The 43,653-nt window shown below is 46.1% G+C and carries 33 protein-coding genes; 19 read left to right on the top strand and 14 right to left on the bottom strand.

The genetic code is table 11. The features are described from left to right. Positions 1–1,706 precede the first annotated feature (1,706 nt). Entirely contained in the window at positions 1,707–2,858 is a 1,152-nt protein-coding gene (gene gcvT, locus QUA13_RS20230) for a glycine cleavage system aminomethyltransferase GcvT (RefSeq protein ID WP_333201334.1), read from the top strand. Between the two features lie 102 nt (positions 2,859–2,960). Here gcvT and QUA13_RS20225 read toward each other — a convergent pair whose 3' ends face one another. Next, the gene (locus QUA13_RS20225) at positions 2,961–3,803 is read right to left on the bottom strand and encodes an alpha/beta hydrolase (protein ID WP_333201332.1); all 843 of its coding nucleotides are present in this window, start codon (positions 3,801–3,803) and stop codon (positions 2,961–2,963) included. A 59-nt stretch (positions 3,804–3,862) separates the two neighbouring features. Here QUA13_RS20225 and gcvH point away from each other — a divergent pair, with 59 nt between their 5' ends. Continuing rightward, the gene (gcvH, locus tag QUA13_RS20220; protein ID WP_006631619.1) at positions 3,863–4,252 is read left to right on the top strand and encodes a glycine cleavage system protein GcvH; all 390 of its coding nucleotides are present in this window, start codon (positions 3,863–3,865) and stop codon (positions 4,250–4,252) included. Between the two features lie 311 nt (positions 4,253–4,563). After that, on the top strand, positions 4,564–7,515 hold the full coding sequence (gcvP, locus tag QUA13_RS20215; RefSeq protein ID WP_333201329.1) for an aminomethyl-transferring glycine dehydrogenase: 2,952 nt from the start codon (positions 4,564–4,566) through the stop codon (positions 7,513–7,515). Between the two features lie 538 nt (positions 7,516–8,053). Here gcvP and QUA13_RS20210 read toward each other — a convergent pair. Together QUA13_RS20210 and QUA13_RS20205 are read right to left on the bottom strand one after the other, a co-directional pair. Continuing rightward, positions 8,054–11,128, bottom strand: a complete 3,075-nt coding sequence (locus tag QUA13_RS20210; protein WP_333201327.1) for an EAL domain-containing protein — start codon at positions 11,126–11,128, stop codon at positions 8,054–8,056. A gap of 209 nt (positions 11,129–11,337) precedes the next feature. After that, positions 11,338–12,162: a prohibitin family protein gene (locus tag QUA13_RS20205; RefSeq protein ID WP_333201325.1), complete on the bottom strand. Its 825-nt coding sequence runs from the start codon at positions 12,160–12,162 to the stop codon at positions 11,338–11,340. A 636-nt stretch (positions 12,163–12,798) separates the two neighbouring features. Between QUA13_RS20205 and nfi the strand changes: the two genes are divergently transcribed. The 6 genes from nfi to QUA13_RS20175 all read left to right on the top strand — a co-directional run bounded on the left by nfi (position 12,799) and on the right by QUA13_RS20175 (position 19,198). Further along, a complete protein-coding gene (nfi, locus tag QUA13_RS20200; RefSeq protein WP_333201324.1) occupies positions 12,799–13,452 on the top strand; it encodes a deoxyribonuclease V in 654 nt (217 codons plus the stop codon). Positions 13,453–13,903: 451 nt separating this feature from the next. Further along, positions 13,904–14,131: a KGG domain-containing protein gene (locus QUA13_RS20195; RefSeq protein ID WP_015175252.1), complete on the top strand. Its 228-nt coding sequence runs from the start codon at positions 13,904–13,906 to the stop codon at positions 14,129–14,131. A gap of 476 nt (positions 14,132–14,607) precedes the next feature. Then, positions 14,608–15,138, top strand: a complete 531-nt coding sequence (locus QUA13_RS20190) for an FHA domain-containing protein (RefSeq protein WP_333201322.1) — start codon at positions 14,608–14,610, stop codon at positions 15,136–15,138. A gap of 104 nt (positions 15,139–15,242) precedes the next feature. Continuing rightward, a complete protein-coding gene (locus tag QUA13_RS20185; RefSeq protein WP_333201320.1) occupies positions 15,243–17,243 on the top strand; it encodes an FHA domain-containing protein in 2,001 nt (666 codons plus the stop codon). A gap of 150 nt (positions 17,244–17,393) precedes the next feature. Then, a complete protein-coding gene (locus QUA13_RS20180) occupies positions 17,394–17,822 on the top strand; it encodes a hypothetical protein (protein WP_333201319.1) in 429 nt (142 codons plus the stop codon). Positions 17,823–17,989: 167 nt separating this feature from the next. Next, a complete protein-coding gene (locus QUA13_RS20175) occupies positions 17,990–19,198 on the top strand; it encodes a DNA cytosine methyltransferase (RefSeq protein WP_333201317.1) in 1,209 nt (402 codons plus the stop codon). 15 nt (positions 19,199–19,213) lie between these two features. Here QUA13_RS20175 and QUA13_RS20170 read toward each other — a convergent pair whose 3' ends face one another. Then, entirely contained in the window at positions 19,214–20,086 is an 873-nt protein-coding gene (locus QUA13_RS20170; RefSeq protein WP_333201315.1) for a Cfr10I/Bse634I family restriction endonuclease, read from the bottom strand. A 202-nt stretch (positions 20,087–20,288) separates the two neighbouring features. Here QUA13_RS20170 and miaB point away from each other — a divergent pair, with 202 nt between their 5' ends. Continuing rightward, positions 20,289–21,632: a tRNA (N6-isopentenyl adenosine(37)-C2)-methylthiotransferase MiaB gene (gene miaB / locus QUA13_RS20165; RefSeq protein WP_333201313.1), complete on the top strand. Its 1,344-nt coding sequence runs from the start codon at positions 20,289–20,291 to the stop codon at positions 21,630–21,632. A gap of 315 nt (positions 21,633–21,947) precedes the next feature. Here the strand turns inward: miaB and QUA13_RS20160 are convergent. After that, a protein-coding gene (locus QUA13_RS20160; RefSeq protein WP_333201310.1) for an ISKra4 family transposase occupies positions 21,948–23,011 on the bottom strand; the annotation gives its coding sequence in 2 pieces (ribosomal slippage) (positions 21,948–22,858 and positions 22,858–23,011; 1,065 coding nt in all). A 510-nt stretch (positions 23,012–23,521) separates the two neighbouring features. Between QUA13_RS20160 and QUA13_RS20155 the strand changes: the two genes are divergently transcribed. From QUA13_RS20155 to QUA13_RS20140, 4 genes are all read left to right on the top strand, one after another. Continuing rightward, on the top strand, positions 23,522–24,595 hold the full coding sequence (locus tag QUA13_RS20155) for a D-alanine--D-alanine ligase family protein (RefSeq protein ID WP_333201308.1): 1,074 nt from the start codon (positions 23,522–23,524) through the stop codon (positions 24,593–24,595). 263 nt (positions 24,596–24,858) lie between these two features. Beyond that, positions 24,859–25,941, top strand: coding sequence for an AI-2E family transporter (locus QUA13_RS20150; protein WP_333201306.1), 1,083 nt, complete (start codon positions 24,859–24,861; stop codon positions 25,939–25,941). 577 nt (positions 25,942–26,518) lie between these two features. After that, positions 26,519–27,754 carry an HhoA/HhoB/HtrA family serine endopeptidase gene (locus tag QUA13_RS20145; RefSeq protein WP_333201304.1) on the top strand — a complete coding sequence of 412 codons (1,236 nt, stop codon included), beginning with the start codon at positions 26,519–26,521 and terminating at the stop codon, positions 27,752–27,754. Between the two features lie 248 nt (positions 27,755–28,002). Beyond that, positions 28,003–28,875 (top strand): MBL fold metallo-hydrolase, encoded by an 873-nt coding sequence (locus QUA13_RS20140; RefSeq protein ID WP_333201302.1) that lies wholly within the window; start codon positions 28,003–28,005, stop codon positions 28,873–28,875. A gap of 105 nt (positions 28,876–28,980) precedes the next feature. Here the strand turns inward: QUA13_RS20140 and QUA13_RS20135 are convergent, their stop codons facing one another. The 4 genes from QUA13_RS20135 to QUA13_RS20120 all read right to left on the bottom strand — a co-directional run bounded on the left by QUA13_RS20135 (position 28,981) and on the right by QUA13_RS20120 (position 33,648). Beyond that, a complete protein-coding gene (locus QUA13_RS20135) occupies positions 28,981–29,139 on the bottom strand; it encodes a hypothetical protein (RefSeq protein ID WP_333201300.1) in 159 nt (52 codons plus the stop codon). Positions 29,140–29,492: 353 nt separating this feature from the next. After that, positions 29,493–30,962 (bottom strand): DUF1802 family protein, encoded by a 1,470-nt coding sequence (locus QUA13_RS20130; RefSeq protein WP_333201298.1) that lies wholly within the window; start codon positions 30,960–30,962, stop codon positions 29,493–29,495. Between the two features lie 4 nt (positions 30,963–30,966). Next, positions 30,967–32,874 (bottom strand): hypothetical protein, encoded by a 1,908-nt coding sequence (locus QUA13_RS20125; protein ID WP_333201297.1) that lies wholly within the window; start codon positions 32,872–32,874, stop codon positions 30,967–30,969. Between the two features lie 54 nt (positions 32,875–32,928). Further along, positions 32,929–33,648 carry a hypothetical protein gene (locus QUA13_RS20120; protein ID WP_333201295.1) on the bottom strand — a complete coding sequence of 240 codons (720 nt, stop codon included), beginning with the start codon at positions 33,646–33,648 and terminating at the stop codon, positions 32,929–32,931. A gap of 439 nt (positions 33,649–34,087) precedes the next feature. Here QUA13_RS20120 and QUA13_RS20115 point away from each other — a divergent pair, with 439 nt between their 5' ends. Continuing rightward, positions 34,088–34,600, top strand: a complete 513-nt coding sequence (locus tag QUA13_RS20115) for a rhodanese-like domain-containing protein (protein ID WP_333201293.1) — start codon at positions 34,088–34,090, stop codon at positions 34,598–34,600. A 258-nt stretch (positions 34,601–34,858) separates the two neighbouring features. Here QUA13_RS20115 and QUA13_RS20110 read toward each other — a convergent pair whose 3' ends face one another. The 5 genes from QUA13_RS20110 to QUA13_RS20090 form a co-directional block, all read right to left on the bottom strand. Beyond that, entirely contained in the window at positions 34,859–35,326 is a 468-nt protein-coding gene (locus QUA13_RS20110) for a bis(5'-nucleosyl)-tetraphosphatase (RefSeq protein WP_172187380.1), read from the bottom strand. A 37-nt stretch (positions 35,327–35,363) separates the two neighbouring features. Continuing rightward, positions 35,364–36,089, bottom strand: coding sequence for a peptidase (locus QUA13_RS20105; protein WP_333201291.1), 726 nt, complete (start codon positions 36,087–36,089; stop codon positions 35,364–35,366). Positions 36,090–36,205: 116 nt separating this feature from the next. Then, positions 36,206–36,445, bottom strand: a complete 240-nt coding sequence (gene secG, locus QUA13_RS20100; protein WP_172187376.1) for a preprotein translocase subunit SecG — start codon at positions 36,443–36,445, stop codon at positions 36,206–36,208. A 134-nt stretch (positions 36,446–36,579) separates the two neighbouring features. Further along, positions 36,580–38,178 carry a 2,3-bisphosphoglycerate-independent phosphoglycerate mutase gene (gene gpmI / locus QUA13_RS20095; RefSeq protein WP_333201289.1) on the bottom strand — a complete coding sequence of 533 codons (1,599 nt, stop codon included), beginning with the start codon at positions 38,176–38,178 and terminating at the stop codon, positions 36,580–36,582. 426 nt (positions 38,179–38,604) lie between these two features. Next, the gene (locus QUA13_RS20090) at positions 38,605–39,252 is read right to left on the bottom strand and encodes a retropepsin-like aspartic protease (protein ID WP_333201286.1); all 648 of its coding nucleotides are present in this window, start codon (positions 39,250–39,252) and stop codon (positions 38,605–38,607) included. A gap of 199 nt (positions 39,253–39,451) precedes the next feature. Here QUA13_RS20090 and QUA13_RS20085 point away from each other — a divergent pair, with 199 nt between their 5' ends. The 4 genes from QUA13_RS20085 (at position 39,452) to QUA13_RS20070 (ending at position 43,438) form a co-directional block, all read left to right on the top strand. Continuing rightward, a complete protein-coding gene (locus QUA13_RS20085; protein WP_333201284.1) occupies positions 39,452–40,897 on the top strand; it encodes a hypothetical protein in 1,446 nt (481 codons plus the stop codon). Between the two features lie 183 nt (positions 40,898–41,080). Further along, the gene (locus tag QUA13_RS20080) at positions 41,081–41,821 is read left to right on the top strand and encodes an MORN motif-containing protein (RefSeq protein WP_333201282.1); all 741 of its coding nucleotides are present in this window, start codon (positions 41,081–41,083) and stop codon (positions 41,819–41,821) included. A gap of 105 nt (positions 41,822–41,926) precedes the next feature. Beyond that, complete coding sequence (locus QUA13_RS20075) at positions 41,927–42,640, top strand: MORN motif-containing protein (RefSeq protein ID WP_333201336.1); 714 nt, start codon at positions 41,927–41,929, stop codon at positions 42,638–42,640. 177 nt (positions 42,641–42,817) lie between these two features. Further along, on the top strand, positions 42,818–43,438 hold the full coding sequence (locus QUA13_RS20070) for a DUF6391 domain-containing protein (protein WP_333201280.1): 621 nt from the start codon (positions 42,818–42,820) through the stop codon (positions 43,436–43,438). The last annotated feature ends 215 nt before the right edge of the window (positions 43,439–43,653 follow it).

The following is a 43,653-nucleotide window of genomic DNA, read 5'->3' as shown; positions in this document are numbered from 1 at the left end:
TGACCAAAAATATCGTCAAATCTTTGACACCATCTATCGAAGCAGGGGGGCATCGCGGCAGGGGTTGTCTCTTTCATTGGTCATTCTTTAACGTTCTATGCTTGCTATGCAAGCATTATAACGTATTTTAACCGTATTTTTTGTTTAAGTCCCGTTAGGCTGTAAAGAACCCTCGAATCGTTGTTGCTTTATCAGTTTTTGGACTAGACTTTTACGCTCCACAAAACCGGGTGGCTACCTTCCTAATTGACATTTTTTCTAGCAAGTGTGCTGCCACTATTTTTTATCGGAGATCGACAGAATATGCTTTCATTAGCTTTGAATACAGAATAATATTTCCTGTTTTTATTGTACCGTTTTACAGCGGGAACCGCTGTATGTAGCTAGACAATATTTAGGGCGACTTGGAAAAATTGACAATAGCATAGTGGCTGTGGTGAGCTATGGTCTAGTAGATGGGTTAACTTTCCCATTAATGTTTGAAATTTATAAACCTAAAAAACGACTTAAACTCAAGGATAGTTACTTACGCAAACCCCTGATAGCCAGCCAGATGATTAGAGAAATTAAAGCAATGGGGTTTCAAATAGACTGTGTTCAGGCTGATAGCTTATCTGGAAAAAGTACGAGTACATTCATTCGCTGTTTGCAAGGATTAAACCTTCAGTTCGCGCTCTGCAATTCGGAGTAATCAAAGTGTGCGGTTGCCTCCAGAGCAAAGGGTGAGAACTAATAAATGGTGTAAAGAAAGAGCGGATATTTTCTGATGGGAGCCGAGAACTCCGCTATATTAGAGAAATTATTTAGGGAAAAAAGAGAGCGTTGCGTTACTGGGAAATCACAACGGATATAGAGACATTTCCCGAAAATCAAACCTGGTATGTGATGACACTTGCTTCCGGGAGCCTTAGCTAAAGAAGTTGGGAATTTATATGGAAATAAGACTGGGATTGAATATGGTTTCGACAAAGTAAGAGTGAATTAGGATGGGCAGATTTCCGAGTTATGCAATATTCACAGATTGAAAAATGGTGGGAAATCGTTTGTAGTGCTTACCTGATGATCTGCCTCTATACTAGGTCTAATACAGCCGTTAACTCCCAGGCTTCATCACCCAGCACTTCATCCGCAAAAAACTTCTCATTTCTCCACCGCTTTGAGCAACATCAAGACGCTTGATGAAAAAAACAGTTGTCAGAGCCATATAAACAACTTGAGATTAATGCTGCAACCTTTAATTAGCTTTAACTTGATACAACAGTGGCTAAAAGTTTTTCCGATTCCACAATTATCTACAGGCTTGGCTCGATTAAAGGGGTTAATGAATTTTTACCCAAATCCCTTCTCTCACTTGATGAATGAGAGTGAATTTTTATTTTCTTTTTCCGCTTAGTGACAGAAGACGGATATCAGTTATTGAGAATGCTAAAAAGCTATACAAAATAAGTATTGCAGGCAAAATATATGAACAATGGCATTGTAGGGGTTAGGGGCTCGAGTCCGCTATTCTCCATAAAAAAGATTAAAGAAACGGCACTGCCCTATCCTAATTTGTACGCAAACAGTACCAGCGTGTGGTTAAATGCGATCGCGCTTTGTACCGAAACAGTAGCACCCCGTGTTTAAATTCGATCGCGCCGCACACCCTGAAAACCAATTTTCCCGTAAAATCAAAACAGTCTACCCGCAAAAACAAAGCGCTACCTGTGGCAAAGTCAACTGAACCCAACAATCCAGAGAGTCCGATCCAACTTGCCCGATCGCCTCTGTACGACCTATCATTACAACTCAAAGGCCGGATGGTGCCCTTTTCCGGGTGGGAGATGGCAGTACAGTACGCAGGCATCAGCAGCGAACACCAAGCAGTACGCCAGCAAGCAGGAATGTTCGACATTTCCCACATGGGAAAATTTGGTTTGACAGGGAAAAAAGTAATAGAAAAATTTCAACCCTTAGTACCCTCAGACTTGAGCCACTTGCAACCCGGTCAAGCTCAATATACAGTTTTGCTAAATGCCAAAGGCTGCATCTTAGACGACATTATTTTCTACTGCCAAGAACCAGACGCTATCACTAACGAAGAACGTGCAGTAATCATTGTCAACGCCGCCACTCGCATCCCAGACAAAGCATGGATAACCACGCACTTAGAATTGAGCGAACTCTGTTTTACAGACATCTCCGAAGATAAAGTTTTAATTGCCATTCAAGGGCCGGAAGCTGTTAACTATCTCCAGCCTTTTGTGGAAGACAACCTCGCACCAATTAAGGCATTCGGTCACTTAGAAACAAATCTGTTGGGACAGCAGAGTTTTATAGCCAGAACTGGTTACACTGGCGAAGATGGGTTTGAAATCATGGTGGATGCCGAAGTAGGAAAAGAACTGTGGCAAAAATTGTTAGCTGCTGGCGTTGTACCCTGCGGTTTGGGTGCGAGAGATACTTTGCGTTTAGAAGCAGCAATGGCTCTTTACGGTCAAGATATAGACGACAATATCACGCCTTTAGAGGCTGGATTGGGTTGGGTAGTTCACCTCGACACCAAAGGCGATTTTATTGGGCGGGAGGTTTTGGAACAGCAGAAAGCGAGTGGAGTATCAAAACGGTTGGTAGGGTTAGAAATGCAGGGGCGGCACATTGCGCGCCACGGCTATCCGGTAATATTTAAAAGCGAAACAGTAGGAGAAGTTACTAGCGGTACATTATCGCCTACATTGAATCGGCCAGTAGCCCTCGCATTTGTTCCGACAAAATTAGCTAAAATCGGTCAGCAATTAGAGGTCGAAATTCGCGGTAAAAACTATCCGGCTAGTGTGGTGAAAAAACCATTTTATCGATCGCAAAACCGCCCGAGTTAAATTAAGTAGTTGAGTATTAATTCAGGGGCGTTGCTCAGAGCAACGGTTCACAATAAAGTGTAAGTGTAGGTGTTGTTGTGGAACGGGCTTCTAGCCCGTTGCTCATCTTGGTCGAGAAGACTCATCTACTAGCTTAGCAAATTTTCGCAAAGTTGCAGCATAGCGATCGCCCGCCACGTCCATCAAATCATTATGACCCGCCCCATCAACCCAAAAATTCAATTTCGGCTGCTTCGCGGCTGCAAACAACTGCTCTCCATGCCAAAAATGAACCACGTCATCAGCCTTACCATGAATCACCAAAACAGGCGATCGAACTTTGCCAATCTTATCAATATTTACAAACTTGTCAAAGGGTAAAATCGGAATCCGCGTCAACACCCGAAAAGCCGAAACAAAGGAATTTTCAACCACCAAACCGCCGACTTTTTGCCGCGACGCCAAATCAATTGCCGGCCCACCGCCCACAGAACGGCCGTAAAGAATAATTTGCTTTGCAGGTACTCCCAACTGTTGGGTTAAATAATTATAAGCAGCATCAATATCACGATAAGTATTATACTCGGAAGGCTTTCCCTGACTCGTGCCGTAACCTTGATAATCATAGGCAAACACAGCAAACCCGCTATCTCGAATCTCTCTGAGTAGCCACAAAATCCCGCCCAAGTCTTCCGCATTCCCGTGACTGTAAAGTATGGTATATTTAGCTTGCGGGTTAGGAAAATCAACAGCAGAAATTTTCACGCCATTAGCTGAGCTAACTTTGATAACTTCCATGCTATCACTCTGACTAGATGGGGGATGTTGGAAAATTAGCCGTTCTGAAAAAAAGAAACCGTAAAAACACAGAAATGCGTAAATAAAAATTAGAGATTTTATAAGTCGTTTGACAGAAAATTCTCCGAAAAGCAAGCGTTTAATATTTTTTCTGTTCCACTTAGTCATTACTAAAGGCTCATAGTTGAATAAGATTTAACTAATACTTTTTTATTGCGAGAAAAGACATGGCACTAACATACCCCGATGACTTGAAATACCTAGACACCCACGAATACATCCGACTCGAAGGCGAAATAGCCACCATCGGCATTAGTGCCTTTGCAGTTGACCAACTCGGCGATATCGTGTTTCTAGATTTGCCAGAAGTCGGTGCAGGGTTGGAAAAAGGCGAAGCTTTCGGTACAGTCGAGTCAGTGAAAGCCGTTGAAGACTTGAAAGCACCAGTTACCGGTACAGTCGTAGAACGCAATGATGAAATTATAGAGTCTCCCGAAAATTTGGCGGAAGACCCCTATGGCGCTGGCTGGCTGCTGAAAGTGCGCGTTGACAACACCAGCGACGCAGACGAGGCTTTCTCGGCCCCGGAGTATCGCAAAATGGTGGAAGGGGAGTAGTTATGAGTTTTGGGTTTTGAGTTGGAATTTGGGGCTAGGGCTCGTAGATTCCTCCACAATCCCCCAGGGGTTGAAACCCACGGTGCTTATAGCACAAGTCGTCTAAATACGACTGAAATACTAAGCAGTTGCGCGGCGATTTGCGATAAATGCGGCTTAATCTAAGGTCGGCGACCGACCACTTTAGCTGTGAGACAGGGGTTTCAACCCCTGTCGGACTGTCGGACTTTAATAGACGCAGAAAATTTTCCTGGTTTTCTTAGCAAAATGTTACAAACAAAGAAGCAAAAGTCTATTCAGGAGAATCCGCCTTGGTACTTTACAGCCCTCAACTTGAACCCAGTCAGCAGCAAAACCTTTCCCCCATAGGTGGTTTTGCGGGCCGACACATTGGCCCGACACCCAGCGAAATCCAGCAAATGCTCAATGTTTTGGGCATTTCCAGCCTCGATGAGTTGATTGACAAAACGGTTCCTGCGGCGATTCGCATTTCTCAACCGCTACAACTTCCCGCAGCGCAAAGCGAGTACAGCGCTTTGGCAGAATTGAAAGAAATTGCTGCCAAAAATCAGGTATTTCGATCGTACATCGGCACAGGATATCACGACTGCATAACTCCCCCCGTCATTCAGCGGAATATCCTAGAAAATCCCGGCTGGTATACAGCTTACACTCCCTATCAAGCCGAAATTGCTCAAGGACGATTGGAAGCTTTACTGAATTTCCAAACAATGATAATTGACCTCACGGGTTTGGAAATTGCCAACGCTTCTTTGCTGGATGAAGGGACTGCGGCGGCCGAAGCGATGGCGGTTAGTTACGGCGCGAGTAAAAATAAGGCAAAAGCGTTTTTTGTTGCCCAAGATTGCCACCCTCAAACTGTGGAAGTCGTGCAAACTCGCGCTAAGCCGCTGGGAATTGAGGTAATTGTCGGCGACCATCAAAGCTTTGAGTTCGATCGTACAATTTTCGGCGCTCTCCTGCAATACCCCGCCACAGACGGCGCAATTTACGACTATACCGATTTTATTCGATCGGCACACGAAGTCGGCGCATTAGTCACAGTGGCCGCCGACATTTTGAGCCTTTGCTTGCTGACACCCCCCGGCGAATTCGGCGCGGATATAGCCGTAGGAAGCACTCAGCGCTTCGGAGTGCCGATGGGATTCGGAGGGCCCCACGCAGCCTATTTCGCCACGCGAGAAGAGTTTAAACGGCAAGTTCCGGGGAGAATTGTCGGCGTTTCTAAAGATGCCAACGGCAAATCTGCTTTGCGTCTGGCCTTGCAAACTCGCGAACAGCACATCCGCCGCGAAAAAGCAACCAGCAATATTTGTACTGCTCAAGTTTTGCTGGCAGTGATGGCGAGTATGTATGCTGTTTATCACGGGCCGTCTGGACTGAAAGACATTGCTGAGAAAGTATGGACTTTAACAGCACTTTTGGCATCGGGTTTAAGAAGTTTCGGATACAAAATTAGTTCTCAACCTTTCTTCGATACTTTGCGGGTAGAATTGGGAGATAAACCGCTGTCAGAAATTCTAGAAGCTGCTAAAGTTCGCAAAATTAATCTCCGAGTTTTCGATGATTCGACAGTAGGAATCACGTTAGATGAAACTGTCACCGTTGAAGATGTGCAAGAGTTGTGGAAAATATTTGCACAGGATAAAGATTATATCAGGGCTGACGGGCAGAATGCTCTCAACATTCCGCTGGATGCCGACGCATTGAATTCATATTTGACGTTACCAGATTTTTGCGATCGCACCAGCAGCTATCTCGCCCATCCAGTTTTCAACAGCTACCATTCAGAAACTGAACTTTTGCGCTATTTGCACCGTTTAGAAGCCAAAGATTTATCGCTAAATACATCGATGATTCCCTTGGGTTCTTGCACAATGAAATTGAATGCAACAGCAGAGATGATGCCGGTGACTTGGGCGGAATTTGGCAAGATACATCCTTTTGCACCCCGCGATCAAAGTCGCGGCTATCAAATGATGTTCGTGCAGCTAGAACAGTGGCTGGCAGAAATCACCGGTTTTGCGGGAATTTCTTTGCAGCCAAACGCCGGTTCCCAAGGCGAATACGCGGGCTTGTTAGTTATTCGCCAATACCACGAGCACCGAGGCGAATCTCACCGAAATATCTGTTTGATTCCCCAGTCTGCCCACGGTACGAACCCGGCTAGCGCGGTGATGGCGGGAATGAAAGTAGTTGCTGTCGAGTGCGATTCTCAGGGCAATATTGATGTTGCGGATTTACATAAAAAAGCCGAGAAACACAAAAATGAACTGGCGGCTTTGATGGTGACATATCCATCTACGCACGGCGTTTTTGAGGAAGAAATTAAAGAGATTTGCGAGATTGTCCACAACTGCGGCGGACAAGTTTATATGGACGGCGCAAATATGAATGCTCAAGTTGGTTTGTGCCGCCCCGGTGATTTTGGTGCTGATGTTTGTCACTTGAATCTGCACAAAACTTTCTGTATTCCCCACGGCGGCGGCGGCCCTGGTATGGGCCCGATTGGGGTAATGTCTCATTTGGTAGAATTTTTGCCCAGTCATTCTATTCTTAACAGCCAACAGTCAACAGTTAACAGTCAACAGTCAACAGTTGGTGCTGTTTCCGCAGCGCCTTGGGGAAGTGCTAGCATTTTGACTATTTCTTGGATGTACATTCGGATGATGGGAGGAGGGGGTTTAACTGAGGCAACAAAAGTAGCAATTCTTAATGCTAATTACATGGCAAAACGCTTAGAATCTTATTATCCGGTTTTGTACAAAGGGAAAGCTGGTTTGGTGGCGCACGAGTGTATTCTAGATTTGCGATCGCTCAAAAAATCTGCGACTATTGAAGTCGAAGATATCGCTAAACGGTTGATGGATTACGGCTATCACGCGCCGACGGTTTCTTGGCCGGTTGCTGGTACGGTAATGGTGGAACCGACGGAAAGCGAATCTAAACAGGAATTAGATCGTTTTTGCGATGCGATGATTGCGATTCGAGGCGAAATTGCGGAAATTGAAAAAGGTAATGTTGATGCGCAAAATAACGTTTTAAAAAATGCGCCCCACACCGCAGAATCTCTGATGGTTGATGAGTGGAATCGTCCTTATACTCGCGCGCAAGCGGCTTATCCGGCACCTTGGACTCGCGAATATAAGTTTTGGCCGGCGGTGGGCCGCATAGATAATGCGTTTGGCGATCGCAATTTTGTTTGTTCTTGTTTGCCAATGGAGGCTTACAGTCAAGGTTAAATCGCTTTCTCCGGGTGCGCGATGCGCACTTGACCCTAGATAAAGTGTAGGTGCGCATTGCGCACCTTACCCTACATAAACGCGCTGAAAAAGATTTAATAAAAAACTACCAAAACTCCAAGTAAAATAAAAAATGAATGCAACAGGCGTTGCTGAGTTAGGGTATGAAAGGCTAAATATGCAAGTCAGAGAAACCAGTATCCACAAAGCTTCGGGATTTTCAACTGAATTTTTTTCATACCCAGATTAAGCAACACCTAATTTTTAAAGTGTAACTTTAACACTCCAGGCATCGATTAGCAAAAGATCGATCGCCCTTATTGACAATCAAGCAATTTGGTCACAAGCCCCCGGATTCATTCGTGGAGCGAGAAAAAAGCTCCGAATCCCGCTCGCAAGCCGCCGGATTTATCAGTGGGGTCGCTTTCTTCAATCTAAAATCTAAAATCTAAAATCTAAAATCGTGTGATTCTCCAATAAGCGCACCGCGCAATAGTTTTAATATTTTTCAATGTACAAATTAAATATTTGGTTCAGTTCACCATTTCGGCGATCGGCTCAACAAGGCTGTAGCTGCCTCGCTGTCGAGAGGTTTAGAGAAAAAGAACCCCTGACCGTACTCGCAGCCGATCGCCCGCATTTGAGCCAACTGGACGGCGGTTTCGACACCTTCTGCCACTACTTTCATCCCCAAACTGCTGGCCAGCATGACGATCGCCCGCACGATTTCCAAATTTTCGCCCTTTTCCCCGATGCGGCTGACAAAAGAGCGATCGACCTTCAAAATATTAATCGGGAACCTGTGCAAATAACTCAGAGACGAATAACCAGTCCCGAAATCATCAATGCACAGCTCAATCCCCAACTCTCTCAACTGCGAAAGCATCCCCGCCGCCACTTCCCCATCTTCCATCAGCACACTCTCAGTAATCTCCAACTTCAAACAGCGAGCGTCCACACCCGTTTCCAGCAAAACTTGCTTAATTTGCTCGATCGAGTCCGGTTCCGAAAACTGCCTCCCGGAAAGATTTACTGCTACTGTCAATCCCGAATTTCCCACAGGTAAATTCAAACTCTGCCACTTGATAATTTGGCGGCAGCTTTCGTTCAAAACCCACAAGCCCAAAGGCGTAATTAGCCCTGTTTCCTCCGCCATCGCAATAAATTCCATCGGGGAAACTAAACCTCGTTCCGGGTGCAGCCAGCGCACCAACGCCTCAAATCCGATAACTGAGCCACTTTTCAAAGAAACGATCGGCTGGTAATAAACAGTAAAAGGACATTCCAATTTAAAAGGAACAAATTGCGATTTCGGACGCTCCAACTTCCGCTCGATTTCGCTCGTAGGCGAGTTTTCCTGCGCCGCCCCACATCCTAAATTCACTATTGAATGTTTCAAATTCAGCTCTTCAACCGATTCCCGCAAATCGTGTTCCAAGTTCATCAAAGCCACAGCCCGAGTGTGCATCGAACTCGTAAACACTTCGTAGCGAGCTTTACCGAGAGCTTTGGCGCGGTACATCGCAATATCAGCATCGCGCAAAATATCTCCTGCCCACTGATATTTGTCGGTATTCAAAGCAATGCCGATGCTAGCAGTAATTAAAACTTTATTCCCTTCCAAATAAAGCGGTCGTTCGATCGCCTGGAGAATTTCCTTTGCTTGGGCGATCGCCTCATCAACACCCTGAATTTCCTCCAGCAAAATCACAAACTCATCTCCCCCCACACGCGCCGCCGTATCGCCAGGTCGCAAACAAGTCAAGAGACGGCGAGCCACAGCCACCAACAGCCGATCGCCCGTGCGGTGTCCCTGGCTGTCATTAATCACCTTAAACCTGTCCAAATCCAGAAACAGCACCGCAAACCGATCGCTTGGATGCCGTTGCGCGCGCGCAAAAGCTTGCCCCAACCTGTCAGTCAACAAACCCCGGTTCGGCAACCCCGTCAGCGCATCGTGCAAAGCATCGTGCAACAATTGCTCTTCAGCCAGCTTGCGCTCAGTCACGTCGTGACAGTTGACCACAATTCCCCGCACCGAAGGTTCGTCGAGCAAATTCGTCGCCACCGCTTCCAACACGCACCAGGAACCGTCCTTGTGCTGCACTCGGTATTCGGCCATTCCCAGGCTAACTTTCGGCTTTTGCATGACACCTTTGAACACTTGATCCACTATCAGCAATTCGTCAGGGTGAATCAAGTCAAATACAGATCTGCCGAGCACTTCCGCCGTCGGGTAGCCCAAAATCCGCTCTAGGGAAGGAGAGACATAGCGACAAAAGCCTTTCTCGTCCAGAATCACAATAATGTCTCTAGCATTTTCAATCAACGATCGAAAGCGCTTCTCGCTTTGCCGCAGCTCTTGTTCCGTGCGCTTGCGATCGGTAATATCGGTATTCATGTAAATCCGACCGACTATTTTCCCTGTGCGGTCTTTAATAGCATCGGCCCGCAGCAACACTTGCAACATTTCGCCGCTTTTAGTGCGGTTGGTAATTTCACCAGACCAAGAATAACCGTGGGCGATCGTGTCGAGTACCTCGCTGGCGACTGCGGGGTCAGCAAAAACTGCCGGCATACCTCCGGCTAGCTTAAATTCCTCTGCCGTGTCCCATTCAAATAGCTGAGAAAACGCTTGATTTTGATAGATGTGAGTGCCGTTCGCATCGCTGATCCCGATCGCGTCGCTCGAACTTTCCACCGCCTTGCGAGTCAGCACCAGAGCTTCTTCTATCAGCTTGCGTTCGGTAATGTCTATCCCTACCAGACAAGCTGCTTTGCCGCGATCGTATTTTTGAGCCACAATCAAATAGTATCCCGCCGACTCTCCGCCATCAGTTTTCACCTTAACGCTGAGTTCTTTAACCGCTTCCGTAGCGTCGCCAGCAAAAAACTCCACCACAAAAGAGTTAAAATCCGAGCTAGCGCCCAGAAAACCGATATCTTGACCCACAAATGCCGACGGCGGCAAACCGTGCAGTTTGGCTAAGTGCTGGTTAACCCCCAAATAGTGCAAATCCGAGCTAATCCAAGATACTGTTCCCGGAACTGCTTCCAAAATCGTTTGCAGTTGGTCGTTAGCTTGCTGCAAAGCTTCGTGCACTTCACAGATGCGTTCCGACAAGTCCGACTGAATCCCTACGAAGTGAGTCAAATTAGCGCTGTCGTCTCGCACGGGAGATAGCGACAATTTGCTCCAAAAAGGACTGCCGTCTTTGCGGTAATTTTTGATTGTTGTCTTGATTTCTAGACCTTGGCGCAAGGCGTCGCGGATCTTAGCTACAGTAGTTCGATCGGTATCCGGACCTTGCAAAAATCGGCAATTGCGCCCCAAGATTTCACTGGCGCAGTAACCTGTCATCCGTTCAAAGGCCGGATTGCAATAAATTATGGGGCAATCGGGTGCATTGGCGTCAGCAATGACAATGCCGCTGCTAGTAGCTGCCAATGCTCGATCGCGCAGCCACAGTGCTTTTGATGCAGTATGGCGATCGCCGGCACTCCCCACTTCACCTAAATTAGAAATTGACTGGTTCTCGCGATCTCCCATCAGCCGAAGTTTCAAGCAAACCTTTACAATTTCCGAGTTGTTTCTTACTTTAGCGTTTTTCATGGTTCGCGCCACGTAAATTCTATCTTGGTACTTAAGTAAGCGGGATTTAACCTTAGTTGTTAGTTGTATTTTATACGCTTGCTGTTGGGCATTTAAAAAAGCACATCTTCACTTCTGCAGTGAAAACGCTCTCTCTATTCCTCTGCCCCTCGGACTCTCTCCCCTTCTCCCCTTCTCCCCGCGCTCCGTTAATCGTGATGCGCAGCAGCTTATTTAGCAGGAATTGCAGCTTGAGAGCTCGGCGGCGCAATATTAATTAAGGGCAAAGTTCCACCTCCTCCCATTACTGTCGGAAACTGACCGTTCCATTTTTCAATCGCTTGCTGCTGCAAAATTTCAGGAGTTAAAGTTTGCCGCTGCAAGCGCTGAGATTCGGCTTGACCTTTAGCGCGATTAATTTGGGCTTGAGCGTCTTGGGTTGCTTTTTTAACTGTAAATTCTGCCTGTTTAGCTTCTTGTTCTGCTATCTGCTTGGCTTCGATGGCTTTGCTAAATTCTGGAGAAAAGCCAAAATTTATTAACGAAACATCTCTGACGATGACGCCGTAAGGTTCCAAACGCTTTTTGAGGCTGTTGTCGATTTCTGTTTTCAGTTCCGTGCGCTTAGTAATAATTTCTTCTGCGGTTTTTTTAGAAGTTGCTGCTTTGAGAACTTCCGAAATTGCCGGACTCAGAATGCTGGTAACAATTTGTTCTTCGTCTCCTATTTGTTGAAAAATTTGATTGACTTTGGCAGGATCGACATTCCAGTTGACTGCCAAATCTGTAGTAATACTTTGCAAATCTTTGGATGCTGCATCTGCTTTCAAGTCTGTTTTTTGTACCCGCACACTGAGAGTTTTTACAGAGGTGACGATCGGTAAAATCGGGTGAATGCCTTCATCTAAAATAGCGTCTTGAACTTTGCCAAAGCGCATCATGACGCCCCGTTCCCCTGCGCCGACGATGGTAAAAGGTCTTAAAATTAAGGCGGCGATGATGAAGACGATGCCACCGACGATGTAGAGAGCTAGGTTGTACCGAACACTTTGCATGGTTTTCATATGTTAATTCACCTATGTTGTGTTACTTGATGTTAGTTTTCTCTTCGCTATTATCTAAGATTATAACTTCATGTTAATGGTGCAACAACTCATAAATTCATTTATTTTATTTTCATAAAAGTCATATATTTGTGAGGGTCTGGGAATTTCTTAACTCGATGAGCGGGGATGAACAATGGCACTTGTAGCTGGGTGAGATTATTGATGAATAAATGTTTCAATCATCTTGACAAGGAGGATTTTTTTAGATAAAGCAGAAGTAAATAGATAGCTCGATCGCTCTCCGACAAGCGATAAAATGGCGATCGCAAAGAGAAAGCTTTCTAGAAAGCTAAAAAATCAGCATCAAATAGGTATTTTTTGTGAAATTTGAGTAGAAAATTGGAGGTGAGCGGCGGTGAAACCTTTGCGGGTTGGTGCAAGCCGCGAAAGATAGAATTTCATTCTCCGACGTACAGACTCTATTTGTAGAATAAGCCTCTGCCCGCCTTACTCAAACCTCCAGAGTATAAAGAAAGACTCCTTACGCAAGCTGTGAATTTATAGTCTAAAAGGATAAAAATCCGAGTTTAAAAATGCCAGAAAATAAGTTAAACTTAGATGAGAACGGTTAAATAAAGATGCCTAATGTTGCAGCGACACCCTTGGCCGCAGACAATTGAAGAGGCGATCGCCATTCAAGAACAGCTTCGGTCAGAGGTAATTACCGAAAATCAACTGGAGACAATTCGGTACGTCGCAGGCGTAGATGTCGGCTACGACAGTGCAAACGATGTATCGCGGGCCGCTGTAACAGTTCTGAGCTTTCCCGACTTGCAGTTGCAGCAGCAAGCTGTGGTTCGCAGTCCTACAACTTTTCCTTATATTCCGGGTTTCCTGTCTTTTCGAGAAGTGCCGGCAGTCCTTGAGGCTTTGGAAAATATCAGTTTGAGGCCAGACTTAATATTGTGCGACGGTCAAGGACTAGCCCATCCCCGCAGGTTCGGTCTTGCCTGCCATTTGGGGGTGTTGACAGGGATTGCGACCATCGGAGTTGCCAAAAATCGATTTATTGGAGAACATTCAGAAGTCGGGCTCGACCGGGGCAGTTGGGAACCCTTGCTGCTGGAGGGAGCAACGGTAGGTGCAGCGCTGAGGACGCAAACAGGGGTAAAACCGATTTATGTTTCGATAGGCCATAAGGTAAACTTAAAAAGCGCGATCGAGTACGTCCTGCGCTGCGCCCCAAAATATCGCTTACCAGAAACAACTCGATCGGCAGACCAACTAACATCGGGATAACTGGCAAGCGCGGAAGGCATCAAAAAAAAAGTAAAAAGGCAAAAAAGCATCCCTCTTGGGACTTTTAATTTTTGAGGTGTCGCCGTTAAGTCAAAAAATCCTCTGAGTCTACCCCCAATCAGCTTTAGCTTCCATCCTTCCAGCGAACTAAAGAATGACTATACCTGAGAAAGAGGTATAAAAGTTGGGGGGTTTCTACAATGATTGAAAGACAGTAACCTGCTTAAACATTGGCGGCTCTAACTATAGTGCCCGGGCGTGAACTATTTTTAGTTCACATTTGTAAATTATGAAATATTCATTCTGCGAGTTAAACCAAAAGCAGAGATTCGTCTGATGAGGTTTCATAATTTACCGTCGGATATCTCACCACTGACTGGGAGCAACCACGACAGTGGGAGGCGAAGGCGCGATCGAGCTAAAAAATCAGAAAAAAAACAAGGAGACAGTCATGGCTGAGAAAAGCAAACGCGGATTCGCTTCTATGGATGCAGAAAAACAGCGCGCAATTGCTAGCAAAGGCGGAAAAGCTGCACACGAGAAAGGAACTGCACACGAATTCACCCCTGAAGAAGCCAGAGAAGCTGGCCAAAAAGGCGGCGAAGCTGTCAGCAGAAATCGCGAACACATGGCTCAAATTGGTCGCGAAGGCGGTCGGAAAAGCCGCAAGAGCGAATAAGTCTCTCCCGGCTGGCGCTGCAACGAAAGATTGCACAGTTGCAGCTTGAGAGATAGCACTAGGACACTGAGCGTTTGAGGAGGTGGGGCGAGCGAATTTCCCGAGATAGTTCGATCGCCATACCTCCAAAATTCGTTATTAGCGCACCAAAGCTTCGCAAATCTGTAAACCCCACAGCAATTAGTTTTTAGCAATCGCTGGCAAATCTTTAACAGCAAAATTTTAACAAAGCTGCACTGGGGTGAATAATTTTGTGGGAAAGAAAAGCTGGCAAGCGCTAGTCAGTCTCTCAAAAAAAGCCAATACGAGCACAAAAAGCCCTGACTTCGGGGCTTTTTTGTTTAGCTGCACATAATATTTTCAGAAGTTCGATCGAGTCGGCGTCAATAATTCTAATTAAGTTTTTTGGTGAGGAAGTCAGTGCTCAAAATAAATCAGCTAATATTTTTTTATATTTTTGAGCAAACTATACAATCATGACAAACCAGCTAACTTTAGCATGGACAGAAGCTGGGGTGCGTCAAACTCTGACAATTCAAAACGGACTGCCGAGCAAAAATCCGGGAACCGTGAGGCTCGGGCGCGATCCGGCGAAGTGCGATATAGTATTTTCCCATCCCAGCGTATCGGGTCTGCAGGTTGAAATATTTTTTAATCAGGAATTGCAGGAGTATGCAGTGCGGAATTTGCGCGAAAGCAATCCGCCCCTGGTTGACGGAAAAATTCTCGCCCGAGGCGAAGCAAAATTGAGTCCCGGAAGCCGCATCCATTTAGGCCAAGTGCAAATCGAGGTGGTGAAGGTGACGGAGGTGGAGGTAGCCGCGCCGCAGACAGTTTTGCTGTCCGGGCCTCCCGCACCGGGTAACTCTGGGCCGACGGGGCCTTCCAAATATGGTTTGCAGTGTCCGAAGTGCGCTCGAATTTCGCCTTACGCGCAGTTGAATGCGGGGTGTCCGTGGTGCGGTACTTCTTTGGCGGCTGCGGCGAGTGTGATGATCTCTCCGTGAATGTTGGAAAAAGGGAAAATCGGCCTATCCGCTAAACACTCTCAATTTCAAAAATCTTTGTTGCAGAAAGCTCAAAGCCGAAGGCTGATGTTTAAAAAATAATCATGAATTCTCAACCCTTGCGCCTGCGACTGACTTGGACAGATACAGCTACGGGGGATTGTCGATCCCCGATACTCGACTTACCCATCGCTTTGGGACGAATTTTTGAAGCTATGCCCGCCACACTCAACGGGGAAAGAGTTTCTCGAATTGCGCTCAGCAGCAGCCAAGTTTCTCGCTTTCACGGAGTGATTGGCACCGAAGGTAACAGTATTGTACTCACTGACACGGGCAGCCGCAACGGTACTTTTGTCAACGGCGTTCGCCAAACCCGGTGCGTGCTGGCAAACGGGGATATGCTGCAAGTTGGCCCCTACGCGATCGGCATTTCTTTTGCTATTAATTCCCCAGAAACGCCCTCGGTCAATTCTCACATTTTCTTTAACCCGCAGACCAATGGGCCAGACCCACGGGGCCAGCAAATGGTGTTGCAGCTTCCTCAAACACGTACTACGGGAGAATTTCCGCCGATCGCATTTTTGCACGCTTCTCAAGTGAATATGCGATCGCTCCAATCTATGGGAGTCCCTGTGGCAGAAGTTGATTGGGCAGCCGTTGGCGGCGGTTTGGGCAGCTTTATTTGGGTGGATTTGCTGAGAATTTGCGGGGTGACAACCGATCGAATAGCGGTTTTGGGCATGGAAGAGCAACCTTACGCCCGCTATCGGCGTCTGTGCCTGAATTCTCAAATTCCGCTGCGGGAACGCCTGCGATCGAATTCTGAATCCTGTCCAGACAACATTTGGGGCTGGCCTCCCTATGCTTTGCGGGAAGCTTGGCAGGAATTACTCAAAGGGCGTTTGGGGATGTCGTTGAAGTTGATGTGGCAGGTGTTTGCTGAACCGACTTTTGCCGAAACTTATACGCCTCGCGCGGGGAATGTGTTTGATTCTATTGACAGGGAAGTCGATCGAATAGGGTGGAATCAGATGTTTCGCTACGGTAGAGTGCGGGGAATTCGCAAAATAGATGACGGCAGGTATGCGATCGCTTATTCTCGATCGAATGCGGATCACCGCGACCACGCTTTTTTAATCGCCAAATACGTACACTTAGCCACCGGCTATCCCGCCATTCAATTTTTGCCGGATTTGCAAGCTTACCGCGAAAAAACCCAGGATTTTGAGTCGGTTGTCAACGCTTACGAAAACCACGACGGCGTTTACGAAAAATTGGAGGCCAGCGGCGGCAGCGTGTTAATTAGAGGCAGGGGAATAGTAGCTTCGCGGGTGGTGCAGCGGATTTACGAAGCGCGGCAGCGGAACCGCAACATTCAAGTATTGCATTTGATGCGATCGCCCAAACCCCAGGGCAACAAATTTAACCTCGCTCAGCGCAGCGTCGAAAATCACTACGAATTTCAACCTTTCAACTGGCCGAAAGCTTGCTGGGGCGGGGAACTCCGCGTACTTTTGGAAAAAGCCGCCCCCGAATTTCGGCCGCAGTTGCTCACAGACTGGGGCGGCACTACCACAGCCCAGCGCAGCGACTGGCGGCGGATTGTCAAAGAAGGTTTAAGTCAAGGATGGTATCAAATTACCTTCGGGGAAGTCGAGCGAGTCGAGCGCGACAGTCAAAACCGCACGGTGACCTACATTCAGGAGAAGGAACTCAAGGGGCAAATTAAGTTAGAAGCTGATTTTATTATTGATGCTACGGGTTTGGACGCTAAGGTAAAAACCAGTCCCCTGTTAAACGATTTGGTAGCTCAATACAATCTTCCCCTCAACGGTTTGGGGCGGCTGAGTGTTAACAACGATTTTGAAATTCCCGAATTGCGGAATTCTTGTGCTAGCAACACAGAAGGCCGGGTATACGCAGCCGGCGCGATTACTTTGGGAGGGCCTTACGCGCCCGTAGACAGTTTTTTGGGCTTGCAATACGCCGCCTTGCGTTCCGTTGAAAGTCTGGCCGCCAACCGAGTTGCTGGTGTGCGGAAATTGAGCGTTTGGCGATCGTTCGTGCAGTGGTGGAAGTGGATTTTAAATAAATCTCCCGGCTAATTTGAAGGACGAAGTTCGGCAACAAGCAATGTACAGAATTTAATGGATTTAACTGAGCTTCGCGTTCAATCTAAAATCTAAAATCTAAAATCTAAAATCGAACAACCTTCCCATTCAATCTAAAATCTAAAATCTAAAATCTAAAATCGCATGACTCCCACCTTATTCGGCCGCTGGCAAACTCGGTTATTGCTATTTGCAACCGTAGGCGTTTTAGTAACCCTGCCCTTTTTTATGGGTTTAATTACCTCCCAATCAGGCTCAATATTTTTCTGGATTTTAGGGTATGTAGCGATTTTTGGCATCGGCTGGGATGCTTTATATATTTCGATTCAGCAGTTTCGCTGGGATCGAGATTGGCCTGGTGTATTTCAATTGCTCGCTGGGATTTGGGAGGCACTTTTTGTGTTATTTTTAATCAAAGTTATAGGTTTGCCGGGGATACCTGCACAAGATTTTGACTTGGGAGCTTTTGCATTGCATTATAGTTTAGTGTGGCTGGCTATTTATCTGGCGTCGCAAACACTGATGCGGATTTTCTTTCCTTACTGGCGTTTCCGAGGCGGTCAATGGTTGTAATAATACCTGTAGGGGCAGTTTTTACCAACAATAATCGCCTCAAACCCGCCCGGCCATTCTATAATATATGGGCAGGTTTAGCTAAAAATCTCCGAAACTCACAGAGTAGTTTTCGCTCAAAACCCGGCCCTGCCATTCTACCAATTACCAATTACCAATTGCCCTCCGTGCACCTAATTCAACAGAAAACCGCTATATTCTCATTTTTTTCAGGTTCAGGCTTCCTTGATTTTGGTTTTGAATCGCTCGGCTTTAATATAGTTTATGTAAATGAAATTTTCTCGCCATTCATCCAAGCATACCGTTACTCTCGCCAGTGTCTAAATTTACCACAGCCAGAATACGGACACTGCGAAGGAGAGGAAGCAGATGTGACTCGACTTGTAGAGGGAAAACCAGCACTTCATTTGCGGGAATTGATGCAAGATGCTCGCAAGAAACACGATATTATTGGATTTATTGCTGGTCCGCCTTGTCCTGACTTTTCTATTGGTGGCAAAAACCGAGGTGGGGAAGGAGATAAAGGCAAACTTTCAGCTTCCTACATTGAATTGATTTGCCAACAGCAGCCGGATTTCTTTTTGTTTGAAAACGTCAAAGGTTTGTGGAGAACAAAACAACATAAAATTTTTTATGACGCACTCAAAAATAAGTTGTCTGAGTCTGGATACGTATTTGTGGAACGTTTAATTAATGCGATCGAATACGGTGTCCCACAAGATAGAGACAGGATTATCTTAATCGGTTTCCGAAAAAATGTTGTCAAAGATATGGGCATTTCTTTAGATGAAAACAGCGAAATGTTACCTGAAGGTATATTTCCTTGGTCAAGTGAGATTTTATATCCCAAGTCAGAAGTTTTTTCTAATCCTTGGCCCGATACTGATGCGTTTGCCTGCGATGGTTTATTGCCTTGCCCTGATGGCATTCCTAAAGAGTTAACAGTACAGTTTTGGTTCCAAAAAAATGATGTTGCAAACCATCCTAATGCGGAACATTATTTTCAACCAAGAGCTGGGATTAAAAGGTTTGCGGCTGTTGATGAGGGAGATGATTCTAAAAAATCTTACAAGCGTTTGCACAGGTGGCGTTATTCCCCGACTGCTTGTTACGGCAACAATGAAGTTCACTTGCACCCTTACAAAGTTCGCAGGCTTTCTGTTGCAGAAACACTGGCTATTCAGTCTCTGCCTAAAAAGTTTGCGCTGCCAGAAAATATGACATTAAGCAATATGTTTAAAACAGTGGGAAATGGGGTTCCTTACTTAGCATCTAAAGGTATTGCTCAAACAATTATTAAATTTTTAGAAACAACAGAATGGCAGGATAAGCTGCCTATCAATAAACAGTTAGAGTTACCTTTGCAGTATTTTTAGCATACTTATACTTAGCTACTGTGTAATAGCAGATTCAACTAAAGGTATTAAATCGGTTTTTCTGGCGTATAGGTATGTACCATCTACAAGTTTGAAGTTTTGTTCAAGTGCTATACTATGAGGAGCCACTGCTGTTGTAAATATAGTCCTATCCGCAGAGGTTAATTCGCTGGCAACCATATAATATTGCCAATTTTGATGCAATACATACCCCATTGCTTTAATCATCGCCGCCTCGAATAAAGGTTGATATCGGCGATCTGGACGGTTTGAAGTTTTAAGAGATGCTGCCGCTTTTACTTGTTCTAATTGTAATTTTCCTTTTAAAAAGTTGTACAATGCCAAACTATCTGGATTTTTTACTTGTTGTTCTAAAAGATGGTTAATAGATGTTGCAACATCACTCTTACCAAGTACAACGATAATATAATCAGGACTTGGCATAAAAATATACTCTTTAAAAGGAGCAAGTTTAGCTAGAGGTTGTCCAGATGCAAACTCAATACTTTTGAATAAACTTATAAATTTTGAAGAAGCTTCCTCGGCTCCTTCTTTTTGTGACTGTGAGTTGGGCAAAGAAAATACCGCGCTACAAGCATCATTATCTTTATTTTTTTCCAAGACAATTTCTGACAACAAGCTAGTTGCTATAAATTCATTCCATCTTCCCGTAGCGTTGTTAAGAGCACCCACTTCAGGATTTTTTCCATAAATACTGCTAAAGGCTTCTCGTGTCTTCTTTCTAATCCAGTCAATAATTTCATTAACCGATAAATTACTATCTAACCTCTCGACTACTTCGAGAGATAAATATCTGTATATTGCTGTACTATTAATCTGAATTTTACCATTGGTGCGTTCCGTGAACCATTCAGTATAATTAACCATTTTTTGTTCACAGCTATAAAATGTAAGTTGTTACGCAGGTGTTAGGAAAACAAGCAATGTATCTCCCCGTACTCAAAAATGAAGCAGTTTCTTAAGCAAGAACGATCGTATAATGTAAAAACGGGTTGAGAATATCTCTGCTGTTGAAAACTTTACCACAACGGCAAAACCAGCCTGCACTGAAAAATTATCTTTACTGTCCATGACCGTTAAACCCCGCCGCTATCACATCACTACTTTCGGATGCCAGATGAATAAAGCCGACTCGGAACGGATGGCCGGCATTCTGGAAAATATGGGCTTTGAGTTCTCGGAAGACCCGAACGACGCTAGTTTGATTCTCTACAATACTTGCACCATTCGCGACAATGCCGAACAAAGAGTTTATTCTAACCTCGGAAGGCAAGCTCATCGCAAGCGCCAAGAACCGGGTTTAACTTTAATTGTAGCTGGATGCGTGGCGCAGCAGGAAGGTGAAGCGCTGCTGCGCAGAGTGCCAGAATTAGACTTAGTAATGGGGCCACAACACGCTAACCGACTTGAAGATTTGCTGGAACAAGTTTTTGAGGGCAATCAAGTGGTGGCGACTGAAGCTGTTGAGATTATGGAGGATATTACCAAGCCGCGTCGCGACAGCAAGGTGACTGCTTGGGTGAATGTAATTTACGGCTGCAATGAACGCTGCACTTATTGTGTTGTGCCGAATGTTCGCGGGGTTGAACAGTCGCGAATGCCGGAGGCAATTCGCGCGGAAATGGAGGATTTGGGCCGCCAAGGCTACAAGGAAGTAACTTTATTGGGGCAGAATATTGATGCTTATGGGCGCGATTTGCCGGGAACAAAACCGGACGGCAGCAACCAGCATACTTTGACGGATTTGCTTTATTTTGTAGAAGATGTGCCGGGTGTCGATCGCCTCAGATTTGCTACTAGCCACCCGCGCTATTTTACCGAGAGATTGATTAAGGCTTGTGCTGAATTACCGCAGGTTTGCGAACATTTTCACATTCCTTTTCAGTCGGGAGATAATGATATTTTGAAAGCGATGTCGCGCGGTTATACTCAGGAAAAATACCGCCGGATTATTGATACAATTCGCCGTTATATGCCGGATGCTTCGATTACTGCGGATGCGATTGTCGGTTTCCCTGGGGAGACGGAAGCGCAGTTTGAGAAGACTTTGAAGTTGATCGAAGATGTTGGTTTCGATTTGGTGAATACTGCTGCTTACTCCCCTCGCCCTGGGACGCCGGCGGCTTTGTGGGAAAATCAGTTGAGTGAGGAGGTGAAAGCCGATCGCCTGCAACGAATCAATCATGTAGTGACAACAACGGCGATGGAACGATCGCAGCGCTATTTCGGACGCACTGAAGAGGTTTTGGTGGAAGTCCAAAATCTCAAAGATTCAACTCAAGTGATGGGACGCACTCGCGGCAATCGTCTGACATTTTTTAAGGGCGATATTGCTGAATTGGTGGGTAAAATTGTGCGGGTTAAAATTACAGATATTCGCGCTTTTAGTTTGACAGGAGAAATGCTGGAATAGTTTTGAGGTTTGAGTTTGGAGTTGAATTCCCACAAATAATGTTGGCGAACTCAATACTCTAAAGTGAAATTGTAGGGTGGTTAAATCGCAACTAGATTTGTGTAAATAAGTAATATCAAATCCGGTAGCATCGGCATTAATATTACCCACAGCTAGGACACGGCAGTGCCGTGTCCCTACAATTAATCCCGGTAGGGACACGGCACTGCCGTGTCCTCTATATAATTCCGGTGCAACCGGAAACAATATAATTGAATATCGGCAGCAAATAATAAATAAACCAATGGGAGCATCCCGGTTTTGCGCTTTTGAGCATCAAACAGATATTGAGCCGTTAAGGTAGGCGCACCGAAGCTTAAGCATTTGATTAACATTTTTCATCAACCACTGCGCTCCTGAAATTTTCAACCTTCTATCAATTTGTTTGACTGCCGACTCTACAGCTCCGGAACCTATTGAGCAAACCTTTTGTGTTGACAATTGCTCGTAGTTAACAATCCGTCGGCGATGCTTCTCCAAATAAGCACAAAAGTTTTGGGCTTGTTTTTGACGGCAAGACTTAAATAAATTGATGGTTTCCTCGACTCGTCCTTGCCACAAAAACTTCTTACCCTGCGCCAGACGCTTCAACGAGCCACCCACCTTACATAGATTTTCAACTAAGTGATACCAATCTAAAATTTCCCGCCGCGCCCCGTCAGGATTCAACTGGACAATAATATTCCAAATGCCATCATGACCATCTCCCAAACAGGTTAGTACCTCTGATAAAGGCTGACTGTTCACATAATTAATTAACGCTTGATTCTCAAGAAAAAATGCCCCGTAATAACTATCGTGCAGTCGCACAGCCTTATAGTCAAGCCAGTGACTGCCCTCTCCCTCTTCTTTTCTCAGACGCACTTTCCCCCCATCCACACTGGTTTCCTTTACCTCCGAAGTAGCTATTCTGGACGCCCATTCTTGCTTTTCCACTAATCGGTGTAAACAAGTGTGACCTATATGCACTCCCGTCTGAGCTTCTATTTCACTCTCAGCTTTCTCATAAGAGAGATTAGCCACCTGACGGAGGCAGCACTTTTCAAATAATGGAGCTAAACGAGTAGATTTTTTGACTCCTAATTTTTCGGCTTGTTTTTCAGTAATTATTAGCTTACCAATGCAACTTTTTACTGTGCGATCTCGTCCTGATTCTGTTCCTGTTGCCTGTTTGATAAAAAAAAACCAACCTCCGGCCCGACTAATTCTAGCCATTGCTCTCGAATATGCTTTTCGATTGTTTCTAGACTTGATAATTCTGAGGCAGGAGTATTTTTGTACATAATCTCGGCAATCTCAGCAGCACAAGCTTTTAAACGCTCCTTCTGTTCAGGGGTCATAGCCACTTCTCCTACGAATGCAGTTCACGCTTCTGTTGACGCTCTACCTATTATCCTCTGTGGATAGCACTTTTACAAAACCGGGATGCTCCCTAAACCAATTCGCATTTTGCTGTAAACAACTATTCCGACAATTGAGGATTGCTGAAGTATTAAGCGTTTATGTTGATTCCGGGAATATCGGGCTGCGCTGAAGGACGATGAAGGAAATAAACTGTTTCAAGTGAAAGCCAGAAACCGAGAATCGAATGCTGAGGGAAATGATTCGATTTTAAGCTGTTTAGATGATGCAATTTTTGACTGACTGTGACTGTTTGCTGTGGATTCTGGCAACGGTTTAACTGAAAATGACCGGGGAGGAATTCAGGCTTTTGACAGGCGGGAAGGGGATTTTAACCGCAGAGATCGCAGAGGAGACAGAGGAGATAAATAGTCTTAAAGCGGTTCGTCTCTGGGTTAGTTGCGCGAACTGCGTGTATATTTGTCGAAAAGTCCTAGGAGTAGTGAAAAATGACAACGATGCGGATCGGGCTATTGTTCGGGGGGCGATCGGGCGAACACGAAGTCTCAATTAGTTCGGCGCGGGCGATCGCCCGCGCCCTCGCTGCTGACGAAAATGCCTCTAAATACGAAGTTCTGCCCTTTTACATCCAAAAAAACGGCCGCTGGCTGTCGGGAACATTACCTCAACAAGTTTTAGCCAGCGGAAAACCTGTGGAAATAGAGGAACAACCCGGACAAGACGACTCTGCCGCGTCTGGACAGTTTCCTAATTTTAATGCCGTAGATGTTTGGTTCCCTGTTTTGCACGGCCCAAACGGCGAAGACGGTACGGTGCAAGGGTTGCTGAAATTAATGCAAATTCCTTTTGTCGGTTCCGGGGTTTTAGGTTCGGCGCTGGGAATGGATAAAATTGCCATGAAAATGGCTTTTGCTCACGCTGGTTTGCCGCAGGTCAAATACATCGCTGTCAACCGTTCCGAAATCTGGTCTAATCCTTGCGTTTTCCCCAAGCTGTGCGACAAAATTGAATCAGCTTTGGGCTATCCTTGCTTTGTTAAACCGGCGAATTTGGGATCGTCTGTGGGAATTTCTAAAGCTCGATCGCGGGCTGAGTTAGAAGCAGCTCTCGATAGCGCCGCCAGCTACGACAGGCGGATAATTGTCGAAGCGGGTGTGGTTGCTAGAGAATTAGAATGTGCAGTTTTGGGTAACGATAATCCCCAAGCTTCAACCGTGGGAGAAATTACTTTTCAAAGCGATTTCTACGACTACGAAACTAAATATACCCTGGGACAAGCCGACTGCTCAATCCCGGCAAAAGTCAGCGGTGCGATCGTCTCGCAAATCCAAGAAATGGCAGTAAAAGCATTTTTGGCTGTAGACGCGGCAGGTTTAGCGCGAGTAGACTTTTTCTACATTGAATCAACTGGAGAAGTTTTGATTAATGAAATCAACACTTTTCCCGGCTTTACAGCTACCAGTATGTATCCGCAAATGTGGGCAGCGGACGGCATTTCTTTCCCTGAATTAGTAGACCGTTTAATTCAATTAGCTCTCGAACGGCACGGGGAAAAAGGTTGAATCGCGATCGGCAAACTGCTTTCGTGCCAAGAGCAAAAAATAAATTATTTTGCAGGTAATATATCCATGCCAGCGGAAACGATATAACATGGTTGTGGCAGGCAGTGCCTGCCCGCAGCCATATTTCTGCTGCTGGTCAAGCAACTGGCAATTTTTAGCAGGCTAGTATAAATTAAATGCAACATAAAATGTTTAACTGAGAACAGCGAATAGCAGCGTCAATCTCACATCTTGCATCTCAAATTTTAACTCGGTTAGCTTAGATGAGACGTTTCACTCAAATTCCGCATTGGTGGACTTACGGACTGTTTTTTCCCCTAGCGGTACTCAACTGCTGGTTAGCCCTCCTAGTCTTTGAATATTTTCGCGCCCTGATTACAGTTTTGATCGTCGCTACAGTCTTCTCTTTTTTGCTAGATTATCCAGTACGCTTTCTGCACAGATACGGCTTGAAGCGCGATCGAGCAGTTTTGTCGGTATTCTTTTTTACTTTACTGCTATTGGTGGTTTTAGGTCTGACTCTAGCTCCCATTTTGCTAAACCAAATCACTGAACTCGCTACCAGACTGCCGACTTGGATAGTTTCTGGCACAGAACAGATGGAAGCGTTTCACAAATGGGCGGAAAATCGCAATCTCCGCATTGATGTTAGCGGTTTGACTACCCAATTGAGCGATCGACTTTCATCTCAATTCCAGTCTCTCACTGGAGAAATTCTCAAATTTGGCTTGGGTGCGGCAGACAGTCTGCTGAATTCCCTCCTCACAATAGTCCTGACATTTTACTTGCTCTTGCACGGCGATCGCCTTTGGGAAGGTTTGTTTAAATGGTTTCCCTCCAAGCTGAACCTTCAATTGCGAGAGTTGCTGGCGCGAAGCTTCCACAACTACTTCGTCGGACAAGCAACTTTGGCGGGTTTGATGGGACTGTCCATGACTGTTGCTTTTTTAATTTTGCGAGTTCCTTTCGGACTGCTGTTCGGTTTGGGTGTGGGTGTAATGACCATGATTCCCTTCGGCGCACCTTTCAGTATTTGCATTGTCAGTTTGTTGATCACATTAAACAACTTTTGGCTCGGCGTCACAGTCTTAGCTGTCGCTACAATAATTGAGCAAGTAATTGAAAGCGGAGTTGCTCCTCGGTTATTAGGCAGTTTTATCGGTCTCAATCCCGTGTGGATTTTAGTGTCGCTGCTGGTGGGGGTTAAGGTGGCTGGAGTAGCAGGTTTGTTAGTTGCTGTGCCGATGGCTGGTTTTATTAAGAATACTGTTGATACTTTGGAAATTTCGAGGAACAAGTCAAGGGAAATAGATTCGGTTAGTTCCATTAAATCTATAGAGCAATAAAATTGCAAACTCAGTTCATATTTAAGATTTTAAGGGAGTTTTTGCCGGCTATTGTGGCTGAGGTTTAGTTGGTACTTTAGCTTGAGGCTTTACAGGTTTTTTACTTCCTGCTTTAGGTTTAGGCTTTCCGGGTGCTTTAGCTGCTGTCCTCGATGCAGGCGGGGTCAAAAAACCCGTTTCTACGTGAACGTCGATCGCTCACAACCAAGATTTTGACTCTTAACCAGGTTTTTGTGATTTCAGGACTGTTGTAGAGTTCGGATATCAATTCTGTCAACATTTCATGCTATTGCGGAATATCCTGGCCTGCAGCCGTAGTCTTGATTATTGAAATCTGAGGCAATTCTCCAATGCAGGCTCAGTTCGATCGCACTCAAAAGCTGGAATCCACACACAATTTGCCTGCACTTGTCGGGTTTCTACCCCAGCTTGTAGGGTAAACCCTACCAGTCAAGCAGATCTCACTAATGCTTGAATTAAAATTAAAGAGCATTTAGTTCTAAGTTAATTACAGTAGGTGCTAAAAATGGAAAACCATAATTATAACTCTCGCTCTAACTCCCACCAAATCAATACTATGTCAACCAAAGATATGCCTGCCTCTCAGCGTTCTCGCCGTTTTTATTTGCCGAAAAAAGTTGCTTTTTTATCCCTACTTTTGCTCGGCTCGACCGCAACTGTTGGGTGCAACGCCCTAACTTCTCAAGTTCCTGGAAGTTCTAACGCCATCAAAGCTGAACCGGCAAGTGCAGCGCCAATCTCAGCATTACCTGCAAATATATTGCCCTCTCAAGACTCTAATTTTGTCACTAAAGTTGTGCAGGAAGTCGGCCCGGCAGTGGTGCGGATTAATTCGTCTCGCACGGTGAGGAACCAAGTTCCAGATGAGATCCCCGAGCAATTCCGTCGCTTCTTCGGTTCGGAATTACCGATTGAGCCGGGAAATCGGGTAGAAAGGGGTTCTGGTTCTGGTTTTGTCATCGGTTCCGACGGTCGCATTTTGACTAACGCTCACGTTGTTGATGGCGCGGATACGGTAACGGTAAAACTGAAGGATGGCCGCGATTTTGTCGGCAAAGTTTTAGGCGTAGATACAGTTACTGATGTGGCTGTTGTTAAAATTGAAGCTACCAATTTGCCTGTGGTGAGTTTGGGCAAATCTGAAGAATTAGAGCCGGGAGAATGGGCGATCGCGATCGGCAATCCCCTCGGTTTGGACAATACTGTGACTGTGGGCATTATTAGCGCTACAGGCCGTTCTAGCGCCGATGTCGGCGTTCCCGACAAGCGCGTCAGCTTTATTCAAACCGACGCTGCGATCAATCCCGGCAATTCTGGCGGCCCGCTGCTGAACCAGCGCGGTCAAGTTATCGGCATGAATACGGCGATTATTCAAGGCGCTCAAGGATTGGGTTTTGCGATTCCGATCGATCGAGCACAACAAATTGCTCAGCAATTAGTAACAACAGGCAAAGCCGAACATCCTTATCTCGGCGTTCGGATGTTGAGCATTACTCCCGAAGTCAAGGCAGAATTCAATAAAAATCCCAACCCCAAATTGAGGCTGACTGAAGATAAAGGCGTGTTAGTTTTGGGAATTGCCAAAGGTTCTCCGGCAGAACAAGCTGGAGTTCGCGTTGCCGATGTGATCAAGAAAATCAACGGTGCAGAAGTTAGCGATGCTGGCAGCGTACAGCAAATTGTCGAGAAAAGTACAGTGGGCAGCGATCTGCAGCTTGAAGTGAGCCGCAGCGGACAACCTGTTACTGTTGCCGTGAAAGCGGGTGCTTTTCCAGCGGCCCAGGAGCGGTAGCATTGTTGATTGAAGCTTATATCTTGCACGCACAAGCAAGAGTCCGGCAGGGGTTTAAACCCCTGCCTCAAAGTATCAGTCCTCTTGGATAGGACTGATACTAAGCTACTGTCAATAAATAGGGAGTAATTATTAGTCGGTTTTAACCGGATTGTGCTGTGAGACGGGTTTAAACCTCCGGCGGGATGTCGGGGGTAGTCGTTATAGTAAGTTACCATAGTTTATATGGGTTATTAAGAGGTAGAACAATGGCTAACATTAATCGGAGGCGTACTGAAAATATTAACGGTAACTTTTATGTAGACACTACCTGCATTGACTGCGATACTTGTCGGTGGATGGCACCTGAAGTATTTACTCAAGATGGAGAACAGTCTGCTGTTTACCACCAGCCAACTAACGAGATGGAAGAAGTGCGATCGCTCGCGGCTCTTTTGTCTTGTCCCACAAGTTCCATCGGCACTGTTGAAAAACCCAAAAACATCAAACAAGTTCAGCAACAGTTGCCCGCACTCGTAGCTGAAAATGTCTATCACTGCGGCTACCACTCAGAGCAATCCTACGGTGCTGCTAGCTATTTAATTGTCCGTCCCGAGGGCAATGTTTTAGTTGATTCTCCCCGTTTTGTGCCGCCGCTAGTCAAAAACATAGAAGCAATGGGGGGCATTCGCTATCTGTACTTGACTCACCGCGACGACGTAGCAGACCATCAAAAATACCGCGACCATTTTGGGTGCGATCGCATTCTCCATACTGACGAAATTAACGCGGGTACTCGCAGTGTAGAAATTCAATTGGGGGGCAGCGAACCGCATCAAATAGCCGATGATTTGTTGATTGTACCTGTTCCCGGCCACACGAAAGGTCACACAGTTTTGCTTTACAATAACAAGTTTTTGTTCAGCGGCGATCATCTTGCTTGGTCGGAAAGTTTGCAGCAGCTAGTTGGCTTTCACGAAGTCTGTTGGTATTCTTGGCCGGAACAAATCAAATCTATGCAGAATTTGGCTAATTACTCGTTTGAATGGGTGTTGCCGGGACACGGCCGCAGGTATAATGCCGATCGACAAACAATGAGCAATCAAATGCAAAAGTGTGTTGCTTGGATGGTAGATGCTTAATAGTTTAAAGCCTTTTGTATCCTCGGCAGTAGCCAATCCTATACACACAAATTCCGAGCCGAGGGCGACTAAGAATAAGAGGGGATATTGAAGCCGGATTGGGCATTAAGCCTTTGGAATGGCAACCAAAGTGATAGAATTAGCGGGATAAGTTGCCTGAAAACTGGCACTGACACCGAAATCGCTGTGATGGGCGATCGATCGCAAATTCGTTTCGCTGTAAGTGTAAACTTGAGCTTTGGGGGCTGGGTTAAGTCCTTTCAAGCTCAAGTTTCAGGTCAAATTTTTGTTGGTTTTATTAATGGTTACGAGCGTCAAAACACTAAGGCATTAAGATCGCCAGTAATTCCCGGCTAACTTGTTTGTGAGATTGCCAGAGATATATCAAAATTTTGAGAGCCAGATATTCGCTATTTTTTAGTGGCTGTTGCAGGTGAATTGCGTAAAATTGAGGAAACATCTACCAACAGTTGCACAGGGTGCTGAAAGGTTGACGGCGAGGTTACGGGAATTGGGCGTAAATCCTGATGCTGTGTAGAAGATGGGATAAAGTGGGTGAAGCAAAGCTATCTTCCCGCAGGGGTTCCCGAAGGGTAGGGCATCGCCCTTGATGTATCTCAATCCTCTAGCGACAAGTCGCGCAGGAAATAAAAGCGATCGCGCCCTAAATTCTCGCCTTTAATTCGCCCTAAGTAACCCGTCAATGGCGAGGAAAGTTCTATTAAAATTTCGTGCATTTCTTCAAGCTTCAATGGCTGAGGTGGATTGGGATTAGCATAATATGCCCCATGAAGAGTCTCAACTCCAGCATTTTCAACACCTGTGATTTCTAGACGATTTTTTACGATTTTGATGAGTTGCGATCGCACTTTAAGCTTTTCCCGCACATCGTCAATATAGCGATTAACCTTAGCATCGGCTTCCTCACCAAACGGCTGTTGTTCCAAACAAGGTTTTAACTGTAATAAATCGATCGAACCTGGTTGCTTAGCTTTCAATTCAACTAATCTTTGCAATGTTTCCGGGCGGATTACGTTCATGTGGTTTGCGATAGCAGTTAGTTTAGCGTGTCTATTTAGCTGACCAGCCGCCATAATTATCTTAATACAGCAGTTGTATTGTTCCTGAAGATGCTTATGTCCTAACTTGATAAGTTGCGCTGGCGTGCCATCAGCTACGGTTTCACTTTTGGTAGCTTTGCATTCTCCCACTACCTGATAGGGAGTTTCACAGTAGAAATCTAATCCGCCAGCACCGCCTGTTGATTCTGGATTGAGGCTAGCTTCTGGTTTATTGTTAGAATTGGCAAATCCTAGCTTGATAAAACTTTTGCGGACTAACTTTTCAAATGTATTACCATCGCTAGAGTTTCCGATTTGTGCGATCGCACTTATCCATGCTAAATCCGGGTCTGGTTGTGTTGTGGGTAATTTTTCCGACCAACCTAGAAACATTTTGATTTCTGCGTCTAGTTGTTTGGCTTTTGGGTTGGTGGTAGATAAATACACTAATGCACTTTGCAACTCTTCCAATTCTGGATAATCGGGAGGCTCAAATTTTTTCAGCTTGTGACGGCGTTTGGCAAAGATAGACTCGCTCACCACAGGCGTTGCATCAGTAACATTTAGAGACTTTGGCAAAGATACAAAATTGCCGCTGGGATGCACTGGAATTTCCAGCGGCTGAGGTAGCAGATACACGCGAAGATGAGTTAGAAAAATATAACGACGTTGCAGGAGAGTTTGCTGTAATCCGTCTGTTGTCCAGACTGTTAACTGCGACAAAGCCTCTAATGATTCGGAATCGTTTAGTATTTGACACCATTCGCACTTAGCCCAAGCTTTTATCAAAACTGTCTCAGAACTTAACTGAGAAAATGAGGTTTTAGCAATTGGTAAAAAACTCGATCGGTAGTATTGCTCATGGGGCAGCAAATTAATCGAGATATTGGCTGGATATAGGGCAAATGACCTACCAGGCTCGATGAACATTCGAGGCATGGCTGCAATCACTCGCCCTTCGATTAAGGCTTCCACATCTGGCGCAGGTAACTGCAAAGCCGTATCAACAAAAACAGAATAACTCATCCACTTATTGACCTAATAACTTATCAAGTGCTTCGTCGAGGTTGTTAATTTCCGTTGTATCAGGTATGAACGTACTTTCAGCTATCTCATTTTCATCAACCAACCCATCAGGAATCTGACCAGACGGATCGCTAAGAATTTCACAAATTAGATAATTTTCAGTCGCGAGCTTTTTGTCAACAATAAACTCCAGTATTTGGTCTTCGGTTACATCGTAATCTTCGCGAGCCTTGTTGACAAAATAAATAGCTAAGAGAGGCTTAATATCTTCCCTTGTGAGGTTGACAAATTCTCCAGCTAGTTCTTTAGAGAGAAGTCTATCTAAATACTTTTTTCCTAATGAGTTCGGTTTAACAACTTGAGAACGAACTAAACAACCGCGAGTCATATCAAACTTTTGATAGTCAATTAATCGACTTAATGCAGCGGTCACAAACCTTGTTATAGAGTCTTGAATAACTGCTACTACTATCTTGACAGACTTTCCATTGTCTTTGCCTCGAATTCTAAAGTCGAGATAACCTTTGTCTACAGCTTTAGTTTGTACCTTTTCAATCTCCTCAACTTGCACTCGTTCCACAGTCTCCCCTTTGACTGCAAGGAAGGCGAAATATAAAGCCTCGGCTAAAATATCGCTATCGTCAAAATATTTCTCGATTGTTTCCTCAAGTGCATTCAGTTCGTTGTTAAAAGCAAGTTCAACTTGATGGAGTGGATCTGCTGCTGTTGGCGGTGGAGTAGAATCGTCAGGTACTTTCCAATTCTTAGCACACTCCTCTAAAACCTTTCTGACAATTAATTTTTCTTTTCCCAGTTCTCTTAATTCACCTTCATGAAAAGGATAAACGGGATAAGGTGGAGTTAAACCTTTACTGTCATAAAATTCTTTGAGCCATTGAGAAACTAGAGTCACTACATCATCAGCATTCAGATACTGTAAATCAAAAATCTTTTCACCCATTCTAGCTGTGACTGACTCGGCCTGGGGTAATGCTCTAATTTGAAATTGCCAAGTTTCATCAAACATAGCTGTCATTAAGACACCTCGTTTAATTTTACCGTACAGGTCTTTTACTAAGAGCGCGACGACCTGCGCCCTGCTGAAACCAGCTTCATTCCGATCTACACTCTCTAACTCATCAAAGCCAATTACTAGAGTTCTGTAATCACCGATTAAGTCTAAAATTTGGCAGACAGCCTGAAATGCTTCACCTTCTTTATCCTCTTCTGTAGAATTTGGTAAACCCATTGCATCAGCTTGTGCTTGCGCCAAGGCTTTTCCAGACAGCCAGTTGGTTGCAAAGCTCACTTTATCTGAAGCAAGTGTCCACAGAATAGCTTGGATCAAATAAGGGTTTTCGATGTTTGACTTCAGTTGAAGCACTTTTTCAGTTAAGCGATCAACTAATTTAGGATTTTTAGCTAATGCCCCCGAAAATTGCTTGACTAAATTTTGAGGTATGTGATTTTTTCCTAATGCCTCATTGATCAAAGCTGTTGCTAATTCTTGCCACTGCATTACGCCTTCGTTACCAATCTGTTTCAGGCTTAAAGACAAAGTGTTTAGAAAGTTAGCGTGGACTCGGTTTAAGTTTCCATAGTCTACGTCGCTCATATAAACAAAGAAAGAACCACCTTCATCTAGAAGGCGGCTGCGAATCCGACTGATTAGGTGGCTTTTTCCTAGACCTTTTTCAGCTTTGATCGTGATACCACTAACTGTACGATACCGGGCGCGGATTTGCTCTATCGACTGAAAGATAGCATCAGAGGCATGAGCATTGATAGAAGGAACGTCAGGAAAACTTGGGTTCCAAATATCATTGCTCCTGACTATTAACGATCTGTCAAAAGGGTTTTGACTTGCAATAGCTTTGTTTAGGTCGGGGATTGAGGAGTGAAAGTCATTCATCGTTTTGTGTGGGTGTGAAGATAAAGGAGCGAATGCACTACTAACTCAAGTTAATTAGGTTAAACGCTTGACATAACAGCGCAAACCGTTCACTTTTGTGGTGATAGAATCTTCGATTTTGTCGGGGGCACTGTCTTCTACACTGCCACCTATAAGTTGGAGAATATCTTGAGCCTGCATTTCCAACAGCCACTCATTGAACTCCGATCGCCCTACCCTCTCGCCGATCGCCCGACGCATCCGATAAATCGGCACTAAATCATCTAAGTTATAATCCCGGTTCAAGCTGTCATACACATCGATCGCCACAGCCTTAAAATCTTCATAGGATGCGATCGCCCCTACATCCCCCTTCCCTTTCTCAACCGCAACACTCGCCGCACTATCCTGATGCCGAATCCACTTCAACAAAGAATTTCCCAGCCGAGTACCAATTTGAGAACCATCAAACTCAAACAGAGAATCCTTACTTTTCAAGCCTTCCGCTAAAACTTCTTTCCCCTTCGCGCTCAATTCCACCAGCGTCACCCGATTTACCAGCGAATACTCGATCGCCCCAGTCGCCTGCAACTCGCCGAGCACTTCCACATATCTCTGACTCGTCTCATTAGTGCGAACAATCCGCTTAGTCAAATCCCCCTTTTTCACCTTCATCTTCCCGCCGCCCAAATCCCACAAATTCAGCAGCACCCGAACTTTCGCCTTCGCATCCCAAAGCGCTTGCTCTTCTGGTGTCAGAGTTTTAGACACTGGAATTTCATCATTCTCAGACATATCCATACCTTTAAATACTTGTTTTTACTATCAAATTCTACCAGAAACCTTGCTGGGAAACATTTAAACTTTTCCGCAAGCACGCCCGCGAACCTGCGAATAACTTATGCAGATTTCATTCTTAAATAATTTTGTCACTCATCAGGACAGTAAAATTCGATTACAAAGAATATGAATATTGACTAAAAACTTGTGAATTGATAAAATAGAATGTTGTATAACTTATCGCACTTCAAATTATCCGCAGTCAATACGAGCGATCGCTCTTTTCAATCAAAACAATCTCGATCGGCGCCTGAGACAACTTAGCAACCTCAACAAATGTAGCGATCCCAACCTTAGTCAACCACCCGCAACCCAGCTTAACTGCGACTTTAGTTCAATACCGGATTCTGCCTTTAGAAAGACGAATTCAACCTACACATCTTGTTAAATTGCAATGGCAATCAAAACATTGAACAACAGTTTACCCATGAAAAAGATTCCCGACCAAATTTCTGACATCAAAGAAAAACTTCCCGATTTAACTCCTACCCCTCCCGGTTTAAAAGCTCAAGCATCTAGCCACGACCTCAAAGCTCGGTTAGATTGGGGCGAACCCGGATTAACAATCATCGACGCTCGTGATTTTGAAAGCTTCGGCAAAAGTCACATTACCGGCGCGGTACCGATGCCAATCGACGACTTAGTAGAGCGAGCAAAATCCAGCCTCGAACCCATCCGCGACATCTACATCTACGGCGAAAACGACGAACAAACAGCCGAAGCCGCTAATCTTCTCCGCGCAGCAGGCTTTAGAAAAGTAGCCGAACTAAAAGGCGGAATTCCAGCTTGGAAAGCCATCGACGGCCCCATCGACGGCGCAGTCGAACACGGTAATCCCGGCCCCGATGCCTACAACGTTTTTTCTCGCTTGCAACACCACGCCGAAGCCCAGAAAATCAACAAATAATCACACAGAATACCTAGATACCCGACTTATTGAAGAAGTTGGGTATTTAACAAAATAATTTGTTTGTAGTAAGGACTCGCTCTCTCTTAAAGCTTGCAGTCACTAAGCACTAAAGTCCTTACTACAAATTTAATTGCGATCGTATAACCGGACTAGATATTAACAGTCGCGGACGCAAAAAGTGTTTTGAGAGGCTACTTATCGCGTCAAGTGAACAATTCACACTCTACATAAACAAGTGTGTGCGTCCAAGACTGATTAATACTCCTTCCTCGCGTCCAAAAATGCTTTGACTTCCCTTAAAACTTGCCGATTCCCATCAAAAGTAATCAGCTTAACTGCATCTTCAAAGGAACTCCAGGCAGAATTTTGAACTTCCTCTACTTGCAACTGAACTTCCATTGAATTTACAAAAGCCAAAAAGTAAGTAACAGTCTTTTCAATTGATTCCCCTTCCTTCGCAAAGGAATAATGTTCCACAGAACTAGGCTTCCCTTCCTTAACAAAGGAATAACGTTCCACAAAACTAGGCTCCTCAAGCACTTCACAATCGCGGATGCCAGTTTCCTCCTCAAACTCCCGCTTCGCCGTTTCTAGCGCAGATTCTCCCTGATTGGCGTGACCTTTAGGAAACGCCCAATGTCCCGCTTGATGTTGAATCAACAAAAACAAACTATCAGTTTCAGTCGCAAAAACTGGCACAATACCAAAAGCTTCATCTTTCATCTTTTTACCGACACGATTTTACATATCCAAACTAAATTTACCACCCCAACCGAGTCGGCTGTTCGTAAACGCGCTTCAAAGTATTGACATCCCTAGCCGAAATAGGCGGAGGGTTTCTCACTTGAGAAAAATAAAGCACATCAGTTTCTATCAAACTGTGGCCCCAAATTCCCAAAGCGTGACCCAACTCGTGGCGCGCCGTCGCCGGAATATACTTACCCACTTGATTGGGATTCAAATAAACCGAAAACCGATGAGATAAAACTGTTTTATCCCCATCCAGACGGGCGTACAATTCATAGGTAGCCTCTCCAGAGCGCGATCGCAACACCCCTTGACGCAAAGGCGGAGCCCGACGTAAAATCCTAATATCAGCCACCTCCGAACTATCCACCACTTCCAAAGGCAAATAAACCCCCCATTCCCGGACAACATCCAACACAGCCCCCACCCATTCTTCAGACTTATTAGCATCAACTGGACGCTCAACATAAACCTGAATCGGAAACTTCGACCACAGCAAATGACCGAAATTCGGTGGCTTAACCTGGTCAAAATAATCACCGCTATCCGTGGAATCTTGCCAATTTGCCAGCGTTGGCGGCAAAGGGTGAACCTGTGGATTTGGCAAAGTCTTCGGGAGAGGAGAAAGACTTGCCGCCGGAGTATTAACCTGAGTAAAAATTATCAAGCTAAAACAACATAAAGCCAATCCCAAACCAACCAGCAATCGGGGTTTTACCGTAACTTTCCACAACCGCATTTTTTAACCGCACTTAAATTTCATCTTTAGGGCGGGCTAGAAGCCCACCCCACAATATTTATTTATGTGGCACGGGCGTCTCGCCCGTGAGCTATCTGCGGTTAAAAATCCGAATCTTATAACTTAGGCGTCAACCAACCAGCACTCAAAATCACCGTCAAACCCATAAAAACAATAGACAGACCCCAAGTAATCCGGTTCAGACTCGTTTCTGCACTCTTGGCGCTGGTAAACAATTGAGCTTGTCCGCCAATCCCTCCAATGCCATCACCTTTAGGACTGTGCAGCAATACAAAAACCACAAGTCCTAAAGCAGACAAAGACCAGATAGCTTGTAACACAGAAACAATATTCATAATCTGGGGTAATTGGTAATTAGTAATCGGTAATCTATGATTATATCAAATCCGGTCGATCGCGCACATCCAGTCGATCGACCGCAATTTATGTAGGGACACGGCACTGCCGTGTCCCTACTGCTGCGTCCCTACTACAATCGGACTCGCACCGGAGTGCGATTGGCGCGAACTTCAAAATTAGCGGGTTCAATCATAGAGCGTCCCGTCATCTCCGGGGGCTGAGGCAACCTCAACAGCTCCAGAATCGTCGGCGCAATATCCGCCAAACAGCCGTCCGTCCTCAGAGGAACATCCGTTCCGTGACCCGGAATCTTCAGACCTTCGCCTTCTACCAGAATAAAAGGAACCGGGTTAGTCGTGTGAGCCGTCCAGGGATTCCCGTTCTCGTCAAACATCTGCTCAGCATTTCCGTGGTCAGCAATAATAATTGCCGTTCCCCCAGCTTTACTAATGCTGCTCAACAGCCGCCCCAAACATTTATCCACAGTTTCGATCGCAATAATCGTCGCACCCATCATCCCCGTATGACCAACCATATCCGGGTTAGCGTAATTAATCACCACCAACGAATAAATCCGCTTTTCCAAACCCGCCACAGCCACATCCGTCACCACGGCAGCCGACATCTCCGGCGCCTCATCGTAAGTCGCCACCATCGGGCTCTGCACCAACTCGCGGTGTTCCCCTATAAAAGGCTCTTCCAGACCCCCATTAAAAAAATAAGTCACATGAGCGTACTTTTCAGTTTCCGCCGTCCGCAACTGCTGCAAACCGTGCTTAGAAATCACCTCGCCCAGAATATTGTTCAAATTCTGCGGTTCAAAAGCCACCATTACCGACAGTTTCGGGTCGTACTGAGTAAAAGTCGCAAACGCCAGCGGCTCAATTAACTGCCGTTCAAAGCCATTAAAAATGGGAGACACAAAAGCCTGAGTCAATTCTCTAGCCCTGTCCGGGCGAAAATTAAAGAAAATTACCCCATCCCCGGATGCCACCGCCCCCGGAGCAATCCGAGTCGGAATTGCAAACTCGTCCGTCACTCCTTCAGCATAAGAGGCCCGCAACACATCAACAGCCGATCGACCGTCAGGCGCACCCTCAGCCGTCATCACCTCGTAAGCACGCTGCACCCGATCCCAGCGCTTGTCCCTGTCCATCGCGTAGTAGCGGCCGCTGATGGTCGCAATCCGACCCACCCCTACCTTTTCTATATAACTTTCAATCTTTGCTAGAGCTTCTACACCCTCTTTCGGAGTAGTATCGCGGCCGTCTGTAATCGCATGAATGCAAACATCAGAAATTCCCTGTGCCTTTGCTAGCAGCAGCAAACCCAAAATGTGACTCAGATGCGAGTGCACCCCGCCCTCGGAACAAAGACCAGTCAGGTGCAACTTGCCGCCCCGAAGGCGCACTTTCTCACAAAGCTGAACCAGCGCCCGGTTGTTGAGCAAAGAACCGTCTTCGACGGCATCCGAGATCCGCACCAACTCTTGAGGAACCACGCGGCCCGCGCCCAAATTCAAGTGACCGACCTCTGAGTTGCCCATTTGTCCGTCAGGAAGCCCTACCGCCCGGCCCGATGTGTGAATCAGAGTTCTGGGATAAGCCGCCCAGAGACTGTCCATCACGGGTGTTTTCGCAGCTGCGATCGCATTTCCGTATTTTTCTTCACGATAACCCCAGCCATCCAGAATAATCAGCACTACAGGAGATACAGAAGCTTGTGCCATGCGAATACCTTATTTAGAATAATTAATTTCTCGATTTGCATGATTTCCGATTTTGCGGAACATCTTCCGCTAATCAGTTTACATATTTTCTACGCTCCGGCTGAACAAAGCCAACCAAAATTCCCTCAGCCACAGCATTTTGGGAACTAATTTCGACCTGCTTTGCCAATTGTTTAATGGATTGCCTTGCCTTGTACTGTGAATCCACAGTCGGAGACTGTTACCGATCTCACCAACAGCGACCGTGCTTTTCTTGCCGCATTTTCATGAATTGTTCAACGGTCGGTTGCTATTGAAACAATAAGAAGAATACCACAGATGGCGAACTTTTGCTACAGCCTCAAGAAATAAATTAAACAGCTTTGACTGCGCTGCGAAAAACTTTAAACGAGTTGAGCAAAAATTCGTTTCCGAATCGGCTCACTTTCAGCGGACATAAAATTCTACAACATCTTTTTTAATTTTGACATCGTAATTGCCAAAGAAATCGTGACCGAGCAGACCTATTGGCATTTGTTTGGCGATCGCCACTTCGACATTTTGGATCGCAGCACCCCCAACCCGAATCGATCGCACTACGCCGATCGGGAACTCGACAACGCTACCATCAGCGATCCCCGCTCTCACGGTACGGACCGGCCTCACTCCCAGTGCAGTAGCCATCCGCTGAGAAATCAAAGTGCCGCTTGCCCCGGTATCGAGAATCATCTCAAAAGTCTTGTTGCCGTTAAATACCACATCAATCACCGGCGTCCCGCCTGCGCGGCGCTTAATTTTAGCTTGAAATACCTGTGGATTCCCCCGTGGCTTAGCCGGTTGATTTGCTGGGGGTTTGGCACCAGGATTGGATGGGTTCCAAAACTGAGAGTACAATTTGCCAGTTGTGAATCCTGATCCCTTTATAGTGCGATCGAGCTGCTGGGAACTCACATCGGGAACCAATGTCATCACCTGGGTTTCGGGCTGATGTGGATGAAAATACACCTCGCCGCCCCCCACCGATCCCACACCCACCAAAACGGTCGCAAAAACAAAGCCCGATCGCCAAATCCCCTTGAGAATCACTTTTGCCATTATCTAAATACCTTAATTAATTCAATATGTCGAACAACGACCGCCACTGATATCCTAACCCGCTCCAGAAAACCCAGCGCCCGAAGATCCCGATCCGATCATCAGGAAAACTTGGCAATTTTCAAGCGATCGCATAACATCGAACACAGATAAACTTAAAACGACAACAGGCTGTAATTGCAGAGCCTTGTTGGAGATCTTGAAATTAAGCATTTGGGGGCGATCGGCAATGTACAAACTTTTATATTTTGCGACTATAGGACTACTAGCTTTCTCGATCGCAGGCTGCGGTGGCGAGGGCAGCAACACAGCCAGCCCCAGCCCCAGCCCGAGTGCAGCCTCTCCGTCTCCGGCAGCCTCTGCCAGCCCCACCCCAGCAGCTCAGACTTTCCAGTCTCCAATAGTAGCCGCCCAGCCTCCAGGGTTAATTCGATCGACCAACCCAGACGAACGAGCAAGACAGGCTCAAACAGGCATCAGCAACAAAAAGGACAGGAATCCAACCCTTCCGCTTCAGCCAGTGCCCCAAGGCCCTGTGACAGCCAATCCTTCTCAGTTAGATCCCTTTGGACCGCTGCCGCCGATCACATTACAAATCCCTGCAGGAGCCAACGGAGCCGGTGGGATTACCTCAGAACTCCCCAAACTGCCACAGCGACAAGTTGCCGTGCTACCCGAACTTCCCGAGTTATTGGCTCCCCCCCCACTTAACAGGCCTAATCAGACGGTGACTCTCCCCAGGCCACGCACGGACGGTCGAGGAGGCACTCAGCAAGTACGAGGTGGAGCGCGAGGCCCTTTACTTCCCGGAGGTGATGGGGGGCAAATTGGCTCGCCTCCCCTAGTTCCAGGGCTAACTGCTCCTCGGTTAGGTGGCGGTGGCGGTGGCAGAAATGGTTCCTTACCCGGCGGAGGCACCGGGGGACAAATTGGCTTGCCGCCCCTAGTTCCGGGGCTAAATGCTCCTCAGTTAGGTCGTACTCGTACATCTCCGCCTGGACTCGAACCAATAGCAGCGAGACCCATAGGAGTGCCGGATCTGCCGGAACTGCCAGTAGACAAGCGCCCCCCCCAATGGAGAGACCCCAATGCCAGGGTAAGAAGAGGTACTGGCACCCGTCCCCCTGGAACTACGGGGCCAATAGCAAGTAGACCCCAAGATGCGCGGAATCGGCCGACTACTCGTCCAGGACCCCCGCGCCCGCCCCAACCAATAGCAGCGAGACCCATAGGAGTGCCGGATCTGCCGGAACTGCCAGTAGACAAGCGCCCACCCCAGTGGGTAGACCCAAATCCGCCGCCGCCTCCCGTCATCCCAGTAGTTCCGCCACCGCCTTCTACTGACCTCGCTACAGGCACTGAAGTCAGCGGGGTGGTAAAAGTTGGGAACGAGACGCAAGTGATTGTCAAAGTACCGAATGAACCAACCAGCCGATATGTCAAAGTCGGGCAGCGGCTGTCTAACGGGCAAGTGTTGGTGAAGCGGGTCGATCTCAGGCAAGGAGCAGATCCGATCGTGATTCTGGAGGAAAACGGCGTTGAGGTAGCCAAAGGTGTTGGCGAAAAACCCGCAAGTCGCCAAACACAACCAGCCAATGCAGTTATTAGCCGTCTCCCAAATCCGAATAGCTCAGCGCGACGCTGAAAATTGACAGTAAAGCAGGAAAAATGCTTAAGGCAAAAATTAGAGTTTTTGCCTTTTTGCATTTAGGGCAGATCTCAAACCTGAAGGTAAAATTAGTAAAGGGATTAAAAAATAGAGGACTTTTCAGCGAGTATTAGCTTCTAGAAAATCCCTATTAGTAATTGAAGTTAAAGGAGATTGATCATGCTCGGTTCAATTCAAAAATTAGGGATGGTGATATTAGTTGCTTCTTGTATCGGAAGTGCCACTAATCTCTTGAATCCCCAGCCATCAATGGCTCAACCAAAACCCGAAGAAGGAAAACGCTCTCCCTTCTGCCAAGGAAACCCTCCGACGGGGAGAGTAAAATGCAATTACGAGGGAGGCGATAACTACGAGGGAAATTTCGTCAACGGCCTGCCCGACGGCAGCGGAGTCTACGTGTACGGTAATGGCGATCGCTACGAAGGAAATTTTCGGAATGGAGTGCCAAATGGTAGAGGGACATTCATTTTTAAAGATGATGCCCGCTACACAGGCGTGTTCCAAGACGGCACAATGAGATCGGGGACGGTCGTTTTCCCCAACGGCGAGCGCTATGTCGGAAACTTCGCAGTCGTCAGGAACGTTCAGACTGATGCCATTAGCAGTCAACCATCAGGGCAGGGTCAATTTTTTTATAGCAATGGCGATCGCTATGAAGGACAATTCTTTGCAGGCTCGCCCTTTGGCCCTGGGGTATTGGTGCGGGTAGACGGCACTCGCTGTTCCGGCAGATTTTTCAATCAAGAACTTGACGCTAGTGTCACCTGCACTTTTCCGAACGGTACGCGCTATGTAGGAGAACTGCGAAAGGGAGTACCTCACGGTGTCGGGACGATGATCGATGCTAGCGGTAGGCGCTTTCCGGGGGTATTTCGCAACGGCAAGCCCGGAGTTTCGTAAAGGATAAATGATTGAGGTTTTCAGCCAACTTTTGACAACAAATGGGACAAAAGACAAAGGATAGAAGAAGATAATATCTAACAGCGCATAGGAGAAAGTTGATTGATGATTTCCCGTTCTTGGATCAGTGGAATCGCTTTATTAGTTGCATCAGTGTTGGGAATTGGTGGTTATGCGACTTATCCCTTGCGCTCAATGGCGCAAGGAACAGAAGCTAAAACCGGTCGCTGCGTGCCAGCTATCGCTACAGGTAGAGTTAGGTGCGATTATGACAGCGGTGATAGCTACATCGGACAATTCGTTAACGGTTTGCCCAGTGGCACTGGGGTATACGTATATTCCAACGGCGATCGCTATGAGGGGCAGTTCCGTCTGGGCAAACCAAATGGTCGAGGACAATTTATATTTAAGGACGACGCCCGCGTGGAGGGCATATTCCGAGATGGCAAAGTTAGTTCCGGGACAGCTATTTTTACTAATGGCGATCGCTATATAGGGTCGTTTTCTCTCGATCAAAAAGTAGGCGTGCCCACGGGACAAGGGCAATTCATTTTTGCTAATGGCGATCGCTTTGTGGGTCAATTTTTAGGGGGCAAGCCTTTAGGTACGGGATCGTTCAGCCGGGCTGACGGCAGTCGGTGTTCGGGACAGTTCTACAGTCAAGAACTTGATGGCAGGGGTAACTGTTCGTTCTCCAACGGTATCCGCTATCAGGGAGAGTTACGCAAGGGATTGCCTCACGGCAAAGGCACAATTATCGATACCAGAGGCCGGCGAATTCCGGGAGTATTCCGTGAGGGTCAGCGGGTAGAGCAATAAGCTGGGAATAAGTGCTATCTGTTAGTAAGGGCAGGTTGAGGGCTAATATTTTTTCCACACAACCTGCCATTGCTAGGTTTTAAAGTCACAACTATTGATAATTTATGACGGGCTTTTTCTCAACCGAATTGCTAATGTTAAATATGCACTTAATGGAGTTAATGGAGGCGTTTTGATATGACAACTACTGCTTCTGCTTCCGGCCACGCTGGCCAATTTCCCTTCGACTTTGCCCCGCAGCGGACTCAAGATGCTGATTTGTTGCGACAACTCAATTTTGTGCCCGGTTTGAAGGAAGTCTTGACTTTGCGCCAAGTTCATGCTTTGGAACACGCTACGGTTTGGGTACTCAGCCAATCTGGCGGTACGGCGACAGCAAGAGCCGATAATGATTTATTGGGCGGGATGTCCACAGACCAAGGATTTTATCTTTACGGTCGCGTTAACATTGCACAGTTGCGTCAGGCAGTGCGCGAGGCTTTGCAGCGGATTGCCAGCGGAGAGTGGGATTTAGCTGTACATCCCCGCTGCGGCACGAATTTGTCGGTGGGAATGCTACTGACTGCTGGACTTGCTGTCGGCATCAATTTAGCCCTGCCCCGGGGGCCCATTCTGCAAGTTTTAGGTTTGGGAGCTGCGGCAGCGGCGGCGGCTCAGTTAGCTCCTGATGTGGGAGCTCTGGCTCAGCGTTACGTCACAACTGCTATTCCGTTTAATTTAGGTATTGTTGATATTACTTTAAGTCACGACTTCTGGGGACGCGAAGCTCATTTTGTGCGGGTGCGTTGGGTTGAATAGCTGTTGCGGGAGGGGGAGAGTAGAGAAAATCTTGCTTATTCCTTCGTTTAATTAGTGCTTTGAAGCCAGGGCGATTCCCTTCGGGATAGCTTCGCACGCGCGTACTTCATCTAACAAAAAAAATAAATGTGCAGATTAGGAATGAAAATTTAATAACACAAGCAAGGTAGAATAAACAAATGAGTGAATATCAATGTACTTGACATTTCATTTTT

It is taken from the genome of Microcoleus sp. S28C3 (assembly GCF_036700785.1).
GTDB classification, from domain to species: domain Bacteria; phylum Cyanobacteriota; class Cyanobacteriia; order Cyanobacteriales; family Microcoleaceae; genus Microcoleus; species Microcoleus asticus.
The sequence above is the reverse complement of the archived record's forward strand: the minus strand, read 5'-3'. Positions and strand labels throughout refer to the sequence as shown.

Bases quoted from the DNA above. Each gene is read 5' to 3' on its own strand.
- QUA13_RS20225 (WP_333201332.1), bottom strand. From the start codon at position 3,803: ATGACTAAGTGGAACAGAAAAAATATTAAACGCTTGCTTTTCGGAGAA.
- gcvH (WP_006631619.1), top strand. From the start codon at position 3,863: ATGGCACTAACATACCCCGATGACTTGAAATACCTAGACACCCACGAA.
- QUA13_RS20210 (WP_333201327.1), bottom strand. From the start codon at position 11,128: ATGAAAAACGCTAAAGTAAGAAACAACTCGGAAATTGTAAAGGTTTGC.
- QUA13_RS20205 (WP_333201325.1), bottom strand. From the start codon at position 12,162: ATGCAAAGTGTTCGGTACAACCTAGCTCTCTACATCGTCGGTGGCATC.
- nfi (WP_333201324.1), top strand. From the start codon at position 12,799: ATGTTGCAGCGACACCCTTGGCCGCAGACAATTGAAGAGGCGATCGCC.
- QUA13_RS20195 (WP_015175252.1), top strand. From the start codon at position 13,904: ATGGCTGAGAAAAGCAAACGCGGATTCGCTTCTATGGATGCAGAAAAA.
- QUA13_RS20190 (WP_333201322.1), top strand. From the start codon at position 14,608: ATGACAAACCAGCTAACTTTAGCATGGACAGAAGCTGGGGTGCGTCAA.
- QUA13_RS20185 (WP_333201320.1), top strand. From the start codon at position 15,243: ATGAATTCTCAACCCTTGCGCCTGCGACTGACTTGGACAGATACAGCT.
- QUA13_RS20180 (WP_333201319.1), top strand. From the start codon at position 17,394: ATGACTCCCACCTTATTCGGCCGCTGGCAAACTCGGTTATTGCTATTT.
- QUA13_RS20170 (WP_333201315.1), bottom strand. From the start codon at position 20,086: ATGGTTAATTATACTGAATGGTTCACGGAACGCACCAATGGTAAAATT.
- miaB (WP_333201313.1), top strand. From the start codon at position 20,289: ATGACCGTTAAACCCCGCCGCTATCACATCACTACTTTCGGATGCCAG.
- QUA13_RS20155 (WP_333201308.1), top strand. From the start codon at position 23,522: ATGACAACGATGCGGATCGGGCTATTGTTCGGGGGGCGATCGGGCGAA.
- QUA13_RS20150 (WP_333201306.1), top strand. From the start codon at position 24,859: ATGAGACGTTTCACTCAAATTCCGCATTGGTGGACTTACGGACTGTTT.
- QUA13_RS20145 (WP_333201304.1), top strand. From the start codon at position 26,519: ATGTCAACCAAAGATATGCCTGCCTCTCAGCGTTCTCGCCGTTTTTAT.
- QUA13_RS20140 (WP_333201302.1), top strand. From the start codon at position 28,003: ATGGCTAACATTAATCGGAGGCGTACTGAAAATATTAACGGTAACTTT.
- QUA13_RS20130 (WP_333201298.1), bottom strand. From the start codon at position 30,962: ATGAGTTATTCTGTTTTTGTTGATACGGCTTTGCAGTTACCTGCGCCA.
- QUA13_RS20125 (WP_333201297.1), bottom strand. From the start codon at position 32,874: ATGAATGACTTTCACTCCTCAATCCCCGACCTAAACAAAGCTATTGCA.
- QUA13_RS20120 (WP_333201295.1), bottom strand. From the start codon at position 33,648: ATGTCTGAGAATGATGAAATTCCAGTGTCTAAAACTCTGACACCAGAA.
- QUA13_RS20115 (WP_333201293.1), top strand. From the start codon at position 34,088: ATGGCAATCAAAACATTGAACAACAGTTTACCCATGAAAAAGATTCCC.
- QUA13_RS20110 (WP_172187380.1), bottom strand. From the start codon at position 35,326: ATGAAAGATGAAGCTTTTGGTATTGTGCCAGTTTTTGCGACTGAAACT.
- QUA13_RS20105 (WP_333201291.1), bottom strand. From the start codon at position 36,089: ATGCGGTTGTGGAAAGTTACGGTAAAACCCCGATTGCTGGTTGGTTTG.
- secG (WP_172187376.1), bottom strand. From the start codon at position 36,445: ATGAATATTGTTTCTGTGTTACAAGCTATCTGGTCTTTGTCTGCTTTA.
- gpmI (WP_333201289.1), bottom strand. From the start codon at position 38,178: ATGGCACAAGCTTCTGTATCTCCTGTAGTGCTGATTATTCTGGATGGC.
- QUA13_RS20090 (WP_333201286.1), bottom strand. From the start codon at position 39,252: ATGGCAAAAGTGATTCTCAAGGGGATTTGGCGATCGGGCTTTGTTTTT.
- QUA13_RS20080 (WP_333201282.1), top strand. From the start codon at position 41,081: ATGCTCGGTTCAATTCAAAAATTAGGGATGGTGATATTAGTTGCTTCT.
- QUA13_RS20075 (WP_333201336.1), top strand. From the start codon at position 41,927: ATGATTTCCCGTTCTTGGATCAGTGGAATCGCTTTATTAGTTGCATCA.
- QUA13_RS20070 (WP_333201280.1), top strand. From the start codon at position 42,818: ATGACAACTACTGCTTCTGCTTCCGGCCACGCTGGCCAATTTCCCTTC.